Source organism: Hymenobacter sp. J193, from assembly GCF_024700075.1.
Taxonomy (GTDB): domain Bacteria; phylum Bacteroidota; class Bacteroidia; order Cytophagales; family Hymenobacteraceae; genus Hymenobacter.
On record NZ_JAJONE010000004.1, the window covers coordinates 1 to 56,588 of the forward strand.

Below are 56,588 nucleotides of genomic sequence, written 5' to 3' on the forward strand. Positions count from 1 at the left end.
CCTCCCCGGCCCGGGCCACACCAGGGCGTTTACGGCATTGGTCCGGGTGGTTTTCACCGCAACCGGCGCGAAGGAGAGAAACAGGTAGGACCTCTGGAACAGTACGAGCCGCTCGAAGTAGTGCTTGTTCATCTTGCCCTCGAAGTAGGTCTGCTGCGTTTTGTCTTCGCGGTAGGGCCGGTCGTAGTAGACGTCGGGTTTTCTGTACGATGGTGCCCACCGGCAGGGGCCGCATCACGCCCACGTGCTGTTTGAAGGCGTCGTAACTTCGACCGTCCAGCTTTCCATCTCGGCCGGCTCAATCACGAAGCTCACGGCGACGCGGCCGTCCTTGAAGACCACCTTTGTTTTCTTCAAAGGAATGTATCGGCATCACCGCGTTAAACGCGGTTGTTTTGCGTTTTTTTGCCATGAGGGGGAAAGGGCACAGGGTCCCACGCCAGGTGGCAGGCTGAATGAAGGTGTAGAAAAGCCACCCCATCAGAAAGTCATGAGCCCGGGTCCGGGTGAGGGAAGGCAGGCCCAGGAGGAGGCCGATTTCGACAGGATACCCAGCAGAGTCAGACCTACTGCGCGGAACCTTGACCGCTATGCCCAGAAAAAGCCGAGCAACAGCACGGAGCCGATGAACAGGCCCACCAGTAGGCCCAGGTCCTGCAGGTTCATGCCTGGTGCCTGGGTGGGCTGTTTGATGGATTTATAGGAGCGCATCGTGGCAGCGGCTTAGTTGGTCAAGCCGCCGCCTTCGCTGCCACCCACGGCACTCACTTCGTCGTCCTTGAAGAGCTGGAAGCCGAACCAGAGCAGCACCCCGCCCACGAGCCAGCCCTGGGAGCCCAGCGCGTCTGGGGAGCCCTGACAAACTTCATCACCACCCGAATCAACGCCGATTATGAGGATGATGGCGAAAATGACCTGCACGATGCCACCGACTTTCTCCTCTGACCTGGGTGAGGGGCCGTTCGGCGCTTTAGGCCCTGGCCGCGCTGGCTGAGAGGGCCAGTACTTTCGTATGCGCGCGAAGGCGCGCTGCTCCAACTTAGAGGGTTGGTAGGCCTGGTCGGCCGCCAGCAGATCTGAGTCGTTGGCGGCGGCAGAAGAAGCCGTAGGCGGGAGGTGAACAGGGGTGTTTGCATGGAAATGTAGGAGGGTGAAAAGGTGAATAGGGTGAGAGGTAGGCCCGCGCCTCAGGCAGTAGCGGGTGCGGCGCGCTGGTTTTTCAGCGCCTCGTTCATCACCAGGCGCATTTTTGGCCCCGCCGCTCGGCGGCGGTCAACTCCACGCCGCGGTTGTGCGCGTCGGTCGCCGGGGGCGCTGGGGCCGTGATGTAGTTGTGCTTGGCCCCTTCGGGCAGCTGGCCCGCTTCTGCCGCAGCCGGGGAGTCTGGTCATCGGCCTGACTATCAGCTGCGATTGCCGCGGCCGTTTCCGTCGGGGCGTCCGTCGGGGCTGCTTCCGCTTCTGCCACCGCCACGTCAGCCGCCGCGTCCGCCACGGAGGCGCTTGCGGCGGCGCATCCTGAAGTCGGCCAGCCGATAGTGCCGGGTGCGCAGCGAGGCGTGGTTGCCGTCGAGCGCGGGCGAGGCCAGGGTACTGCCGGCACCCGCTGGCATGGCGTAGCGCCACCAAAGCCCGCCCAGGGCCACTAGGAGCAGAAAGAGCACCAACCACAGCATGGGTTTCCCAAGCAACAGGTCGAAGTTTTTTATGAGCAATTGCGGCAACTATACGGAGCACTTCCGTATAAGTTCTGTTTTAGGAGAAGTTTTGAAGAAGCTACGCCGAAGCTTTGCGGGTGTTCTTGCCCCGAAGCCGACGTGGTTAAATGCCCGCAGCAAGTGTGGTAGTGCAGACGGCCGGCTGGTTTGCTACCTTGCGCGCCCTCCAATTGCTGCTGCATGAACACTTCTATTCCCACTCCCCGACTACTACCCCAGTAGAGCCGGTCAATGCGGGCTTTCCTGACCCCGCGCTCATCGTTTCCTATGCCACCGTTCTGCGCCACATCCGCCACCGCCTCAACACGCTACTGCACGGGCAGCTCAAGCCCTGGGCCCAGCAGCATAAGTTCAACTACGCCCGGCTGATTGAAATCAAAAAAGCTGGAGGAGGAAACCCAGGCCGTGCTCTTGCAGCGGCTGATGACCCACTTCCAGTTCCCCACCGAGCTGCTGCGCATCATCGTGCACCAGTCGCGCCGCCACTTTTTCCTGTTCACCTCGCCCGACAGCCTGACCCGCTTCAAGGCCGAGCTCAACCTCTTCGACAACCCACCCTTCGACGCCCCGGCGCCACCTACTACGCCCACTTCATCCCCTAACTAGCGGAAAGGCCCTGGAGCCCGACCGCTCCACGTTGCTCTTTCCCTATGCCTGCTTCCGTTGCTTCCCGCCGCCCGGCCAGCAAACCTGCGACTACCCCGGCCGCCTTGGGCCCCAACTGCCCAATCCGGCTCTGGCCATAGCCTATGATGAAGCCCGGCGCTACGTGCAGCTGCGACTGCGCAGCCTGCCCCACGGGGGCCTGCGGGCCACCTGCACCGCCTATGGCTTTCCCTACACGACCAGCGTGGGCCTGAAAACCGGTAGCCTGCAGCGCGAAGAGTACCGCCTGGTGCAGAAGCACCTGCGCGTGTTCGGCTTCGAGACCGAACTGGTGCGCCTGTACGTGAGCGGCCAGCTCTGCGAGCACTACCTTTTGCCGACGCGGCGCTGTTGGCTACGCTGCGCGAGCAGCTGGCCGCCCACGAGGAGCTGGTCAGCTAGCTGCCCTCCCCTACTGCTTTTTGGTTTTGATTCCTGCCCCGGATTCCGGCGGCGCGGCTGGTTTGTACCCCTTCCATTCTACTTCTATGCCCGCAACTTCTCCCCGCGCGACAACGACCCGCAGGAGCTCGACCGCTTCAAGCAATCCATTGACCTGGCGGACTACGCCACCCGGCGCCACGGCTACGACGTGAAAAAGGCCGGCCCCCGTGGTCACTGGCACCAGCTGGAAAAGGACAGCGAGATGCTCATCGTCTCCCGCAAGGGCGACCACCAGGTGTACCTGAACCCCGGCGACGACCGGGACTCCGGCTCCATCATCGACTCCGTGAAAACCCGCGAAAACCAGACCCTGGGCCAGGTGCGGCAGACCCTGCGCCAGTACTTGGGCGAGCCCGAGCAAGGCTGGCAGGCGGCCACCTCCCCCACTGCCCGCCCCGGCGGCGTACGCACCCACGCCCACCGGGCCGACCGAGATGGAATCGGAGGCCGAGCGCCGGGCCCGTCTCGTGGCGGCGGTGATGGGCACCCACGCCACGCTAACCGACCGCAGCTACCTGCATAATCGCCATCTCTCCGATGAGACCATCGACAGCCCGGCTTTTCAGGTGCGGGTCTTCACCAGCCAGCAGGGCAACTTCCGCAACACGGCTTTTCCCCTCTACAACGAGCACGGCATTGCCACCGTGGAGCAGCGCAACAACGAGTACAAGCACTTGCTGCAGCTGCCCAAAACCGGGGTGTGGGTGTCGCACCCCACCGAGGGCAAGGACACGCCCGTGCAGCGTATGGTGGTGTCGGAGAGCCCCGTGGATGCCATGAGCTACCACCAGCTCCACCACCGCGGCGCGCAAGGGCAGCCCAACACGCTTTACGGGGCCACCAGCGGCACCGTCACCGAGCGGCAGGTGGAACTCATTCAAAAGCTCATTGACAAGCAGGAGCCGAAGGAGCTGGAGCCATGGCGAACGACAACGACGCCGCCGGCCGCCGCTTCAACATCAATTAACCTCAACGAGCTGCAGGTGCCGCGCCGGGCCGGAAGCCGATGGCCAGGTGGCCTACGACGAAGCCCCCGCCCGGTAGAGCGGCACGCCACAGCCGCCGGCAGGTACCACACCGCCCTGCGGGTGGAGTATCACCACGCCACTCGTGCCGAGGGTACCGAGCAGCTGAGCCAGCTCACCGCGCAGGTGCAGCAGCTACGGCCGGCGGCGGACGAAACGGTGGTCCTGGAGGTGCAGCGGGCCACCCGGCAGGAAACCGTCGTGCGCCTGGTTGTTCCCAATGCTGACAGCCACGCCCTCGAAGACCTGGCCCGCACCCTGCACGCCCAGCGCGAAACGCAGCGCGAGCAGCTTGAGCGCCAGTCCCAAGAGCCAGGCCGGCAGCCCGAGAACTTTATTCGCACCGAGTACGCCATCAGCAAGGACTTTAACCGCGACCTGGAGCTGTTAAGTCAGGGCCTCAGCCGCGAGCAAATTGCACAGCAAGCCCGCACCGACGAACTGGCCAAGGAGCAGCTACGCCAGGAAAAAGCCCGTCAGGAACAGGAGCAGCGCCAGCAGGCTCAGCAGCGCGAAGCCGAGCGTGAGCAGGCAGCCAGCTCACCGGAGGCTCAGCACCGGGATGCTGAGCACCGGCGTCAGGCTGCTGGGCTCGTAGTCGCAGCGGCCAGCGGCGACCCAGCCCTGCAGCGGGCCGTGCAGCTGACGGTAACCGAGCCCACTCCGGCGGATGAGGCCACACCCAGCCAGGCCCAGCAGATGCGGGAGCTGCTGCGCAAGGCCGGCGCCCAAATAGAGTTGCGAGCGGAAACGGACCCCACCAGCGGACAGCTGCGCAGTGAGCTCGACGTACGCTACCAGCCCCACGGTACGCCCGGCGGCCTGCGCCAGCTCAGCCAGACGCTCGATGCGCTGGATAAGTCGCCGTTGGTGACGCTCACCGAACCCGTTGACGAGCAGGCTGAGCGTCGGCGGTTAGCCGCCGCTCCCCCGGAGCAGCAATCGGTGACGAAAACGGCCATCATTCGCATCGACGAGCCGGAGCCGCAGCCGGGGGCTAACGGTCAGGCGGAAGCCGTAGCGGAGCAGCTGCGCGCCGCGGGCCTGAACACCGGCTCGCTGCGCAGCGCCACCGACCCAGCCACTCACCAGCGCCACAGTGAAATCGAAGTCAGCTACCGGCTCGACCAGCCGAACCTGGCGCGGGTTAGTGCGGCGCTCGATGACGTGGCCCGCCAGCCCGGCGCCCACCTGCACGAGCACGCTGCCGACCGGGCTGAGCGGCACCGTCTAGCTCCTAGCGGTATTAGTGCCAGCACCCTAGCCGAGCGTACTGCCGGGCCCGAGCGGTAAGCGGATTCTGCTTCTGAGTCAAAGACCCAGAAAATGTGCGCTGATTCTTTAGTTTTGCAGGAATAGCAAGCTGCCCACCATGCTGGCAAAAACAGGTTCTACTACTCATGCTCCGTTTGGCCTGCTCCTGGCAGACCAGACCCTGGCACCCGCTGCTCTGCGGCCGCTGCCTATTTCCGAGCGCCCGGCCCTGTTTGTGGGTCCGCATCGAGGCTAATCCAACTTCCTGGTAAACGTCCCGCCGCAATTATGCGGCTGCCCGCGGCTTGCTTACTGCCCGCGGGCTGGGCTGTTTTTTCCGGCCCTTGCTATTGCGGGCAGGCCGGAACCCCTTTGCATTCCCTTCCACGCTAGTACCCTCCGTTATGATATCTACCGGTCACCGGCCATTTTCCAACTTCTGCCCGGCCATGAAAGGCCTGATTTTACAGCTTATCCGGGACGAATACCAACCCCTGCTGCAACTACCATCGACCCTGTCGGCCGAGGCCTGGTCCGAGGCCGTTACCAAGGCCAACCCCATCCTGTTTTACCTTAACGACGGCGCCCCCCTGATTCAAATTGGGGAAGCTTCCCGCCAAAGCCTGCTCAAATTTCTCAAGCAGCAATTTGGCCCCGCGCAGTAGGTCGCGGCTCGGCTCGCTGAAACGCCCGGTTGGTTATCCAATCGGGCGTTTTCGTTTTAAACCCTAACCGCCGGTCTCCTAAGCAAACGCTCGGGGAAGCGCCATTCCACCGTCCCCAGGTTACAGATGCGACCACTACCCAGGGTAGTTCAGACGCCAAGGGGCAGTGGGGGAGAAATGTTTTACGAAGGGCAAATAAATCAATAATTGTTGTTAAAAAAGCAACAAATGACGCTAAAAATGCGTTTAATAAGTAAGGAAACGGTTTTAGAAACAGTCACTTAGCCCTTACTCAGCGATGATAAAGCAAGCCCGCCCCGCCGCTCAAAACACTGCCCGCCCCGATGTGTACCAGCTTGTAACCGACCGGGTAATTGAGGCCCTCGAAGCCGGTCAGATTGCCTGGCGCAAGCCCTGGCACGCGGCCTACGGTCTGCCCCGCAACTACGTGAGCGGCCGGGCTTACACCGGCATCAATGCCTTTCTGCTGCACCTGGTCGGCGGCACGCCGTTCTTTCTAACGTTCCGGCAGGCCAAGGAGCTGGGCGGCAACATCCGCAAGGGTGCCAAGGGCATGCCCGTGATTTACTACAACGTCACGACTCGCACCGACAAGCAAACCGGCGAGGAAGAGAAAACGCCATTTATCAAGTACTACACGGTCTTTTCCGTGGACGACGTGGAAGGCGTGGAAATCGTCCTGCCCGAGCAGCCCCAAGACCGGAACCACGAGCCCTTGGCAGCCGCCGAGGCCCTGGTAACGAATTGGGCTACCTGCCCCCGGATTGAGCACGGCGGTACGCAGGCCTTCTATGCTCCGGGTCCTGACTTTGTACAAGTACCCCGCCCGGAAACCTTCATCAGTGGCGAGGCCTATTACTCGACCCTATTTCACGAGCTGACCCACGCCACCGGCCACGCCAGCCGCCTGGACCGTCCCGACCTGGCCGAAGCCCTGCGCCCGAGTGGCCGCGCCGGCTACGCCCGCGAGGAGCTGACGGCGGAAATGGGCGCCGCTTTTCTGTGCGGCCACGCTGGCCTAAACCCCAGCGCCACGCTGGAAAACACGGCCGCCTACCTACAGTTTTGGCTGGAGCAGCTGCGCGGGGATAAAAAGCTGGTGGTGCAGGCCGCCAGCCGGGCCCAGCGCGCGGCAGAGCTGATACTGGGCCGCCCGGCTCCCGAGGATACCGAGCCCGACCCGCAGCCGACCCCCGCCAGCCCCGCCCCTGCGGCTGTGGTCGTGGCCTCTGAGCATGCGCAGCCAGCATGCTGCGGGGAAACCGGGGCCATACCGTCCCGCCCGGTGCTGCCCACGCTGCCACCGGTGATTTTGGGGCAGGAAACCCTGCCTTCGCTGACCACGGTCGTGGTCGCCACGCAGCGCATCGAGCTGACCCGCCTGCTGGAGCATCCCGCCTTTACCGATGAGCAGCGCCGCACGGCCACCGGCCGCATCCTGGCCGAAACCGACCCCGCCCGGCTGGGCCGCTGGCTGACCAACATCATGCAGCGGGTGGCCGAGTGGGAAGACCAAACCCTGGCTGAGGAGGCGCGCCAGAACCCGCGCCCCTATCCGTTGGACGAGTGCTGACCCTTAGCCGTCGCTTACATCTTCTTTCATCGGCGGGACCGGGGGGCAGTGGGGTACCGTTCCACCGTCCCCGGTCTGCCGGCTTGCTTCCTTAACGTTTTTTATGCCTACCCCCCTCCCCCTACCGCCCCGCGTTGCCACCGCGCCGGCCCGGCGGTTTACCGACCTGCTGCGCCACGGCCGCTTCAGCTTCACCGAGCGCGAGCTGATGGAGCACCTGCGCATGACTTACCGCACCATCAAGCAGCGCGAGGCCGACCCGTCCACGCTCACCATCGCCGAGCTGCTGCGGGTTGCGGATTTGCTCAACGAGCCCGTGCAGGACATAATCGCCGTGGTCCTGGCTGAGGTGCAGTCCGGGGTTAGCTCGCCGGCTGGAACTCCCTCTACTTCCCTTTAGCGGGCGGGCCGTGCTGGAGGTAGTAGTTAACCGCTTCGTCGACCAACTCTTTTAAGTACACCCGCCGGCTGTGGTGCATAAGCTCCTCGTGGATGTAAGCCAGGGCGGCCCGCTGGGTTTCCCCCTCCAGGCGAATTAAGGAAGGCTGCAGCCCCACAGCCCCACTTTCCGCCTGAGCTGGTGCTTGTACCTTGGGGGGCGCCCCTCCCCTTGCGGGCTTCCGGCGCTACAGCGGCCTGCTGCGGCTTGGTTACGGGCTGAGCGGCTGGCGCTGGTGCTGCTGCCGCTGCTGCCGGAGCTTTCGTTACTGGCGGAGCGGCCACCGGTGCTGGTACTGGTGCTGGTACTGGTGCTGGTACTGGTGCTGGTACTGGTGCTGGTGCTGGTGCTGGTGGTGCAACGGGCGCTGCGGCCGCTGGCTCCGTGGCGGCTGGGGCTGCCGGCATGTGGCCGGGCTGTCCGCGCAGCATGGACATTTTCTCGTCCGTGGAGATTTTCAGGCGTTGAATCTTGGCCATTACGATACGAGTTCAGAGGTGAGCCCAGCGCGGGCAATCAGTTCGTCGCACAGGGCGCGCACTTCCGTTTCCACGGCAGCATCGGCCCCCACCGCCCGCCGGTAGGCCGGGTTGAGGTAGCTGTAGCGGGTTGAGAGGCGCTTGTAACAGCCGAGCTGGCGCAGCGAGGCCTGCAGGCGCGGCAAGCCCAAGGCGTCGGTGAATTCGTCCATGTCCTTTTCCTCTTTCAGGTTGGTGCGGTGCGAGTGCACGCCGAAGAAGTGGAAGTCCAGCCCCTGCTCCCGCGAGAGCCGGGAAATCTCCTGCAGCAGCTGCATAAAGGAAATCGTGGCCAGGCGCTCGGCGTCCGAGGCCCCCACGGGCACGAGCACCACGTTGGCGCCGCTGAGCACGTCAATCATGGCCGTATCATCCGAGCGGCCCGGCACGTCGATGAACACCACATCGTAGTCGTCGCTGACCTCGTCGAGCCGGTCATACACTTGGCCCATGCCCACTGATTCCAGGGCATAGGGAAAAGCAGGGTCGGCCAGCGTGCCGGCTGCGCGCTCCTGGTCCACGCTGGGCTGGTCGTTGGTCAGGCGCACCCCGGCCAGGGTTTGCTGGGAGTCGGCATCGACCACGAGCACGCGGTAGCCATAGTCGGCCGAGAGCGCGCCGGCCAGCACGGTGATGAGGGTACTCTTACCAATGCCACCCTTCTGGTTGGCAACGCAGATGATTTTCATAAAACGGGGGAACTAACGGGTAAAGCCCCAACGGGCGTAGGCAGGTTGCAAAATAAGCAGCTTATTTCTCAGTTTTCAAACTTACTTGTAAACTTGTTTTTTTGTTTCCTAGAAAATAAAGCAACTATTTTACTAGAAAATAAGCTGCTTGATTTCTTGTCTTGCTTATTTCTTGAAAAAACTTAAAACAAAGGAAACAAAAATTATTGATTACCAACTTCTCAGTAAACATTTATCAAAAGCTCTTAAGAAACTTATTTCCTAAAATCCTAAGAAACAAACCAGAATACGGGGCGTAAAGCGGCAGGGATGCAAGGTCAGAGTTTCTATTTTCCTTGTTTCCTAGGAAATAATAAAAAGGGGTCATCACCTTCTGACTGCGCATCACCGGTGCGGCATGGCATACCGAACAAGCAGCAGACTTAACCTCTCACAAGCAGAACAGCATGCTCCAACCCAAAGCAGAATCAACACGGGCTACCGGGGGAGGCGGCGGTAGCCGGAACCGGCCTAGTCAGCTAGCACCTAGCCTTGCGAATGCCAATAGAGAAGGTAGCAGGGTAGTTAGCAAGAAGACTACCCTTTAATTGCGCTAACGCGCTGATTAAAGGGTAGTTATTTATCAACAGAGTTGATAAAGCTTAAAACGAATCTCTAAATTCTTAATAGACAGCAGCTAGCAGTTAAAAATTGGCTATGCAGGACCAAAATCCCCCATCGTTGTCACCGCCAAGCACTGGCCCGGCCGTGAAGCACCTTACAGTCAGCGGCCCGGCGCACCGGCTAGTAAAAGCGGAGTCCGCCCGGCTGGGCCTAACCCGCACAGAATACGCCGACGCGGCCATCCGCTACTTCGCGGAAAGGAGCTTGAACCCGGTGGAAGCTCAGGCTCGGGAAGGGCAGCTCATTATGGCGGAAGTGAAGCGGCTGGGTGACCGGGTGTTTTCTTATCTGCAGGAGCAGGAGCGGGGCTTGCTGCTGGAAATGGTGCGTTCCCAGCTGCGCCAGCAGGTCGTGCAGGAACAAACGCTGCGGGTTGTGGAGAATTTATTGGCCCCGGAAGGAGGGGAGGCCCTGCATAAAATACAGCGCAAAAATCAGGAGCGTATTGCGGAAGCTACCGCCGCTGGGATGGCGGCCATTAACATTAAGTCTCTGAATAAACAGCCTGGTAACGGGAAATAATGTCATGCACGCCAAGCTAATTAACCCCAAAGCCAGCGGCAAGAAAGCTTATAATAACCAGGGCAGTGCCGCGCAGGCCTTGAATTACCTGACCCACGAGGCCCGGCAAAACGGCCAGGAAGCGCACTTCTTTGACGGGCAGCGGGAGGCACTGGACCGAGAATCCGTACTGGCGGCGCTCGATAACAACGTGAAGGGACTGCGGGCCAACGAGGCCAAGTTCTACTCCCTGGTCTTGAGTCCCAGCCCGGAAGAGCTGGCGCACATCGGGGGCGGTGATGAGGCGAAGCTGCGCGCTTACACCCGGGAGGTGATGGCGGCCTACGCGGCGAACTTCCGCCTCAAAGACGGCGGGGCGGTGGGGAAGGACGAACTGGTATGGGGCGCCATCATTCACCATGAGCGCACCCACCGTGGCACCGACCCGGCCGTGAAGGAAGGGGATGCCAGAGCGGGGCAGCCGCGCCCGGCCTGCAGGCGCATATCCACGTGGTGGTCTCGGCCCGGGACCGAAATCGGCGCATCACGCTCAACCCCGGCGGGCGCGTAAGCCGGTTCAGTCTGCGCGATTGGCAGGAGGAGGCCCGGGTGCAATTCGAGCGGCAGTTTCAGTACCAGGGTCCGGCCCCAAAACGGAAAGAGGCCCCCGCCGTCTACGCGCCCAACCCGAAACGCAACGCGCGAATTGCGGAGCGCGTCGAGCACTTAAACCGCCAGGCGGACCCGAGCCAGCGCCTGGAGGGGGAACGGGTGCAGCGCATCGCGCAGGCCCGGGGCTATGACCCCATTTTCTACGACCGGCTGCGCCGGCTGGAAGACCGGGCCCGGCAGGGGCAGCCGCTGGACAACGCCTACCACCTGCTGGCCACGGGGCGTGAGGAGCCGGCCCGCGCCAATACCGGGCACCATGTGCGGCAGGCCCTGCACAGCCTGCAGCAAGTCCTGCGCGCCAACAGAGGCCCCGAGCACGTGATAACCGAGGACATTGGCGAGCCGCGTCGGCGCGGACAGTGGGAAGCCGAACTGTGATTCAATCAAACCCTACTCTTTAGCTAAACTCTGCATGAGCATGATGAGCGCCCCCCGGCAGCCGGGCAACCAACGCCTGACCGGCTTTTACGTCGGCCTGACCTTTCTCCTGATGGTGCTGGCCGGCGGCGAGTACTACTTTCTGACCCACCCGGACCTAGTGGCGGGGGCCACGTCCGCTGCGGGCCCGAAAGCGGGCTTAGGCACCTCAATTACCACCCGTCTGCTGGGCGGGCTGGGGAGCTTCTACCGGCGCTACGGCCTTCTGGTTCGCGGTGCGGTGCTGGTAGGAGGGGGCTGCTGGCCTTGCTGCTGAAAATGCCCCCCGCCCGGCCCGGGCAGCGGCGCTGGCAGCCCACACAGCTGCAGCTGCGGCGCGTGCAGCTGGCGGCTGCGGGGGTGGGCTCACTCAGTGGGACGCTGCTGCTGGCCCTGGCCCCGTTTTCGGCGGGCATCATTGCCTGGCTCTATCCCACGGCCGCCGGGCTGGTTCTGGGCGCGGGCCTGGTTGCGGGTGTGGTGCGGGCCCTGCACAAGACCGAGCGGTTTGGGCTGCGCACCGAGCGCCAGCAGCAGCAGTCGGAGCACGGCTTTAGCTTGGCCACGACCGATGGGGGCTGGATTAACATTCCCAACCCGTTTCGGGGCACGCTGGTGCTGGGCGGCGCCGGGGCAGGTAAGTCGTATTCCATCGGGGAACCTTTGATTGAGCAGTTCACGCAGAAGGGCTTTGCCGGCCTCATCTACGACTTTAAGTTTCCGGTGCTGGCCGAAGCCGCGCAGAAGGCTTTTGTGCTGGCCGATGCCAAAGCCAGGGCGGCAGGGAAGGAGCCCGCTCAAGTGCAGCTGCACATCATCAACTTTAAAGACCTGGAACGCAGCGAGCGAGTGAACCCGCTACGGGCCGACAAGATGCCGGTGGTGGCTTATGCCAACGAGTACGCCCGCGCCATCATGGCCAACCTGAACCCGGAGAGCATCAAAAAGATGGACTTCTTTGACACCAGCGCCAACGCCTTCCTGACGGCCATCATCTGGTTTTACAAGAAGAACTTTCCCACGTTCTGCACCCTGCCCCACGTGGTGAACACGGCCCTGCACCCGGACTTTACCCACGTGCTGAGCATGCTCGACTCGGACCCCGAGTGCGGGGACATGGTGCGCTCCATCACCACGGCCGTCAAGCAGCGGGCCGAGAAGCAGGTGGCCGGCGTCATTGCCTCGCTGCAGATTGTGCTCACCCGCATTAACTCACCGGAAATTGCCTGGGTGCTCACGCCGGACGAGGCGAGAGGGGAGGGGTTCAGCCTGGAGCTGAACGACAAGAAAGCCCCCAAGGTACTAGTGGTAGGCAACGACCCCACACTCAAGGAAACCTTCTCGCCGGTCATCAGCTGCATCGTAGCAGTGGCCCTGAAGCTAATGAACCAGCAGCACAAGCACCCGAGCTACGTGTTCCTCGACGAGGCCGCTACCATCTACGTGCCCAACCTGGAGGTGATACCGGCCACGGCGCGCAGCAACAAGGTGGCCATGATTTACATGACCCAGGACCTGAGCCAGATGATTGACGCTTATGGCCGGGAGAAGATGCAGGTGATGGTGAGCAACCTTAACAATCAGTTTTTCGGCAAGGTCAATTCGCTAGAGACAGCCAAGTTCGTGTCTGAGCTTGTGGGCAAGGAAGACCGGGAGATGGTATCGGCCAGCCTGGGCCGCAGCCAGAGCGGCGGCGCCCGCGGCGCGGGCAGCAGCAGCAACCAGAGCGTGAGTTGGCAGGAACGCAACCTCGTGCGCCTGCAGGACACCATTACCCTGGAGACGGGAGAATTTATCGGGCAGACCGTGGAAACGGAGCAGCCCTTTTTCCAGGGGAAAGTGGCGCGTCAGGCCACGCCAGGCAATTACCCGCTGCACCCCTTGGCCACGTTCGAGGGCGGGCCGGCGCCGGTACTGGAAGCGTCGCCGGCAGGGAAGGAGCCCAGCCAGGACTGGCTGAGCCAGCGCCGGGCGGCGCGGCAGGCCGGGAGCCAGCCCGCAGCCGAGGCGGTCGGCGCCCTGCAGGCCGTCATTCAGGCCAACTTTGCCCTGATACGCGAGGACGTGGCCGGCATCGTCGGGCAGTACGCCAACACCCTCAAGCCGGGCCAGATGCCGGACAATGAGCCCATGCTTTAGGCGGTATTTGAGGCACCTTCAGGGCCGGTTTTTTGTTAATTAAATGCCTCTAGTTCCTCCCATTTACGTATTTTGCATGATGGAAACGCCCGCCTATCCGACCCCGCAGTTTGGCCCCCGCGAGCAGACCCGCGAGCAGCGGCAGTTCATCATTAGCCAGTCGCTGGGCATCACCCGCAGCCAGGGTCCCTATGAAGTGCCGGAGTGGCAGGCCGCGCTCCACGAGCAGTATATAGATGGGCTGGTTGACTTGGATTACGTGGGGGCGCGCCACGACGAATACCGCGCTCAGCTCATCGCGAGCCAGGCGCCTGCCGCCGCGGCAAGCAAGTAATTCTCTTTCGCAACACCTCAGCCCGGCCACCAGCGCCGCGCGGTTTTGCCCCGGCGTTATTCGGTTACCGAGCGCCGGGTACTGCACGTTTATGACTGACCGCTTCACCAATCCGGAAACCGGCGTTTTCCACAACCGGCTCGGCCTCACCGATGCTGACGAGCTGGACCGGGAAACCAAGCGCCTTTCCCTGCGCCGGCTCGCGGAGTTGGCCGCCGGCCGCGGCCCGCAAGGCGACAGCTTTGATGCCGCGCGGCTGCGCGCGACGCACCAGTACCTTTTCCAGGACACATTTGAGTGGGCCGGCCAGACCCGCCGGGAGGGTACTTTTCAAGGAGTCAAGGCGGCCGACCTGCCGGGTATCGAGCGGCCCATGCACTTCGCGCCTTATGAGCGTATTGACGAGCGTTTGAACGCGCTGGGTGAGCAACTCAAGCAGGAAAACAACCTCAAGGGCTTGCCCACCCCGGCCGCGTTTGCCGAGCGGGCGGCCTACTACTTTGACCACTACAACCACGTGCACGCCTTCCGCGAGGGCAACGGGCGCACGCTTCAGGCCGCATTCAGTGAGCTGGCGCAGCAGGCGGGCTACCGGGTTGACTTTGCCCAGGAGCACGAAAAACTTAACCCAGCCCGGGACCAGGGTATTGTGAGTATGCACGGGGCGCTTCACCGCGAGAAGGACTTGCAGGCCCTACGTGACTTGTTTGCCCGCAACACCACGCCCCTGCCCGGGCCGGAAGCCGAGTTGGCCCGCCACTCCAGTCAGGTCCGCCCCCTGCCCGACGGACCGACCCCCGCGGTCCGGCAGATAGAGCAGCTGCGCGAACTGGTGGCCGCCACCCCGGCCCTGCAGCAGCTGGTGGCCGGCGTGGACTACCGGCGCAACCAGCGCGCGGACGCCTTGCTGAGCCAGGTGCTCGACATCGACCGCAACCCGCAGGCCGGCGTGGTCCAGCACGGAGCCGGCCTGCAACAACTGCTACAGGAGGTAGTGCAGGATAAACGCTTTCAGGACCCGGAGTCCAAACGCGAGGCTGCCCGTTTTGGGGCTGCGCTGGCAGTTATGCAGCCCCCGGTGCCAAGTAAGGAAGTTGCTTCCACGCCGGCTTTACCGGTTACCAGCTCAGCGCCCGCGGGAACAGCCGCTTTTGTGCAGGCCGCCAAACAGTTGGTGGAAGGGTTGGAAGAACAGGGCTACCCCGGGCCGGCGGATTCCTTGTCGCGGGCCGCCAAGGCCGTGGAGAAATCATCTTACCTGGGCGGGGCTAACCTACAGGCAGTGGCCGAGGCATTGACCAGAGCCGAAAAGATACCGGCATTGGCCGACGATGCCGCCACCCTGCGGGGGGCTGGGCGCAGTTTGCAGGAAGCACAGCGCATCGCCTCGCTACCGCCGCCCGGCCGTGAACATGAAGGCCCGGAACGGTAAGCACCCGCCATCTCCGCACGTAATCCCAAACCAGACCCATGGATTTATACATAGAAGCCGAGTACGAAGCGGCCAGCTGGGAGCTGGAACAATTGCTGGACCAGTGGCCCCAGCAAGCGGAGCGCACGCTTACGCTGCTGGCAGCAATCGAAGAATTCTTTCGGCAGGGCGCTTGCCATTGGCCCGAGCCAGTACCCGCGCGCCTGCCCGAAGGGCCGGTTGAGAAAGCACGTCGGGCCCGGGCATGGGCCCACCGGGAAAATCCTGCGCTGGCCCGGCAGTACCTTTTCAACTTAGCCCAGGCCAAAGAGGCCTTAACCATCCGGGAAAGCCAAGCGAAGAGCGGATAAGCCACAATTGACTGCGGCCAACTGCTACCTTGCCACTGATGAAGGACGATGAACTTGAGTTTTTGCAGGAACAGCTGGAGGCAACCGAGTTGCTGCCCTGTGCCACTTGCCGGCAGGAAACGCTACACGCCCATGTAGAGGTGCTGGAGCGCTATGCTCACGCCACGGAGTTGCTGATGGAATGCACCGCCTGTGGCACTCGCCGTACCTGGATGCAGCTCGAAACGCCAGAGTAGCATTCAGGCCGGCAGCAACGCGTGCTGGCCCAAAACACCCATACTCTTTCAAATGGCAAAGCTTTTAACGTTTACGCACTTTCAAGACTTCCTGGACCATAACCAAAAGCATCTGGAAGCGCACTTTTACGTCTACTTCCACGTGTTTAAGCTGCTACCCCGGCTGCGAAGCAAGGAATCAGGCGTTTTCAACGCTTACAACATCGTGGACGAAGACGGCCACCAAATAATAGCCCTGCACGTCACGGGTAGTTATTATCTGTTCAGCTTTGGGTGGACGGCCCCGATGCTGGACTTATTGGCTGCGCAGGTAGATGTTGGCAACTGCAAGCAGGACTTTCAGTTTCTAGGGCAGCGCGACTTGATTGTTGAGCTACTGCAAAGGCACGACTGCCAGTGGCGGGTGTTCAAGGAACGGCTCGTCTACCAATGTGATGAAGTGTTGGGCAAAAGCCATGTACCTAATGCCAGCGTTGAAAATGGCAGCTTGGAGGACGTGCATGCGCTGACTGAAATGACGCTAGCGTTTGATGCGGACGAATATCCCGACAAGCCTTCCCGGGATGAGGACAAGGCGTTTGGGCAGGTGCTGTACGGAATTGAGAATAATGGCTTGTTCGTGGTCAAAAGTCAAGGCGAGGTCTGCTGCATGCTGCAGGTGATGGAAACCGAGGAGTTTAATAACCCCCTGCTGGGCAGCTTGTACACGCTGCCGGAACACCGGAATAAAGGGTATGCTTCCTTGCTGCTGAGGACAGTGACCAACGGGCTGTTGCAGCACAGGGCTGAGGTTTGCGGTTTGCTCTCAGATATCACCAATCCCGCTTCCAATAAAGCTTTTATAAACGTGGGGTACCGTCCCATCTACCATTGGGTTAATGTCATAATGGGCTGAACCAGTCGATAGATTAACCGGCATAAACTTATTGGCGGGACGATAAGGGAGACGTATTTTAGCGTTTGCTTAAATAAGAAAACACTACCTTTGTTGAAATTCAGGTTATGACCTCACCTACTTGCATTCGGGTTTTTGCTGATACTGCCCACATTGAACAGAGCAAACACCGCTTGGCCGCCGCCGAGCCGGAGCTGCAGTCACTGGCAGCCGTGTTGGCACTGGCCGGCAACGAGGTACGCCTGAAAATGCTGTTTCTGCTGCTGGACAAGCAGCAGCTGTGCGTGTGTGACTTAGCCGACGTGCTGCAGATGAACGTGTCGGCCATCTCCCAGCACCTGCGCAAGCTCAAGGACGGGGGGGTGATACAGGCCCGCAAAGTAGGGCAAACGGTATTTTACTCGCTGTCGGCGGCGCATTTGTCCGTGCTGCAGCCGCTGCTGACTCCGGCATCCACCTCTGCTTCCCTCACACCTGCCCGATGAATTCCACACCCGCTACTCCCACCAAGTCCCTGGCCGGCACGGGCCTGCTGGCCGCCCTCGCCGCTTCGCTGTGCTGCATTACCCCGCTGCTGGCCATTGTGGGCGGGCTGGGCGGCGTGGCCAGCACGTTTGCCTGGCTGGAACCGTTGCGCCCCTATCTCATTGCCCTGACCGTTGGCGTGCTGGGCTTCGCTTGGTTTCAGCACCTGCGACCCGCGCCCACGGCAGCCGATGACTGCGGCTGCCCCGTGCCGGCCAAGCCTTCGCTGATGCAGTCGCGAGGCTTTCTGGCTACAATCACCGTGCTGGCCGCGCTGCTGCTGGCCTTTCCCTACTACGGAGCGCGGTTCTACCCATCGGCAGCTCCCCAGCCCGTGGTGGCCACCAGCGCGGCCCCGGTGCTGCAAACCAGTTCCTACCGCATCGGCGGCATGACCTGCGAGGCCTGCGCCCGCCACGTCGAGCACGACGTGCAGCAGCTGCCGGGAGTGCAAAGTGTGCAAGTGTCCTACGAGCAGGGCACTGCCCAGGTCCGCTTCAATGCGGCCGTAACCCCGGCAGCCAAGGTCGAGAAAACCATCAACGGCACGGGTTATTCGGTGCTGAATCCTTCCGCCACCCGTTAAGCGCCTTTCCATGATTCCAATAACGCCTTCTACCCCCGCGCCCACCGTGACGCTGACTTCGGTGCTGACTTGCCCGGTGTGCCAGCACGCGCAGGCCGAGCAGATGCCGACCGACGCCTGCCAGTGGTTTTACGAATGCACCAGCTGCCACACGGTGCTTAAGCCCCTGGCCGGCGACTGCTGCGTGTACTGCTCCTACGGCACCGTGCCCTGCCCGCCCATCCAAACCGCCGGCCCGAAAGGCTGCTGCGGTTAAGCGGCCCGGACTAGCGGGCAAACGCCGGCGCAAGAACCCAGCCGTTGCCCAGCAATCGCACGCTGGCGCACGCCGGGCCGCCATCCCGGGCTTGTCCGTGGATGGAAGCCTGCAGGACAAGTCCGGGGCTGCTCAAGGTTTGCTCCAGCATCTCGGGCGTGAGCGTAGGCAACGGAACTTTCGCCCGGCGCGTCCAGCACGAATTGACCTGACCAGCGGAGGTGCCCGCATTCACGTAAAGAAACCGTCCGCTTACCGGGCCTTGCACCCCCGGTCCGGTGAGCCGGGGCTGCACTTCGCCCTTAGGAAAGCTAACCGTCAACGAAACCTCGAAGACGAGCCGCTCCGGGGTCCACACCACCGGCAAAATCAGTTCTCCATTCCCCTGCTGCACGGCCATCTGCACACCCACGGGCGCATCAAGTACCTGCAGCTGAAAAAGTAGGAGTTGCTTCATGTCAGCAAGGTAGAGCTTTCATGGACTACCATTCGCCCCTTGATTAGATGGGGCACAAACCGCAAGGGGCTTTTGCGCTAACGCATGCCTTTAGGCTAAGTGTATTGGGTCAACAGATGCTGCAGGTCGGCCGGAACGGGCATGGGCTGCTCGGCTTTGACGTTGGCACCCCCGGTATTGCCCGTAGGCACTTGCCCGACTAGCGAGCCCAGAAAGCCAAACACGATGCGGGGCAATTGCCCTATGATTTCGCGCAGGTTTCGGGTGCGCAGGCCGTGCAGCAGCATAAGCAGGTGCACGTGCGTGTGGGACATAGCCCAACGCTGGCCCAGCACGTGGGCCCGCTCCAAATGATGAAACGCACCGGCCGCGTCCTGCCGGGCGTAGGCCACCCGGGCGGCCTGCAATTCCCGCTGAAAGTGAGGCCGCAGTGACGGAGGGAGACGAAGGGGGTGCATGGCTTTGGAAAGTAGAGAATTACGTAACAAAAATAACTGTTAAGTAAGGCAGCACCGCTGAAATTCCGTGGTCCTACCCCGGACTGGGCCCACCTCATGGCGGGCAAGGTTTCCTCGATATTCCCTTGAGCCCGCAACCCAAAACGGATGCCTGTGGCGTAGGTATCGTTGCTAATTTAAAGCCTTTGTCATGATGCGTGGTCTTTGCGGGGTAGTATTCGTGCTTGGGCTCGTGCCACTGGGTGCCCAGGCCCAGCTCCCCACGGACAGCACCCGGGTCAGCGAAGACCGGTTGCTTGAATACTCCTTTGCCAACGACGCGTTTCTACGAACCGACTACTACTACACCCAAGGCATGACGTTGCTGCTGGTAAGCCCGGGCCTGCAACGCTCCCCGGTGAACCGGATTCTGGGGCCGGTGCCGGCGGGTAGTACCCTGCACCACGGTATCCGCCTGCACTACGACGGCTTTACGCCCCTGCGCATCCAGGACCCCTCTATTCGCGTTGGGGACCGGCCCTACGCCTCCTACATCTTCGCCGACCTGCTGCGCGTGGCCACGCACCCCGGCCGGCGGCTGCGGTTGACCACAGCCCTAAACGTGGGCATTCTGGGTCCGCCAGCGGGCGCCAAAGGCTTCCAAACCAAGTTTCACGAACTGCTCGGCGCCCCGACGCCCCGCGGCTGGGACTACCAGGTGCAAACCGACGTGGTGCTGGGGTGCGAGGCCCGGCTGGAGAAGCAGCTGCTGGCCCTGGGGCGAGTGGCCGAACTCAACGGTTCGGCCAGTGCTTCGCTGGGGACGCTGCAAACTTACGCGGCCGCGGGCACTACCCTGCGGGTGGGCTGGCGCCAGCCCACGTTCGAGGGGCTTGGCGTCGCAAGCCGGGCAACTCGTTGCCCGCACGGACGGGTGCAGGCCTACGGGCAGGCGCAGGTTGAAGGCCGCTTGGTAGGCTACAATGCCACCCTGCAGGGTGGGCTCTTCAATCGCCGCAATCCCTATGTGCTGCCGGCGTCGGCCGTGAGCCGGGCGGTGGCGCAGAGTACCGGCACGCTGGGACTTGGCTACGCGGGCGTGCGCGTGGAAACGGCCCTGACCTGGATTTCACCAGAGTTCACGGGCGCCCGCACCCACCGATGGACCACCATCAGCATCCGAGTGGCTTTTTAAGGAGCCTTCTTCTGTAGGGGGTAGCCGCTGCCAGGAGAACTTTCGCTGCCACCCCACCCAGTGCCACGCTGGCCGCCTGGTCGTCTAGGTATAGCTCGCGCCGCTCCCGGGCTTATTGCCCGTAAAACTGGCCCAGCAAGACCAGAACGCCGACGAAGAGGTAGATGCCCATGCGTTGCAGCTTCAGGGCGGGCTTATGGTGTTCACACATGCCGGCCTAACACAGTTGGGCGGGATTCCGTTGCATGCCCTCTTGATTGTGCCCGCTAAGAGGCTCACCGGGCCTTGGCCGGGTGCTGCCTGAGCCACGCCCGAACCTGGTCAATCTCCCGCTGCTGGTCAATCAGGATAAGGTAAGCTGTTTTTTTGAGCCCTTCGTCGCGGCCCAACTCCAGCTCGGCCCGGGCCAGGGTGATGGAGTTTTCGTGGTGCGGAATCAACAAGGTCGCGTAGTCACGGTCGATGTCTCCGGTGCCGGCGTCCTGCCGCTGCTCCTCGACTTTCGCCGGGGGGGCGGTCCGGCTGGTGTCGCCGGCGATGAGCCGGTGCGCCGCCGGGTGCAAGCCCTTGGTGGCCGCTTCCAGCAGCTCCCCCAGCTCGTGGGACTGCGGGGTGTGCTCCGGATAGGTGGGCGGCTGGTCCAGGATGCGCTGAATGGCCGAGTCCAGGCCGGGAATCAGCTGCTGGTGCGCCCGGTGAATGTCGCGGGCCAGGGCGCGCAGCGTAGCATCTCGCCCGTGCTCAAGCTCCAGGGCCGACATGGACACGGCGGCCTGGTGGTTTTCCCGCATGAGCCGGGCAAAGTACAGGTCCAGATTACCGGTGCGGGGCAAAGCCTGGGAGTGCTCATCCATCGTGTGCAGGGCCTGCATCATGGTGGAAGGCACTTGCGCCATGTGCGCGTCCTGCGTCTCGTCGGTTTTGCGGCCGCAGCCACTCAGCAGCAGTCCTAGGAGCGACAGGACCGCGGCGAGTTTGAAAACAGACAAAGCGGGGGCAAACATGGCCGGAAGATAAGCTGGGGAAAGGCTGGAAATGAGGGAAAGGCAGTTTGGGCCGGGTTTAGTTGGTCACCCCGGCGGGGTTGCTTTTCAGCCAGCGCTGAAATTGCTTGATTTCCTGCTGCTGGTCGCGCACGATGCGCCGGGCCGCATCACGCAGCTCGGCGTTGCGGCCAAACGCCAGCTCCGCCTGGGCCAGGGCTACGCCGCTGCGGTGGTGCAGCTCCATCAGAGTGGCAAAGTCGGCGTCGGGGCTGCCGGGCAGAGTCGGCACCTGGCGCAGGGGGGGCCAAGGCCGCCGCAATGCGGCGCACGAACGGGTCTTTGGCGTTGCCCGGCCGGTACTCCTGCCCGGCGGGCGGCTCGCGTTTGAGAGCCAAGGCGAGCACGTGGGTGTCTTTTTCGTGGCTTTTCACCACGTGCTGGGCCATGGCCCGCAGGGTAGAGTCCTTGCCCCGCGAGATTTGCACGGCCGCCAGGCGCTGGGCCCCGGCGTGGTGCACAATCATCAGGCTGGCAAAGTCTTCGTCCCAGCAGCCGATGCGCCGCACGGCATCCAACTGGCGGACCATGAGCTGCAGGGAGTCGGCCAGATTCGGAGGCGCGACCGGGACCGGAGCAGGCCGGGGCTTGTCGTGTATGTCGGCTTCGTGGGCCGCTGAGTCGGTGGGCTCGGAGTTGCAGCCGCTCACGGCCAGGGCCACGAGCAGGGCCGCGAGCAAACGCGCCCCGTCGCACTGGAAGCGGCGGAGCAGGGTGCCGGGGAATGGGGCAAGCAGGTTGGAAGGCATGGCAAGCGGGAGTTACATGTTTAAGGCCCCGATGCCCGCCGCGTTCAGGCTCGCTTCTTTGAAGGCTTCGGCGTAGGTGGGGTGGGCGTGCGACATGATGCCCACGTCCTCGGCCGACCCGCGGAAGCTCATCACGGCTACGGCTTCGGCAATAATGTCGGCGATGCGGGCGCCTATCATGTGCACGCCCAGGATTTCGTCGGTGCCGGCGGCGGTGAGCACCTTCACCAGCCCCTCCGTATCGGCCCCGGCCAAAGCCCGCCCCGAGGCGGAGTAGGGAAAGGTGCCCACCTTGTAGGCGGTGCCACTTTCCTTGAGCTGCTCTTCGGTGTAGCCCACGCCGGCTACTTCGGGCCAGGTGTAGACCACCCCCGGAATGAGCAGGTAGTTGACGTGGGGCTGGTGGCCGGCAATGCGCTCGGCCACGAACACGCCCTCGTCGGAGGCTTTGTGGGCCAGCATGGCCCCGCGCACCACATCGCCTAGGGCCCAGATGCCGGGCACGTTGGTTTGCAGCTCGTCGTTGACTTTTACGCGGCCCTTCTCGTCCAGCTCCACGCCGGCCGCGGCCAGGTTCAGGCCGTCGGTGTAGGGCCGGCGACCCACCGACACCAAGCAGTAGTCGCCTGCCAGCTGCAAGTCGGCGCCGCCGGCCGCCGGGGTAGCTGTCAGCTTCACCGTCTCTCCTTCCCGCGTCACGGCCGTGACCTTGTGGGAGAGGTAAAACGCCAGCCCCTGCTTTTTAAGGGAACGCAGCAGCTCCTTGCCCAGGGTGCGGTCCATGGTCGGGATGATGGCGTCGGTGTATTCCACCACCGACACCTGGCTGCCCAGCCGGGCGTACACCGACCCGAGCTCCAGGCCAATAACGCCGCCGCCCACGATAATCAGGTGCTTCGGCAGCTCACGCAGCGCCAGCGCCTCGGTGCTGGTGATGATGCGCTCCTTGTCCAGGGTGATGAAGGGCAGGGTGCTGGGTTTGGAGCCGGTGGCAATGATAATGTTCTTGGCCGTCAGCTGCTGCCCTTCCCCACCGCCCCCGTCGCTGGGCGCCACCTGCACGGTGGTAGCGTCGACAAACGAGGCCACGCCTTGAATGACGTCCACCTTGTTTTTCTTCATCAGGTACACCACGCCGTCGCACACCTTGCTTACTATCTGGTCCTTGCGCGCCATCAGGCGAGGTAAATCGGCGCGCAGGTTGTCGGCGTCGATGCCGTGCTCGGCAAACTGGTGGGTGGCTTTCTGGTAGAGCTCGGTGGATTCGAGCACGGCTTTGCTGGGGATGCATCCCACGTTGAGGCAGGTGCCGCCCAGGGTGGGGTACTTCTCGATAATGGCCGTTTTCAGGCCTAGCTGGCCGCAACGGACGGCCGCGATGTAGCCGCCGGGGCCGGAGCCGATGATGAGAACGTCGTAGGAAGCTGCGGACATGAGCGGAGTTGGAGCGAGTGAAGGGTGGGAAAGCAGTGGTAGTGTTCTACAGGTGAGTTTCGTGTTGGGCGAAGTCGCCGCGTTCCACCTGAATGGTAGCGTGCTGCACGGCGTGCTTACCGGTCACGTAGGCGTGGGCGCGGGCCAGCACGTCGTCGTGGGTGGCACCCTCGGCCAGCACCACGTGGGCGCTGAGGGCGTTGACGCCCGAGGTGAGCGACCAGGCGTGCAGGTCGTGCACAGCCGCCACGCCCGGCTCGGCCAGCAGGCCCTGGCGCAGGGCTTCCAGGTTCACCTCGGCCGGGGTGCCTTCCAGCAGCACGCCCACGGCCTCCTTGAGCAGGGTCCAGGTGCGCGGCAGAATGAACAGGCCGATAAGGGCCGAGAGCAGCGGGTCGGCGTAGTACCAGCCGGTGGTGAGCATGATGATGCCCGCCGCGATGACGCCGATGGAGGTGAGCATGTCCGAGAGTACCTCGAAGTAGGCGCCTTTCATGTTCAGGCTCTCGTCTTTGCCCTGGCGCAGCAGGTACATGCAGTACAGGTTGATTACTAACCCCGCCCCGGCAATCCAGAGCATGGAGGTGCTTTCGACCTTGGGCGGGTCCAGAAAGCGGAAATAGGCCTCGTAGAGAATGTAGAGCGAAATCAGGATGAGCACCACCGCGTTGGTGAGGGCCGCCAGGATTTCAAAGCGGTAGTAGCCGTAGGTTTTCTCCGGGGTGGCCGGCTTTTCGGCGAAACGGATGGCCAGCAGGGCCAGCCCCACGCCGGCCACGTCGGTGAGCATGTGGCCGGCGTCGGCCAGCAGGGCCAGGCTGCCAGTGAGGTAGCCGCCGATGACTTCGGCCACCAGGTAGGCCAGCGTTAGGAAAAACACGATGGTCAGCTGGCGCTTGTTGCGCGAAGCGGCACTGCCGCTCATGCCGTGGGCCCCGCTCATGCTGATGGACCGGAATGATGGTGCGGGCCTTCGCGCAGCTCGCGGGGCATGGACTCAACGACCGACAGGTTTTTCTGGGCCAGTGGGGCAGCAGGCGCAGCCGGTGGCGTACCGCCCGTGCCAGGCGTGGCGTAGTCCATGCGCTGGATGCGCACGGCGTTGAGAATGGCCAGCAAGGCCACGCCTACGTCGGCAAACACGGCTTCCCACATGGTGGCCAGGCCGCCGGCGCCGAGGATGAGCACGATGCCCTTCACGATAAAGGCCAGCCAGATGTTCTGCCACACCACCGAGTGGGTGGCGCGGGCAATGCGCCGGGCGGTGGCAATCTTGCTGGGGTGGTCGGTCTGAATGACGACGTCGGCCGTTTCGATGGTGGCGTCGGAGCCCAGGCCGCCCATGGCAATGCCCACGTCGGCCAGCGCTACCACGGGGGCATCGTTCACCCCATCGCCCACGAAGGCCAGCTTGCGGCCCGCGTCCTTGTATTCCTGCACGTAGCGGGCCTTGTCTTCGGGCAGCAGCCCGCCGTGGGCCTCGTCAATGCCCAGCTCCTTGGCCACGCGCTGGGTGATGCTGTCCTTGTCGCCGGAGAGCATCACGATTTTGGTGATGCCGTCGGCGCGCAGCTCCTGAACCGTGCGGGCGGCGTCCTCTTTGGGTGAGTCGGCCACGGTGACGTAGCCGGCGTACTTGCCATCCACAGCCGCCACCACGATGCTGTCCAGAATCTGGTCAACTTCAGTAGGATAAGGCACGCTGAATTTGGTCAGCAGCTTGGTGTTGCCGGCCAGCACGTCTTTGCCGTCCACTTTACCGCGCATGCCGTGGCCGGAAATCTCTTCCACGTTCTCCACCGAAACGCCCTGCACCGCCGCGCCCACGTGCAGCACCACGGCCTTGGCGATGGGGTGGGTGGATTTGGTTTCCAGCGCGCCCACCAGCCGCAGCAGCTGCGCGGACTCCAGGCCCGGCGCGGGCTGCACCTGCTGCACGGCAAATACACCCTGGGTGAGCGTGCCGGTCTTGTCCATGACTACCGTGTCGAGCTCGCGCATCACGTCCAGGAAGTTGGAGCCTTTGAAGAGAATGCCCGCTTTGGACGCGGCGCCGATGCCGCCGAAGTAGCCCAGCGGAATGCTGATGACCAGCGCGCAGGGGCAGGAGATGACCAGGAACACCAGGGCCCGGTAGAGCCAGGTGCGGAACACGTAATCGTCCACCACGAAGTAGGGCACCAGCACCAGCAGCACGGCCAGGGCCACCACGATGGGCGTGTAGACCTTGGCGAACTTGGTAATGAACTGCTGGGTCTTGGCCTTGCGGCCCACCGCGTCCTGCACCATGGCCAAAATGCGGGCCAGCTTGGTGTCCTTATAGCCGGCCGTCACGGCCACCTGAATCAGGCTCTCCAGGTTGACCATGCCGGCCAGCACGGCCTCGCCGGCCTGCTTGGTCTGGGGCACGGACTCCCCGGTCAGGGCGGCGGTGTTGAAAGAAGCCGGGCCCTTGGTCAGCGTGCCGTCCAGGGCCACTTTTTCGCCCGGCTTCACCTCGATGGTGTCGCCGACTACTACCTCCTTGGGGTCGAGCACCAGCGGCTGCCCGTTGCGGATGACGGTGACTTCGGTGGCCTGGATTTCGAGCAGGGCCCGGATGCTGCGCTTGGCGCGGTTCACGGCCGCGTCCTGAAACAGCTCGCCCACGGTGTAAAACAGCATCACGGCCACGCCCTCCGGGTACTCCCCGATGGCAAAGGCCCCGAGCGTGGCGATGCTCATGAGCAGAAACTCGTTGAACACGTTGCCCGAGGGGATGCTGAGCACGGCGGCTTTCATCACCTTCCAGCCCACAAGCAGAAAGGCCACCCCGTACCAGGCCAGGCGCACGTATTTAGTAAACCAGGTTACGTCGTAGTAGTCCAGGGCCAGGCCGCCCAGCAGCAGGGCCAGGGCCACGCCGGGCCACAGGTAGGGGTTGGCACCCACCGGGCCGTGGTCGTGGTCGTCGCCGCTGGCGTGGTCGTGGCCGGCGTGCTCGTCGGCAGCCTGGCCGGCCAGGTCCACGACCTTTTTGCCGGCGGGGTGGTCGTGGCCTTCGTGGTCGCTGTGGTCGTGGCCGGGCACGTCGTGGCCTTCGGGCGCGGCGGCGGCTTCGGGCGTGAGCTGGTCGCGGCTCAGGGCGCCCACGTTTTCGAGCTTCGCCTGCTTGGCGGTGTTGAGCTCTTCGTCGGTGTTGGGGGAGGTTGGGTCAGGCATGGGAATAAGAATGTCAGGGGTAAGAGTAAGGCGGCGGGCAGCCCGGGGCTACCAGTCCACGAAAAAGCCGGCCACGCCCACCAGCACGAGCACCGCGCCGGTCAGGCGCCGCTCGTGTTGGGCGAGCCCGTCCACGTTGAGGCGGCCCAGGCCGCGGTGGGCCAGCGCTACCAGCGCGCACATGGCCGACACGGAGGCCAGCAGGTACACGCTCATGAGCAGGGCCAGCGCGGCCGGGCCGTGGGTGCCGGCGGCCAGAAAGAAGGTCTGGATTTCCAGGCAGGGGGCCAGGAACATGGTGGCGGCCAGCCCCAGCACCACCCGCCGGCGCGGCGTGCGCTGGCGCACCGGCCGCGGGTCGGGGTGGGTGTGGCCGGGCCCGGAAAAGGCGTACAGCACGCCAATAACGATGAGCAGCAGCGGCGCCACCCAACCGGCAAACTGCTCGAAGCGGGCCGAAAGGCGCCAGCCGAGCAGCCCCAGGGCCAGCCCGATGCCCACGGTGCTGAGCACGTGGGCCAGCCCGGCCACCATCGTCACCCCCACCGCCCGCCGCAGGGGCCAGCCCTCGGCGCGCGCCACGGCCAGCACGGGCGCCCAGTGGTTGGGAATGGCGGCGTGCAGCAAGCTGAGCACCAAAGCACCGGTGAGGAGTTCCAACATACGAGTTACGAACGGGGCCAGAACAGGATAACGGCCAGGCCGAGCATGATAACCGTCCCGCCCAACACATCGAACCGGTCGGGCCGGAAGCCGTCGAAGTACCAGGCCCAGGCAATTGACATGACGACGAACACGCCGCCGTACACGGCGTAGGTCTTGCCGAAAGAAGTGGATTGCCACGTGGCCACCCAGCCGTACGCGACGAGCAGCCCGGCCCCCAGCAATCCTACCCAGGCCGGACGGTCCGCTTTGAGCCACTGCCACATCAGGTAGCCGCCCCCGATTTCGCAGAGGCCGGCGAGAAAAAACAGGAACAGGGGCTGCAGGTAGCTCATCGGTTGGGATAAGGTGGATTGAACGCGTTTGCCGGCCGCGCGGCTATTCTTCCTCTTCGGCGTTTTTCATCTTGGCCAGCAGCGAGTAGGCGCCGTCCGTGACGAAGGTGGTCGTGGCCGCCACTCCTTCGGGCAGGGTGACTTCGGTGAAGTTGTCCTCGCTGCGGCCCAGGGTTACCGGCACCAGGCGGTAGCGGCCGGCGGCTTCCACGGCAAAGGCGTAGTTCTTGCCCTCGAAGCGGACCAGGGCCGCGTCGGGCAAGGTCGGGGCCTGGGTGCGGCCGGTTTCAATCAGGGCCCGCACGTAGAGGCCGGGCAGCAGGGCGGGGTCGTTTTCCTGGTCCAAATGGCCGTGCACGCGCACCGTGCGGTCCTCGCCAATGGCCTTACCGACCAGGTAGACGCGGGCCGTGCGCTCGCGGCGCGAGCCGGCGGAGTCGCTGGCCAGCGTAAAGCGAATGAGTTGGTTCTTCTGCACCCGGGCCACGTCGCGCTCGAAGACGGTAAGCTCCACGTGCAGGTGCTCAGGGTCCACGATTTCAAACAGGGCATCGGTGGCCGTCACGGCCTGCCCCACCGTGACGTTGACCGTGCGCACGAAGCCCGCCCGCGGGGCACGGAGGCTGGCCGTGGTGACGATGCGCCCACCCACGGGTAGGCCGGCCAACCGCAGCCGGGCCGCCTGGGCGTTGGTTTGCACCTGCAGGGCCCGATAATCGGCCTGGGCGCGCTGGTAGTTTTTCTGGGGGGCTACTTCCTGCTCGTAGAGTTCTTTTTGGCGGGCCAGCTCGGTGCGGGCGTAGTCGAGGCGGGCGCGGGTTTCGAGGTAGTCTTGCTGCAGGGTCACGAACTCGGGGTTGCGGATGGTGGCCAGCACCTCGCCCTTGCGCACGCGGGCCCCCTGCAGCAGCTCCGTATTCTCCACGAAGCCGCCCAGTGGGGCCGTGATGTTGACGGTGCTTTCTGGGGGCACGTCCAGGGTGCCGGTCACGGCCAGCCCTGCGCCCATGGGCCGATCGGTCAGGCGGGCGGTTTTCAGGCCCGCGGCCTGCTGTTCGGCCGCGGAGAGGGTCACCATATCGGAAGCTTCTTCGGCTTCACCGGCTTCACCGGATTCCTGGCCTTTGGCAGCGGGTTCGGCCTCCGCGGTTTCTTTCTTGTCAGCACCGCAGCCGGCCAGGGTTAGGCTGAGCAGCAGGAGTAGGGATGCAATCTTATTCATGGAAATCGGGTCAAGTCAAAGAGTGGATGAGACTTTACTGGGCGGCAGTGCCGAGCAGGTAGTCCAGGTCGATGGCGGTTTGGTTGTGCTGGAGCAGGGCGTCGAGGTAGGCCGTGCGCACGCTCAGGGCACGCTCCAGGTTGAGCAGCAGCTCGGAGTAAGTGGTCTCGCCGGCCTTGTAGGCCCGCTGGCTCAGGCGCACGATGACGGCGGCCTGGGGCAGGCCGGTCTGCTCGTAGAACTGCACCCGGCGCTGCTGCTCCGCCAGGCGCAGGCGCAGCTCATCGAGCTGGGCGGCGGCTTCGGCCTGGTAGCGCTGATAAGCGGTGGTGGCGACTTGCTCCTGCAGCTTGGCGGCCTGCACGCGGGCTTTCTGAGGGCCGCGCAGCAGTGGGATGGCCACGCCGGCCTGCACGCTCTGGAACCGGTCGCCGGTGCCGTAGGTCTGCGCGCGCCCGTCCACCTCGTAGGTGCCCCGCAGCGACTGGTTGGTGTAGCCCACCGTCACCTGGGGCAGCCCTTGGGCTTGCTCCACCCGGGTTTCGGCGCGGCGCTCGGCAATCTGCTGCTGCAGCACCCGCGCCTGCGGGGTGGCTGCTAACGTTGCCGTATCCACGGTTCCCCCGGGGGCGGGCAGCAAGCGCAGAACGCTGTCGGCAATGGCGACGGGCCCGTTGGTTTGCAGTAGGGCCTGCAGCTGGCGCTGGGCCACGGCGTAGTCGGCCCGGGCCTGGGCCAATAGGTTCTGCGTCTCGCCTTGTTGAATCAGGGCGTTGGCGGGCTCCAGGCGGGCCACCTCTCCGGTTTTGAAGCGCAGCTGGGCCGCGCGCAGAAACTCGGTATAGATGCTGTCCTGCCCGCGCAGGGTGCGCAGGCGGTGCCGGGCGTGCACGGCCCGCTCGTAGCTCAGGCGCACCTGCCGGCGCAGTTCAGCCTGCACCTGGGCCAGTTGCTGCTCCCGGCCCCCAATCTGGGCCTGGCTCAAACCAGCCTGGGCCCGGTAGTAGCCGGGCAGGGCCAGCGACTGGCCGATGCTCAGCACGTTGTCGGAGAGCGGGGAGTTCACCTGGCCATAGGTACCCAGGATGGTGGTGCGGCCCACGTCGAAGGCCGTACGGCGTAAGGCCTGCTGGGCTTCCAGGGCGCGCTGGGCTCCCTGCACCGTGCCGTTGGCCTGCAAGGCTTGACCCACGGCCTGGGTGGAGGTCAGTGGACCCTGCGCCCGGGCGGGCGCGGCGGCCAGCAATCCACCCAGCACGAGCAACACCAGCGACACCGGCACGGCCGGCGTGCGCTGCGGCTGCTCTTCTTCCTTGGCTTTGCTGTTGCGCTCGGACAGGGCGTAGAGCACCGGTAAGACCAGCAGGGTCAGCAGCGTGGCCGTGACCAGCCCGCCGATGACGACGGTGGCCAGTGGCCGTTGCACTTCGGCCCCCGCCGACTGTGACAAGGCCATGGGCAAAAAAGCCCAGCGAGGCCACGGTGGCCGTCATCAGCACCGGCCGCAGGCGCACCTGGGTGCCTTCCAGAATGCGGGCAAACACGTCGGTGCGCCCTTCCTCTTTGAGCTGGTTGAAGTAGCCGATGAGCACGATGCCGTTGAGCACGGCCACGCCGAACAGCGCAATGAAGCCCACGCCGGCCGAGATGCTGAAGGGCATGCCCCGCAGCCAGAGCGCCAGCACCCCGCCGATGGCCGAGAGCGGAATGGCCGTGAAAATGAGGATGGACTGCTTGAACGATTTGAACGTGAAGAACAAGAGCACGAAAATCAGCAGCAAGGCTACCGGCACAGCGATGCTGAGCCGCTCGGAGGCCTTGCGCAGGTTTTCGAACTGGCCGCCGTAGGTGGTGTAGTACCCTGGCGCGAGCTGCAGTTGCTGGTCCACTTTGCCCTGCAGCTCGGTCACCACGCTTTCCACGTCGCGGCCCCGCACGTTGAAGGCCACGGTGATGCGGCGCTTGGCGTCATCCCGCTGAATCTGGTTGGGGCCTTCCAACAAGTCCACCGCGGCTACCTGCTCCAGCGGAATCTGCTCGCCGCCGGGGGTGGCCACCAGCAGCTGACGCACGTTGCCGATATTCTGGCGCAGTTCGGGGGCCAGGCGCAGCACCACGTCGAAGCGGCGCTCCTGCTCGAAGAGCTGGCCGGCGGTCTGGCCTGCAAAGGCGGTTTGCACCGTGCGGTTCACGTCTTCGGCGTTGAGGCCGAAGCGAGCCAGGCGGTTGCGGTCGAGCTTGACCACGATTTGGGGCAAGCCGGTGACCTGCTCCACGTATACGTCCTCAGCCCCTTCGACCTGGCGTACCAGGCGGGCGGCCCGCTCGGCGTAGGAGGCCAGCTGCTGCAGGTCCTCGCCGTAAATCTTCAGCACCACGTCCTGCTTGGCGCCGCTGATAAGCTCGTTGAAGCGCATCTGAATGGGCTGCTGGAAACCGAAGGTTACGCCGGGAATCACGCTCAACGCCTCGGCCATCTTGCCGGCCAGCTCCTCCTGGGTTTTGGCGGAGGTCCACTTGTCCTGGTCTTTTTCCAGAATCACCATCACGTCGGCCGCCTCCACGGGCATGGGGTCGGTGGGAATCTCGGCCGCGCCGATTTTGGCCACGACCTCCTTGACTTCGGGAAACTGCTTCTGCAGGATGGCCCCGGCCTGCAGGCTCCGGTCCACGGTGTAGCTCAGCGAGGACCCGGTGAGGGTGCGCAGCTCAATGGCAAAGTCGCCTTCCGAGAGCTGCGGGATGAACTCCCCGCCCAGGGTGCGGAACAACAGGATGGAGCCCACGAACAGCGCCACCGCGGAGGTGAGCACTACGGCTTTACGCCTCAATGCCCATTCCAGCAGCGGGCGGTAGCGGGCTTCGAGCCAGCGCATCATGCGGTCGGAAAAGTTGGGCTTCACTTCCGTCGAGCGGCTCAGGGCCAGCGCCGACATCATGGGCACGTAGGTCAGGCTCAGGATAAACGCGCCGATGATGGCAAAGGCCACGGTCTGGGCCATGGGCCGGAACATCTTGCCCTCGATGCCGACCAACGCTAGCAGGGGCAGGTACACGATGAGGATGATGATTTCGCCAAACGCCGCCGAGGAGCGGATTTTGCTGGCCGCGTGGTAGGTTTCCTCGTTCATCTGGTCGGTGCTAAGACGGTTGCCCGGCACCCGCAGCTGCCCGCCGTGCAGGCGGTGCACGATGGCTTCGACGATGATGACGGCGCCGTCCACTACCAGGCCGAAGTCGATGGCCCCGAGCGAGAGCAGGTTGCCCGACACGCCGAACAGGCGCATCATGGCGATGGCAAAGAGCATGGCCAGCGGAATGACCGAGGCCACGACCAGGCCGGCGCGCCAGTTGCCCAGAAACAGGATGAGCACGAAGAGCACAATCAGGGCGCCCTCAATCAGGTTGGTTTTCACCGTGCCAATGGCGCGGCCCACCAGCTCGGAGCGGTCCAGGTACACGTCGATGGCCACGCCCTCGGGCAGGGACTTCTCCACCGTCAGCATGCGGGTTTTCACATCCTTGATGACGTCGTTGGCGTTGGCCCCCTTGAGCATGAGCACGATGCCGCCGGTCACTTCGCCCTCTCCGTTACGAGTCATGGCGCCGTAGCGCACGGCCGAGCCCAGGCGCACGTCGGCCACGTCGCGCACGAGCACGGGCAGGCCGCCTTCAGTATTGCGCACAACGATGTTGCCCAGGTCAGCGGCGTTTTCGGCCAGGCCCTCGGTGCGAATGAAATAGGCGGTGGGCTTCTGGTCGAGGTAGGCGCCGCCGGCGTTCTGGTTGTTGCGCGACACGGCCTGGTACACCTGCTCGGTGGTGACGCCCAGCGAGCGCAGGCGGGTGGGGTCGAGCCGGATTTCGAACTGCTTGAGCTGGCCGCCGAAGCTGGCCACGTCGGCCACGCCGGGCGTGCCTAGCAGCTGGCGCCGCACGATCCAGTCCTGAATGGTGCGCAGCTCGCGGGCGTCGTACTTCTTCTCGAAGCCGGGCTTGGCGCGCACCAGGTACTGGTACACCTCGCCCAGGCCGGTGCTGACCGGGGCCATTTCCGGCCGGCCGATGCTCTCTGGTATTTGACTCTCGGCTTCGCGCAGGCGCTCGGCCACCTGCTGGCGGGCCCAGTAGATGTCCACGCCGTCCTCGAAGACGATGGTCACGACCGAGAGGCCGAAGCGGGAGAAGGAGCGCACTTCCTCGCGGTTGGGGATGGTGGCCAGGCTCTGCTCGACGGGGAACGACACGAGGCGCTCGATGTCACTGGCCGCTAGCGAGGGAGCCACCGTGTAGACGACAATCTGGTTGGTGGTGATGTCGGGTACCGCGTCAATCGGCAGCCGGCTCAGGGAATAGCCGCCCCAGGCCACCAGGGCCAGGGTCAGGATTCCGATAATGAGCTTGTTGTGAATGGAAAAATGAATCAGCCGGTCAAACATCCGTTGCTGTGGGGGTTAGGTCTAACACTTTCGAAAAAGACCCTGCGACCCGGCGGTTCCGGCTGCTAAAGCGGGAACGGCGGGGATGGAACGCACCCGGGAGCCAACGCCACGCGTTGACAAGCTCCGACGGGTCAACTCCGCTCGGGAGTTGGCCGCCCGGAGAGGGTGGTCAGCAGGAAAAAGAGGAAAGGGTTAGGCCTGGGGCGGCTGCCACACGGCCCCGAAGTCCCGGGTCGGAACGCCCACAATCAGCCGGCCGTGTTGGGGGCTGCTGCCCCACTCGGTCACCTGGGGGTACATGGCCAGGGCGCCACTGGTTAGCGTTACCACTACCCCGCCGCAGCAGTGGCACTGGCAGAGCGGCGAGCACCAGTCGCCCAGCGCGTCCGTGCTGCAGTCCGGAATGCGTGGCCGCGGCCACCGTCGATTGGGCCTGGTCCTGGCACACGGTCACCTCGTCCGTGCAAGTCATGCAGGAGAGCAACGCGAAGTAGCAGGCAAAAAACAGGCTGAGCAGGCGCATGATGCGGCGAAGGTAACAATTCCCGGGGGCCGGAGCTGCTTTTACCGCTAATCGCCGGCGAAGGTTCCCTCTCCAGCCCATTAGTTGGATTGGCTAACCTTCGGGTGAAGCTCCAGGCCCGCACTCCCCGTTTGCTGAAAGACAACCAGGGCATTCTCCCAGTGCGGAGTACCGAAAGCCCGCAGCAGCGGGACCAGCGCCGGGGTCAGGGCAAAGTGCAGCCGGGGACTGGTGCAGGCCAGCGTGGGGTTGTCGGGGTTGCGCAACACCAGGCCCGTGGCCACCAGCGGCCGCAGCACCTGTTCGCGCATGAGCAGGAACGAGTGCTCGGTGGATGCTTCGCGCCAGCCGTATGCCGTGCGCATGAAGTCGCGAATGCCGCGGGCCATGCCCTTGCGTTCGTCGCTGGCTGCGGTCCACGGCGTGTCCGGGCCTACCCCGGCCAGGGCCAGCAGGGTCAGCCCGGCCAGCTTGCTGCGCAGCGGCGCGGGCAGGTCCAGGGCCGTCAGGATGCGCTGGGCGTCGGTGATGCGGGCGTGATAGATTTCCATGGCCGGGCCGGCAAGAGGCATGAACTGCTAGCGCCGGAAGCTACATCCGAGAAAGTACGTGGTGGGCGTGTCTTTGGTCAGGGCCAGGTTGATGCCCGTGTCCAGCTGCAGGTTCTCGCCCAGGCGCAGCACGGGCCCGCCGTTGAGCGTGGCGCTCCAAGCGCGGCCCCGGGTGTCCCAGGCGGTGGCAATTTCCACGAAGCCCCCCAGGGTCTTGTACAAATCGTGGCCCACCGTTAGCGTGGGCGCCAGCTCCAGGAAGTGCTCCCGGGCTTCGCTGTCGCGGTTGAAAGTGGCCTGAAACTGCGTGCCCAGGGTAAAATCGTGGGGCAGCTGCACCGAGAACGGCGTAACGATGCCGCCCTCCCAGGCGCCGTTGCCGCAGCTGCGGCCCGTGGGCAGCTTCACGAAGGGCATCAGGGCAAAGGCCGTGGGGCCCCCGTCGTTGCCCCACAGGTTGCGCTTGAGCCGCACGGTCACGTCGCCGAAGCCCGCCCGCCGGGTGCCCGTGTCGCCCTCGCCCTCCGTCTGCACGGTGTAGGACTCGACCACTACCTGCAGGTCCACGTTGTGGGTGAGCCCCATTTTCAGGTTGGCGTGGTTGAACCCCAGCTCCTGTTGCGCAACCGCCTGCCCCGCTAAGCGGGAGCGGCCCAGGCGCAGCACGTCGGTTTCCAGCTGGAAGTGGCCCGCGTCCACCGAGTAGGCGCTTTCCGTGGCGTCGGGCCGGTCGGTGCTCAGCGGCCGCATCAGGGCCCCGGGCACGGGCTTGAACAAGGTGTAAACCCGTTTGCGGGCCCGCAGCGTGTCCACGCCGGCGGGGTCCGGGGCGGGCAGCCCGGTGGGGGCTTGCGCCAGCGCGGACAGGCCACCGGTCAGCAGCAGGCCCAGGGAGAGAAGTCGAAATGCACGCATAGAACACCGGAGCTAAAAGGCAAGGAGAGGGCGTCCCGGGACCAGGGCCCCGGCGAAACCAACCAGTAGCCAGGCGTTAGCCTAGCCGAAAAAAGTCTGCACGAGCAGGTACACGTTCAGGGCGATGATGATGCCCGACACGGTCCAGGCCGTAGCGTTGACCAGCAGGCCGTTGGCAAACACGCCCATCTTGGCCCGGCTGCTGGTGAAGAGCACCAGCGGCACCACGGCAAAACTGAGCTGCAAAGACAGAATCACCTGGCTGAGCACCAGCAGCTGGCCGGTACCCTTCTCGCCGTAAATGAGCGTTACAATCAGGGCCGGTACCACGGCAATGCTGCGGGTAACCAGGCGCCGCAGCCAGGGCTTGAGCCTGATGTTGAGGAAGCCTTCCATCACAATTTGCCCGGCCAGCGTGCCGGTGAGCGTGGAGTTCTGGCCCGCCGCCAGCAGGGCCACCGCGAAGAGCATGCTGGCCGCGCCTGCCCCGAGCACCGGCGTGAGCAACTTGTGGGCGTCGTTGATGTCGGCCACGTTGTACATGCCCGTCTTGTGGAAGGTCGCGGCGGCCGTGACCAGGATGGCGGCGTTCACGAAGAAGGCCAGAAACAAGGCCACCGTCGAGTCGATGGTGGCGAACTTGATGGCCATGCGCTTGCCGGGCTCGGTCTGCTCAATCTGGCGGGTTTGCACGATGCTGGAGTGCAGATACAGGTTGTGCGGCATCACGGTGGCCCCCAGTATGCCGATGGCGATGTAAAGCATCTGCGGGTTGGTCACCACTTCGGGGCGGGGCACCAGCCCGCCGAGCATGGCCATGTAGTCCGGGTTCGAGACGATGATTTCGTACACGAAGCAGCCAAAGATGATGACGATGAGGCCCGCCACGATGCTCTCAATAACCCGAAAGCCCTTGTTCTGGAAGTAGAGCACCACCAGCACGTCGAGCACCGTGAGCACCACGCCCCAGCTCAGGGGCAGACCGAAAAGCAGGTTCAGGGCAATGGCCGAGCCAATAACCTCGGCCAGGTCGCAGGCGGCGATGGCAATTTCGCAGAGCACCCAGAGCACCATGGCTACGGGCTTGAGTAGTGGTCGCGGCAAGCCTGGGCCAGGTCGCGGCCCGTGACGATGCCCAGCTTGGCCGCCAGGTGCTGCAGCAGCATGGCGAACAGGTTGGAAATTAAAATCACAGACAGCAGGGTGTAGCCGTAGCGCGAGCCGCCGGCCAGGTCGGTGGCCCAGTTGCCGGGGTCCATGTAGCCCACGGCCACCATCAAACCGGGCCCCCAGAAGGCAAACAGCTTGCGCCAGAACGAGGCGCTGGCCGGCGGCACCTTGATGGAAGCGTACACTTCGCGCAGCGAAGGCGCGTTGCGCGGCTTGCGCCAGCCGGGCTCGGCGGCGACCGGGGCCGGCGTTACCGGCAGCGGCGCCGGGGGCATGAGTAAAGTTTCCATAGCAGGAGGGATAGGGTGAGCCGGCAAGGTACAATATTTAGGCTGCCCTAAATATTTATTTAAGGTAGCCTAAATACTCATTTTGCTGCTCAATGGTTTGCCTACTCGCTAAGAAATGGTTTGCGTCAGGATAGCCCCTGCGAAACCGTCCAGTTGGTATTTTGCCGGAAAGCTGGTTTCCGGCAAAACAGCACGGCTTTTAAGTATGTAGTTGACGTTTGCTGCCTGCTTGTGGCCGAGTCTGTTGTCTCATCGCGTCCCGACGACAGGGCCGAACGCCAGCGAAACCAGAGCCCCTGGCATGGTACCCACTCTTTATGAGCTCATCCTCGCTGAGTTTGGCCTTGGTTAAAAGTTTGGTACAAAAGATACTGTGATGGCAAGCAAGGGCTAGGCCGCATTTATTTATCTTCGACTTCCTCAAGGAGGGCGTGCGCGTTCATCCTGTGTAGCCTCGGCTCACTTCTGTGGCCGGGGCTATTTCATGTCTGCTCTGGTGGGCCGTGGGATAGTCGGGATTATACGCTTGATCGTTTTTCCAGAGCGAGTAGCAGAGCACGAGCAGTTTGCGCATGACAGCAATGACGCCCGGCTTGCCGCTGGGGTGACGCGTACGCAAACGGGCATAAAAGGCGATTTGCCGCGGGTTATGGCGCAGGCTGCTGAGCGCGGGCAAATAGAGCGCCGTGCGCAGGCGCGTGTTGCCGCGCTTGGAAATGCGGGTGGCATGCGCCGAGAGGCCGCTTTGCCGCTGCACCACGTCCAGGCCGGCATAGGAAGCGAGTTGACGCTCATTCTCGACCAGGGCAAAGCCGCTGGTTTCGGCTACCACGATGATGGCTGTCGTCAGCCCAATGCCGGGAATGCTCGTCAACTGCGTCAACTTGCGCGCCAGCTCCGGCTCGGCCGCCAGCAGTTCCGTCAGGTCCTGGTCCAGCGCTGCCAACTGCTGCAGGATAAGTTGCTGCTGGGCCGCCAGGCGTGCCAATGTTCGGCTATCGGGCTGGTAGCTATGCTGGTAAGCATGTACGCGGGCTTTGAGCTGCGCCCCTTGCTTGGTCAGCACCTGCCGCTCGCGGGCCAGGGCCCGCAGCTGCCGCAGCGCCGGCGTGGGCGGCTGCCAGGCAGGCAGCGCCCGCTCCAGACCCAACCGGCAGAGCAAGCGCGCGTCCAGCTGGTCGGTCTTGCTTTTGAGTTCCGTGCTGCGGGCAAAATGCTTCACCTTATTGGGCAACAGCACGCTGAGTAGCTGCTGCTGATCGGCTAAAAAGTACGCTAGCTCCTCGTAGTAGACGCCGGTGGCTTCGACCACAAACCACAGCGGAACGGCAACCGCTTGCTGCCGGGCCACCCAGCTGAGCAGGCTGGCAAAGCCGCCCAGCGTGTTTTCAAAGGTAGTTTCCTTGCCAAAGAGCAACTGCTGGTGGCCGTCCACCTGGCCAAAGCAGGCGACAAAGGAGCTCTTGGCAATGTCGATTCCGACAACGTACTTGAGCGGGGGAATCAGGGGTTTTGCGGAGGGCATTGGGCAAGCAGTAAGCAGATTAAACCATCAGCCGGCCAGGGTTTTGCCACAACTTGTCTCGTACAAATACGGGATACCCGCACGCGGCTTAGGTTCCCTCCATACTGTGCAGTCTTCAGGCAAAACGGAAGCAGGGCACGCTTTCTTTGTAGCAACGTCAAGGCCGCAGCCGCGCGTTTGGTTAAACGTGGTGACCCTGCTTCCTGCGCCAGCTGCCCTTCACCGAAAGGCATCGCAATCATACGAGTTAAACGAGTGGGGGCTTCTGTGCGGGCTAGACGCAACCGGCAACGTGTTGCTCCCTTAATCGCCTGTCGGAACTAAGTTTTGGACCGAACGGTTCTTAATCGTAACTTGCCGGCCCAAAGTCAGTCCAGCCCGCTTTGCTCACCTCACCAGCTAATGTCACGTCCCCAGGAATTTGATACCACGGAAGCGCTGCACCAGGCCATGCGGGCGTTCTGGCGCAAGGGCTACGAGGCGACTTCCCTGACCGATTTGCTGGCCGCCACGGGCCTGAGCAAAAGCAGCCTCTACGCCACCTTTGGGGGCAAGCGCGACTTGTTCCTTGCGGCTTTTGACGCCTACCGGCAGGCCCGGGCCCGCGACGCACACCGGGTGCTGCAGCAGCAGCCCGCCCGCCGGGCCATCGAGACCTTTTTCCACTCGCTGTTTGCCGACGTCAATTCAAACGAACCCTTGCTGGGCTGCATGAGCATCAACCAAGCGGTGGAACTGGCCCCGCACGACCCCGCGGTGCGGCAACGAGTGGTCGAGGACTTGCAGCAGATGGAGGAAGTATTGACCCAAGCGATTGAACGTGGCCAGCAGGATGGCTCGGTGGCCAGCCCGCGCCCGGCCCGGGAGCTGGCCCGGCTCCTGGTGTTGGCTTTCCCCGGCTTGCAGGTCATGGCCCGGGCGGGTTATCGCCGCCAGCAGCTGGACGACGCGCAGCAGCTCCTCTTTACCTGTCTGGACAGGTAGCTCTCTTTTTTTTGCCTTTTACTGGACCAAACAGTCCTGAATTTTTCACTTTACCCCACTTCTCATGCAGCTTCAACTGGTTCGCCACTCAACGCTTCGCCTGGACTACGCCGGCGTTAAATTTCTCATTGACCCCATGTTCGCCGACCAGGGCGTCTTCCCCGGGCTGCCCGGCACCCCCAACAGCCACCTGAGCAACCCCACCGTTGGCTTGCCCGGCCCGGTGCAGGACTACACGCAGGTCGACGCCGTGGTGGTCACCCACACCCACTTCGACCACTGGGACGAGGCCGCCAGTGCCCAGTTGCCCAAGCACCTGCCCGTCTTCACCCAGCACGCCCAGGACCAGGCGCTGATTCGCTCGCAGGGCTTCACCGATGTGCGCCTGATTCAGGGCGCTACTTTCAACGGCGTTTCGCTGACCCAGACGCCGGGCCAGCACGGCAGCGACGCCGTCATGGCGGTTGCGGGGGAAATGCTCGGGCAGGTTTCCGGCGTGGTGTTTACGCATCCCGAGGAGAAGACGCTCTACATGGGGTTCTTTTAGCAAGTGGACATAATTCTACGCTAAGCCAGGTAAGCTCAGCAGTTGGCATTCATTTACTGGGCGTAAAATTTGTTTTAGTGCAGGGGGTCATTGTCTGCACGTAGAAAATACCATCGAAGAAATTGGGCCAATTCGCATACTGCGTTTGGTGCCGGATGCCTTGCATGGCAAAATACTCGGGCGGTTGGCCCACGAGTTGCGCCCGTAACGGTTGGAAATCCAGGAAGCCATAGGCCAGGTTAGCAGGTAGCCAGCTTTCCAAACTGTTTTTAACAGGTGGGCTTAGCGCAGTAGCCGTTGCGGCAACCGTGCGCTGGCTGCTGCCCATACGAGAGATAAAGCCGACGATATACGTTTGCTGACGATTGTGCGGGAGGTCCATGAATACCTGTCCCATGGGATGCAACGCCTCGTTATCGGCGCGCAGTTGCGCTTGCTCAGCGGGGGTGAACCGAGACTGCACCAAGTAGTCGCTCCCCCGGCCTTTCACTAGGTGGGCACTGGCGGCCCACACGATGATTTTTTCGTTCTTGAACTGCGTATTGGCTAACCAGTCTAGGTTCGCGGCCATCTGGGCATCGCGCACATTGTAGGTGGCCGTGCGGTCCTCCGTGTACACCGCGCTTTCCTGCGCAAGGGCATAAAGATTGCGCAGGAGCAGCCGGTTAAACGCTTCGGCGGGCGTGCCGTCGGTCACTGGCAATTGCGCCGTGAGGGTATCCAGACACGTTTCAAAACGCCTTAATTTGCCTCTTTTATCCTTAATAGCCTTAATAGCCCGTGCCTTATCTGGATTATCCAAATCCAGCTTCCCGGTGATGAAATTGCTGGACACCAGCAGCGTGTCTAAAAAGGGCCGAAAGAAATGCCGGTAAGTGGTGGTCTGCAGAAAGGGCAAGCGGTGGTGCACTAAGTAAGTGTGGAAATAAGTTGGAAACTGTTGTCGACTGTAGTCCGAGTAGAGTTGATTGTCAAAGCCGGTGATACGCAGGGGGACGTGCGCTGCGCGTAGTATGGGGCACGTACTCGTACAACAAATGGTCACATTGCTGGCAGCCAGCCCAGTAGGGGTGAATAGTGGTGTGCAAAAAGGCTGCCTGCCGGTCAGCCGCCGTGGCTACCTGCTCCCAGCCGTGATTTAGCGCAAACAGGTCGCCCTCAAAGGCGAGTACCGTGAAGGCCTTCTGCTCATGCAGGTAGCGCACCAGCCGACTTTTGGCCAAGAAGGTCGCGCCATCTCCATGGTCCTGCTCCCCCAGCATCACAATGCGGGCCTCGCCGATGGCCTGTCCTACCACGGCTAAATCCGCGTTGTCGTTGTAGTCGGGCTGAATGGAAACAATAGGGGCCACGTGCGCTTGCACATACTTTTTGACCCGCGATTGCGCCTTTCCTGGCAGACTAAACAACCCGAGTAGGGTAATGAGTGGCAGGTAACGAAGCGGTAGCATAAGGAAAAAGTGAGTTTCTAGAGAATCAGATACCTCGCGCAGCTGGCTAGTTGCACCTCGGCACCTTCCATGAGCCAGGGGAAGCAATTAATTGCCAGACACGGGTGGTAACTGCCCCGTGGGGACCCCCAAGCTGGGCGAGGTAACGGTAAATGGTGGCGCGGCCCACGCCGAGGAGCTGGCCGATTTCGGCTACGGTCTTGTCCTGCTGCAGGTAGAGGGTCTTCGCCGCCTGGGCTTTGGAGAGGGCCTCCTTCGACAGCCCCTTGGGCCGGCCGCCCTGCCGGCCGCGGGCGCGGGCCGCCGTCAGTCCCGCCTTGGTTCGTTCGCGGATGATGTCGCGCTCAAACTCGGCCAGCGAGGCAAACAGGTTAAACATGAGCCGGCCCTGGGCCGTGGTCGTGTCCAGGTGGTCCTGCAGGCTGACGAAGTGCACCCCCTGGTCCTGAAACCCGGTCACCAACGCGACCAGGTCCTTGAGCGAGCGGCCCAGCCGGTCGAGTTTCCAGACCACGAGCGTATCGCCGGGCCGCAGCCGGGTCAGCAGGTGCTGCAGGGCCGGGCGTTCTTTCACCGAGGACACTTTCTCCTGGGCCACCTCCACGCAGCCGTAGGCCTGCAAGGCATCGGTCTGCAGGTGTAGGTGCTGGTCGGAGGTACTCACGCGGGCATAGCCGAAAATCATCGCCATTATTCTCAAGAAGTCAATGGGGGCGAAGATAGCGAGCCGTTGATTGGTGAGAACAGGAAATGAGACAATCTTTGGTAGCTTTTCGACTCGTCAGAAAGCCGAAGCGGGTGGGCCGCTAAAACGGCCGTTTCGCGAGACACCTTTTTGCCGCCCCATGCCCGCTACCTTTCTCTCCGAGGCCGAGCGCCTCCGCTACCAGCAGTTGCCCTCCTCCGTGCCGGAAGGCGCGTTGCGCCAGCACGGCCAGCTGTCGGAGGCCGACCAGCACCTGCTACGCGGGCAACGCCGGGACGTCAACCGGCTCGGGTGCGCCGTGCAGTTGGTCGTGCTGCGCGTGTTCGCCCACTTGCCCGAGCGCTGGTGGACGCAGGTGCCCGCCGTCCTACTCGACTTTGTGGCGGTACAACTGGCTGTGGATGCCGGCGTATTTTCCGCCTACGGCCAGCGCGAGGCCACCGTGTACGAACACTTTCAACAGGTACTCGGGCACCTGGGCTGGCGGCGCTGGCAGCCACTGCTCGATACGCCGGTGCTGGAAGCGTGGCTGCTGGAGCAGGCGCTTGCGCACGACCAGGAGCGGGTGCTGCTGGAACTGGCCTGCCAACGACTGCGCCAGCAGCAGTTGGTGCGCCCGTCCGTAGTGGAGCTGGAGCGCCTGATTGGCTCGCTCGTGGAGCAAGCGCACACGGAAACGTACCGTCGGCTGGCCCCGGTGCTCACGCCCACCGTGGAGGCGCAGCTCGATGCCCTGCTCGTGGTGGAGGACCCGGAGCGGCGCACCCGCCACGGCTGGCTCCTGCAGCCGCCCACCCGCAGCACGCCGGCCACCATCCGCGCCACGCTGGACAAGCTGCGCTTTTTGCGGGCGCTGGGGGCGGGCGAGTGGAACCTGGCGGCCCTGCACCCGAACCGGCAAAAGCGGTTGGCGGGCCTGGCCCGCCACCGCAGCAACCAGGCGCTGCAGCGCCTGGCCCCGGCCAAGCGCTACCCGCTGCTGCTGGCTTTTGGCCGCGAGATGCTGCTCGAACTCACCGACCTGGTGCTGAAGATGGCGGACGAATACTGGGAAACGGCCCTGGCGCGGGCGCGCCGGGAAATGGAGGAGTACCAGCGCGCCACGGCCCGCGCCAAAGACCAGGTGCTGGCCACGCTGGGCCACGCCGTGGGCCTGCTGCTCGACGAAGCGCACGTGCCCGGGGGAAGACCTGCGGGCGCAGATTTACGCCCGCGTCCCCCGGGCCGAACTGCAGCAGGCCCTGGCCACCGCCCAGGCCCTGACGCAGCCCGCCAAGCGCTCCTACCTGGAGTTTCTCGAAGCCCATTACGCGGCCATCAAGCGCTTTTCGGCCCCGCTGCTGGCCGACCTGGACTGGGAGAACGCCTTCACCGGCGACGACTTCTTCGCCGCCCTGCTGGTGGTGCGCGACTTGCTGACCGGCACCCGCCGCCAGTTGCCGCCCCAGCCGCCCCGGGCGTTTATGGCACCGGCCTGGCAGGCGTTTGTGGGCGCGACGGGTGGGCCGCTTTCGGTGCCGGCCTACGCCCTGAGCGTGCTGGCCACCCTGCGCGAGCGGTTGCGCTCGGGGGACGTGTACGTGCGCCACTCCCGCAAACACGCCAGCCTGGACAGCTACCTCATTCCGCTCAACCAATGGCCCGCGCTGCGGGCCGACGCCTGCGCCCAGCTGGGCTTGCCCGCCGTCCCAGTGCAGCAATTGGACGACCACCTGCACGAGTTGGAAGGGCACCTGCCGCGCATGGAGCAGATTCTACGGGAAGGCGGCGACATCCGCCTCAACGCGCAAGGCGAATTGGTGGTGACCCCGCTCGCCGCGGCCGAGGTGCCGGTCTCCGCCCAGGAATTGGCCGCGCAGGTCGGCCAGCGCCTGCCGCTGGTGGAACTGAGCGAGCTGCTGGGCGAAGTGGATGCCTGGACCGGCTTCTCCCGCGTACTCCTGGGCCCCGAGCCGGTGGCGGCGCAGCGGGCGCTGCTCTACGCCGCGCTGCTGGCCGCCGCGTGCAACATCCCGCTCACGGACATGGCCCGCAGCACCGCCCTGGACTACCAGGCCCTGTGGTGGGTGGCCAGCAACTACCTGCGCGAAGACGCGCTCAAGCAGGCCACCACGTGCCTGGTCAATTACCAGTACCGCCAGCCATTGGCCGCGGCCTGGGGCGGTGGAACGCTTTCCTCGTCCGATGGGCAGCGCTTTCCCGTGCGCGGCCACGTGCGCGCCGCCCGGGCGCTGCCGCGCTACTACGGCTACGGCCAGGGGCTCACCTTTTACACCCACACGGCCGACCAGTATTCGCAGTTCGGCAGCCGGGCGATTGCCTCCACCGTCCGCGACGCCACCTACGTGCTCGACGAGGTGCTGGGCAACGAAACGGAGCTGCCCCTGCTCGAGCACACCACCGACACGCACGGCTACACCGACCTGGTCTTTGCCCTGTTCGATTTGCTGGGCCTGCGCTTCTCGCCCCGGCTGCGCGATTTGAAGGACCAGCGCCTGTGCAAAATCCAGGGCCGCGACCTGGTCTACCCCTCCCTAAAATTCACGGCCCGCTTCCACCCCGAATTCGTGCGCCGCCACTGGGACGAGCTGCTACGCGTGGCCGCCTCGTTGAAGTTGGGCTACGTCACCTCCTCGCTGCTCATCAGCAAGCTGCAGGCCTACCCCCGGCAGCACCAGCTCACCACACTGCTGCAGGAATACGGCCGGCTGCTGAAAACCAACTTCATCCTGCGCTACCTGCAAAGCCAGCCGCTGCGCCGCCGCATCCACGCCCAGCTCAACAAAGGCGAGCAGCTGCACGCGCTGCGCAGCTGGCTCTGGTTCGGCGGCGACGGGGCCCTGCGCCGCCAGCAGGACGAGCAGCAGCAGGAAACCGTGCGCTGCCTGAACCTGCTCACCAACCTGGTCGTGGTCTGGAATACCCGGTATATGCAGGAAGTGGTCGCCCAGCTGAGGCGTGAAGGGGAAGCAGTCGCTGCCGAAGACCTGCGTTTCCTCTCGCCGGCGCGCTACCGGCACATCAATCGCCTCGGGCGCTACTCGTTCCTGCCCGACGAAACCGGGCTCCTGGCCGGACTACGGCCATTAAGAACCGGCGCTTAGCGTAGGATTATGTCCACTTACTAAAAGAACCCCTACATCGCCGGCGACACGGTCTGGAACCAGGACGTGGCCAACAACCTGCGGCAGTACCAGCCCGAGGTGGTGGTGCTCAACGCGGGCGACAACCAAATCACCGGACTCGGCTCCATCGTCATGAATCAGGAGGATGTCTACGCAGTGCACCAGGCGCTGCCCCGGGCCACGCTCGTCTCCACCCACATGGAAGCCACCAACCACGCCACGCTCTCGCGCCAGCAGTTGCGCGCCTTCGCCGCCGAAAAGGGCATGACCAACCAGGTGTTGGTACCTGCGGACGGAGAAGCCTATTTCTTCTAATGCCGGTCGTATAGTTCGGGAATCAAATCCTGACGACTGACTGCTCTAACGGGCAACAACAAAGCGTTTCCATCGCAAGAAGGAAACGCTTTGTTGGCTTTGGTTAGGAACCCCTTAATTGTCCCGGTTAGCCTTTGTACTAAACTTTTGACCAAGGCCGAGTTTGTGGCATTGACTGTATAGGTAATCAGCCTTCCCTAGCTCCTTGGTTTCCATTGTTGAGGAAAACGGGACGCTCCACCGTGCCAAGACGGCATGCCGGACAACGAGCGTCCGCCCCACTCAGCTACCATGAGATACCAGTTCCGTTCTCTGAACAGTTGGGCAACATACAAGCTCCTTCCCTGTCCTACTAGCGCAAGCCTTGCATCTTCAGAAACAAGCCACCCGGATTTTTGGTAGCCTTGATTTTATCAGTCTTCAGCTTGTAGATAAAGGCAAACAAGGCATCCACGTGCTTGGGCGACTGCAGAATCTCCTGCACCAGCTTGGGTTCGGCAATACCTAGGGTTTCGAGGTGTTTGCGGGCCAGTTGCATCTTGGCGTCGTCGGCCTCCAGCTCGAAGGGGATAGGCAGTTGCTGAGGTACCTGGGTGTTGACGTAGAACTTGATGCTTTGGAAGGAGCGACCCTTTTTCAGGAGCTCGTACTTGATGCGCAAGTCGGTGTGCTCGTTTATCTGCGTCGTGGCCACGTCGAGCACGTACTTCTGCAAGGAGGAAATCTGGGCGTACTGCTCGGGCTCTTTACCAGCTGGGTCCTTGAGCTTGAGCATGCCCTTGAACTCATCCAGGGAGTAGGTCTTAGTCTCCCCGATGTCCTTCCACTGCGAGGCCAGCTGGTAGATGCGCTTGGCGTACTTGCTGCTCAGGCTAAAGGCAGCCTGCAGGCGGTAAGACGTGAAGTTGCTCTTCAGGTCAATGAGGAAAGGCCGCATGCGCTCGGATATCTCCAGCTCAATGGTGCCCTCGCCCTTGCGGTACAGCGCCGAGGCCAGCAGACTCACCTGCAGCAGGGTTTTGCCGGTCTCGATGTGATAGACCCGGCTGTTGAGGTTCTCAGTGGATTCGAGCAGCTGCTTGTAGTTCCAGGTGCGCCCGGTCATCTCCATCAGCTCCTGGACCCGGATTTCGTAGATGGTGCCGGCCTTGTCCTGCTTGGTGAGCTTAGAGAGGAGCGAGAAGACGATGTCCATCTCGCAGGCACTCATCTCGTAGCGGGCCGTCGTCAGCGCGTTATGCTGCCGAATTTCTATCGGGACGGTGGATTCGGGCGCGGCCATACGCAGCTACTGGGGTGATACCAAGCAAACATACGGCTTAAATCGGAAACTAATAGAGCCAAATCCTGAATCTATGAGCAGCCGGAATGCCTGTGGTGGTGCTGACTTATAAAAGCTATTAGTTAGACTTATGAAACCTATTAGTTAGCTGGTCGCGAGTTTTCGGCGAGGCTTATAAAAGCTATTAGTTAGACTTATAAAAGCTATTAGTTCGCAGCCGGTCAGAAGGGAGCTTCAGGAGCGTTGTTTCACCAGTGACTTATAAAATCTATTAGTTCGCCAGCATAGGGTGTAATGATAGCCATGGATTCCACCTCTATTAGTTAGCTTATCAAAGCTATTAATTTGGCTTATGAAACCTATTACCCCGCTTATGAAACCTATTACCCCGCTTATGAAACCTATTAGTTGGCTTATGAAACCTATTACTAAAGCCGCTTAAGATACTGAGGTACAAAAAGTTGCGAGCCCTGCAAATACCTTAAATACTTAAAATACTCACAAGCTTGTTGAAGCTAGAGTACAAAAGCTTATAAAGTGGTGGTTTAGGGCGATACCCGAACGAAAACAACAAAAAAGGGAGTCTAAACAAGCACAAAATCGGATTGCACTTTTTAAAGAATTTTTTACCTTTTTCTGCTATTTAGAACATCCCTGTATACCTCAAAGGTAACTTAAAAACTACGCTGATAACTCACAGATGGCTCATTAATAGATTTTATAAGTGTCGTAAGAGACTTTCGGCAGCTTCTGCAACGGCATCCGAAACAGCGCAAGGAGGTGTCCATGGACATGATAGCAATGCCAATAGTACCTTCTGGACTTATAAAACCTATTTTTTAGCAGACTTTATGGCCTACAGTTCAGCTGAGCAGGTAAGTGAACTAATAGGTTTTATAAGCCAAAATGCGGGGTAGCGCCATCAGGCAGCAGAGTTAGCCTTGGTCAAAAGTATCTCTATCCGGCAATCGCTTCGTCCGCTGGATACCGCTTGGTAGCTGTTTCTTCCTCTGCATCCTGGTCATAGCGCCGGGAACGCTTCAACCTTTTTTCCACGTGTAGCACCGGCTCAAAACGAAGTAGCTGGGCCAGCGCCTCAGCTGATGCCACGACCAGCCATCCCTCCCCTGCTTCACTGTTGGTATGCGGAGGTGGCATGTCCACGTTGCCGCTCATCCAATAAACGGATTCCACCAGCAGTTCTCCATCTTGGTTTTGCCACCCAAACAGCTTGCCGGGCGCGGGCTGCCAGCCCAACGATTTTGCAAGCGCCGGATTAAAGGCTAGCCAAGCCGATTGCTGGGTAAGGGAATTGAGCTGCTCCCGGCCAATAATGAGGGCGCCTGAGCTGGGCTGGAGGTCACGGTAGGCGTCGGTTGGACAGTTGAAGACCAAGTCAAGGCTCGTCAACTCCTCATCGGATTCTTCTTCCGCTGTCAGTTGACACTGATACTCTTCAGTAGCGGCATTCCAGTCCAACGTATGCAGGTGCGTGTCCTCCCCGATAACTAGCCAGCCCGGCCGGTAGACTGGCAGGGTCGTTGTGCGAAGCTGTTCGGCCGCCGCTACCTCGCTTACCCACTCCTTAGCCAGGTGCTCATAACGTTCGCGTTGCAGCGACTGAACGCAGGGCGGCTTGGCCACCTCGGAGAATGAATAGGCTTGGTAATCGGGCATGGCTAAGTCAGCAGCGGCCACAGCAGCGAGCGGCAGAACCCCGGCATCTAGCAACTCCGTCACCACATGCAGCAGGGCCCGCCGAGCGGTTGCTACTCGGGGCCAAGTCAGCTTATATTTCAGCCTGGTGGCACGCAGTTGCGCGCTCAAATCTTTTTGATACTCATCAGTCCATCGGGCTGGGTCATCCAATTCGGCCATGATGGTGCTGGCCCGGTGATACAGGGCGGCTGTCTTCAAGCCGGCCCGGCTCGCCAGCCAGGCAAGGGTACCGTCGTACGGTCTCACCAACTGATGCGGAGAGACATCCTTACCTCCTATCGTGCTTGGTGCTGCCTCGGCGAATTGCAAGCGATAAGTAGCTGGCAAGGGCTTTGACGCAATAACTGGTAAGGGTGTGTCTGCGGCTGTAAGCAGCCGCCGGGCTGCTTGCCGCAACTGGTAATTGCGGGCTACCGCCAGCTTTAATAGTGCTGGCGTAAACTCCGCATAGGTCACGACTATCCGCGTGGGCACCCGCAGTAACACTTCTAAAAAGAGTTCGACTTCCGACTCCAAGCCCGTACTCAGATGATGCAGCTGCTGCAGCGCCTCTGCGTGGCCTCGTTCGACCAGTTCCGCGAGTTGTCGCCGCATGGGCTGGCTTACGGCCGCCATGGGCGAATCGGCCAGATATGTCAGCAGTTCCACTAGCACTCGGCCCAGGCTTGCGGGGCTGGCTTGCAGGTCGGGTAGATTAGGAGCAGCCGCACTGTTGCCCAGCAGACGCTGCACGTAGCCAAATATCTCGTCCCAAATTACTTCCAAGCTAAAGTCGGTCCGTAATACCGGCAAGATGTCGTCCAAGCTTTCAATGTAGATGCTAGGATACTTGCCTTCAATCAAATCCTGCGTAAAGGTGGTAAACGCGCGCTCCCGGCCTTGTACTGGCTCAAATTCCTGTAGCACTTGGAACGCATGCAGGCGGCTACCTCCATCATGCCCCTTTACCCAACCTGACGAGCTTGAAGCCGCTACAGCCCGCTCGGCTAGTTGCAAACCGAGCGTGTGATTATCAAGCTGCCGGGCCAACTTACTGAGCGTGCTATAGCCGGCGGCCCGGTAATGGCTGTTTTGCAGGCGGTCGGCTACTGTGCTCAGCTGCTCGGTCGTCAATATCGGTGCTAGCTGGTGCAGGACCGGGCTCCAGTCAAACCAGGAATTACCGTAGTCTTCCTGCGCCAGCAGGTCCGTTAGGTCATCGTAACTGCTCACGCGAGCGAGCACCTCGTCCTCAGTCAGCTTTTGGTAATTAGGCTGCACGGTGAGCATGTTGGAGGAAGTCGTGTTGTCGTCTTGGCCAGTGGGAGCAGGCAAAGCAAAAGCCGGGTAGTAATCGGTTATTGCATGGCCCTTGGCAGTCACGAAATCTTCTACCTCCTTGAGCAGCCCACGGCGCGTTTCCGATAAGGCGCGGCACGTGATGCTGTCGAGCAGAAACGGTACGTGCGCGGTAAACAGGCCAGCACCCAGCAGCGCGTAACCTTTTTCCAGCAGCCGGCGCAGCAGCCGATAACGCTCCTCCTGGTCATGCCACAGTACAACCGTCCCATAGAAGCGCACGCCGTCCGCGTATTCTGCTGCTGTCGCAGCTTGGTCAAGATAGGCTAGCATGAACATGGCGAGTCCATCCTCAAAGTCCAGCAGGCCGTACTGCAGCTGCCATTTGAGCTGTAGGAGGCCGCTGCCCATGTTCCAGGCAAGGGTGGCCCCCAGCACGCTGGACGCCGCTTCCCAGAGCGTGCCGCCTTCGGTGGTATCGCGCACGAATGGCAACTGACCCAGAAACCAACCTAGTCGCTCGGGCGCCTGCGCGGGCTGCTGTTGATTTACCTGTCGCAGCCAACTTAGCCAGGTATTAAGTTGATAGTCCTTGCGGTAGCCGACGCCGATGGACTGCTGCAGGGTCTGACGTAGCCAGTGCTCGGCGCGGGCCGGGTTACCGGCCGCCGCCCAGGCCTGCGCCTGCGCCTGGCATTCTCTGACCCGGGCATCCACATCCTGCCCGTCGAGCATCGTTGCCTCCAGCCCTTCCAGGCGTTGGCTGACCCCAGCCGGGTCGTGACCATTCGCCAGTAGCGCCACCAACAGGCTGCGCTGTACCGTCGCTGGCCACCATTGGGGCCGGTCGGCAACCTCTTGGTCTACTAGCTCCAGCAACTCAGCCAGCGCGGGCGAGCCGTGAACAGCCACCACCTGCACCAGAAAATCGAAGTAGGCCTCGCGCAGAATCAAGAGGCGGTAAGCGTAGCGCTGCCGGTGATGCACCAGCCCGTAAAAGGCTCGCATCAGCGGCCGCAGGCGTTGTGGCAGTCCTCCTTTCGCTATCCGCTGGCCGGCGAGTCCTTCGGCCCAGAGTTCCGCCAGAAGCGCTAGTTGTCGCTGGAAATTCACTACAGGTTCTTCATCTGACCCGGAAGGAGCGGCCGGTACGGCCACCAGCATAGATACCCCTTGCCCAATGAGCCAGCGCAGCTTTTGCAGCAGAATAAACGGCCAGAATTCCGCCAGCGTAGTATCCCGAGCATCCAAATCCCGGCCAGTCAGAAGGAACGATGGAACCCCTGTCAGCCATTGGCTGACCGAGACTGGGTCACGGTTTACGTGATAAAGCAAATCGGCGATGTGGACCCGGGGGGCACCCCGCATCCGGTCAATTGGAAACTCCGCAAGCAGCACTGCCAAGTAGTAAGCGGCCCGGGGCTGGTCGCCGTCGGCCAAGCACTGCGTAATGGCGGCTTGCAGTACCTCGGAAAAGTACTGCATCTGCCGCTCGTGCGGTGGGCGGAACTCGGCCAGCACCAATTCCAGCTGCTCCCAGTGCCGCACATCGACCAATCGGGTGGCCAAGTCCTGCAGCAGAGAAAGCCGCAGATTAACGGTCCACTCGGCCACTGAGCGCCGCAGACCGGTTTCATCAAGTACCTGAATGTTATTTAGCCGGGTTAACAGCCGGGGTAATTCCTGAAAGTGTACGGCTACTTCCACCCACCGCGCCAGCGTTCGTTCGGTAACATCCTCATCGTGGCCGTTTTCGATGATAATTGCCTCCTCCTGCACCATCGCAGGCTCGGCCAGACTCAGCAGCATGGCGGCCTCGGGCTGGTCACCGGCATCGTAGAAGACCTGGGCCGCGTATAGGCTGAAGGCATCATTTTCCCTCAGGGTGCGGCCCTCGCGTAGGTATTGCCGGGCGCGGGTCAGCTGTCCTAGCTGTATCAGGTCATCAACAAAATTGGATGGGTCTACCATCCGCAGGCGGCTCTCCAGTTCCGCATATACCAAGACGTAGCGCGTCAGGGCCACCACGTCCTGAGTCTGTCGGGCAACCTCCAAGCCCAACCGGATATCGCGCCGGATGTCAGCCACCGGCCGGAAGCGCAGCAACTGGTCCCCGAAGTGGGCAGGAGTAGCCAGACGCTGAAACTGCGCGAAGTCTCCGGCCCGAAACCAGTGGCCCAGGGCCAGCCAGTCAGGCTCAACATCCGAGGCTTCGTAATACGTGGCCAGCTGCCGGTGAAAAGCGGCTTCCGCCGTTGCATCGGGTCGGCCCGTCAGCGGGTCCAACGCAGTCTGCTGGATTAGAAACTGCCGGAAAGAGTTGTGGAAAAAGGTCCAGCTGTCGCCTACAATGTAGAAGAGCACCTTGGTTTTATCGACCAGCGTTTGGAGCAACTCTTTCTTAACCGACCATTCCCGTACAAAATCTAGGTTGATAGTGTCTGTGATGTGCGCCAGCAGGCCTAGCAGGTTCACCAGTTTCGGTTTCGGCTTGATAGCCTTCCATATTTTGCGGTAGTAGACCTCGATGTTGCCGCTGATACGCCCGAAGCCAACGAGGGCCGTATCCCGGTCGGCCGCCTGCCGGATTCTCTCCAACAGGTAAGCCAAGTACAGCGGGTGGCCCTGCGACTTATGGAGGATGAGTCGCTGCTGCTCCGGAGTTAGGGGTGGGTGCAGGTCTGCCGCTTCAATGAAGCGCAGTACCTCCCGGCGGTTCAGCGGCTCGATAGTTACGGCACGCTCCTCGTCCCGCCAACTCGCCTGAATCTCCTCACTAATGTCCGCTAACTCAATCGACTGGCTGCCCAGAACTATGAATACCCCAGCGGGTAGTGCTACTGGTACGGGTAACTCGCGCAATAAGCTGTGCACGGTATCGGTGTACTCCCGGGGCACGTGGTCGAGCCCATCGATAAACAGGATGGTACGTTGCCCCTCCTGTTCAAAGTTTTCACCCAACAGCCGCAGCTGCTCATAGAATACCTTGCGCAGAAAATCCAAATCCTGGTAGGGCAACACATCGCGGGGGTAGATGCCCTCGGTTTTGAGTTGGAAGACCAGGTCGAAGAAAAAAGCTTTGGAATCGCCCCGGGCTTGGTAATTCTTCTCCGGATTCGTGAAATCAAAGGCGAAGTAGCGGATGATGCGCTCTGTAGGGAAATGCGCCCGCCGTTCATCCGCCCACTGCGTGAGCAGTGTCGACTTGCCCGCTCCTGGTGTACCAGTCAAAAAAGATAACCTCCAGAATGGGCGGCTAACTTCGCTTCTAATTGCGCGATGGTGCCCCGGATGGGCTGGTATCTAGCTTTATCAACGAACAGTTCGTGGGTGAATGTCGTCTCGAAGCGCGCTTGCCAGCCTAGTGCCGAGATAAGGTGGCTGCGGTTTAGCTGCACCGGCCGGTCAGGATGGCCCACGCTCTCCAGCAGGTAGGAGCGGAAATCGTTCAGGTCGCCGTCCAACTGATTATGCCCAGCTCGCACGACGCTGAAATCCTTGGCTTGGTAGGCTGGCTCAAACGTAAAATGTGCTGCAAACTCTTCGAATTCTGCCCGGCTGACTTTGCTGGCCCGGACGAGTCGGGTTATTATCGGCTGCCATTTGGCTGGCACGGGCTGCCGGGTTTGCAGGGGTTGCCAGGCCTCGGCGAAGAACGCGGCGGTAGAACCGACGACGGCCTTTTTGTGCGCAATCCTGTCTTTGGTGGTCAGGCACTTATTGGTGAGCAGGTGCGCAAGTACCTGCTTTGGCTCCGACTGATATTTGGTGCGCAGTCCCTGCCAGCTGCTCACCAACGAAGGCAGCAGTTGGCTAAAGTCGTTTAGCGAGATAGCGGCCCCGGAGATAGTCCATTTGACCTGATAGGCAAAAACCGTCGTCGGCGTGGCGTAGAGAATGTCATCCAACTGCTGGGCCTCTGGGTCGGCCACCCGGACCCATTCTAGGGAGTTGTGCAGCAGTTGCCGGTAGGCTAGCCAGGCAAACTCTCCAAACTGCGGGAGAAAGCCACCGATAGCTTGTCGTTCACCTTTCGCTGATATTGGTTTGTTCATGAGCTGCCCCTAATGCCTAAGGTGCAAAAATGCGCGTTTCCAAGTTTCAAATACTCATCCCTCCTAGTCGATGCTAGCACAAGAGTAGATTATCTTTCACACACAACTTTAGGACTAAAGCTATAACCAAGGCCATCCCTATATGCGTTAAGTGTATGCATCCGGTACATAATAGGCTTTGTCCATTCAAATCAGTTGATTGGCCTAGTGCATAGGATAATCAGTTTCAACTAAGTCAATGACACGAATAGCTGGTATCATACCATACCCTGTATCTTCATATACTCAGCTGCAACTGCTGAAACAGTCACTCTTGCTATGTGACTTAGTTGGCTTTTTCGCAGTGGATAGCCAAGTGATGTCACTAAGAAGTAATTCATTCCGCTACCCTGTGCTCGGGCATATAGCGAATGAACTGGAATCTCTGTTGGAGTCTGGTTACTTAATAGAGGCAATCAAAACGAAGGAGACGTTTTCTTTTAAGGCTAATGACCCAGTGGCGGCAGAATTCATCAGTGAAGGTGAGTTAATCAACAGTATCGATAGAAGGCTAGGTAAGAAGAAATATGATATATTAGATAGAACCAAGGATTATGACACAATAGAAGAAGCAAAAGCTCGCTTGGCTTGCCTTAAGTTAAATTATGAGGATAATGATTTTACTGCTGTACCCCTCGTAAGGCAGTTAAGGTTGCCCAAAGGAAGTAAGGCAACACAGGCTGATGTTATTAAGCTGGTGTTGAGAGAGATTCCAATTCCTGATGAACAGACATCATGGGAAAAGATATTTCAATTCAAAAGCGACCCCAATAACAAAGGAAGGTTGGCAGTTCTGAAAGATTGGATGAATAAGGCTATTAGCTCAAATAGGCCTGCTACTGAAATAAGTGACGAGCTAGAAGCTTTACTGTTTCAATATCGAAGAAGCTTGGAAATCCATAAGATTAAATTCAGAACAGGAACGCTACAAACACTAGTTGTTGGAACCGCAGAGTTACTTGAGAATGCAGCGAGGCTTAAATTCTCAGCGATTGCTAAAAGCATCTTTTCTGCTCAAACCGCCCGTGCGGAATTGTATAATGCTGAGTTGACTTCACCAGGGAGCGCTCTTGCTTATTTATATAAGGTAGGTGAAGAATTTAATAAATAGACCCTGAACTCTTCACCTACGGTTGCTTCTTACCTTGGCTTAAAGAGTCTTTTTGTGCTCTTAGGGGGTACTCATATTTCACCATACTATCTGCTACAGCATTAGAGGAATGGGTACGAGCCTGTTGCCTGAGGTTAAGTACAGAACCATCCACTAACTGCACTTTGCTGGGCTCTTCCTTTTTCAAAAACAGCCCTATACATACAAACAAAATTAGCGTGGACGTAAGAAGAAGAGCGGTTGAGAAGGAGTGCGCCGCATAATTTAAGAAGTTAGCTTTCTGATTATTATTGCTCGAATTGCGCTTAACAGAATTGTAGTAGTCGACAATCAACTCACTCTTGTATTGATTGCCTGAGTCGACATTAGCAGGTATGGTCTCATCATTATACTCCTTAAATATATTGTCGGGACTCGGCTGCATGTATTGCCATTGCAATACTTTATTCAGCATCGAAGCGTGATATATTGAATTAGTAAAGAGTATTATGGTAGCCACGAAAAGCGCCGTTATTAGGTACAGCAGTGGTCTGGGTAGCTGGCTAAGGCTATCGGCGATGAGTGGTGTGATAATGCCTACCAAGGATAAAATCAGGCCTGCCTGTCCCAGCAACTGACCGGCTTTGCTCTCTAGCGTTTCCTTACGCTCGTCCTCCTTCTCAAACGTGTCCTTTATGAACTCTAGGTGCTGGTCCAAGGTAGTTGAGGTAGGCAACAAATTTGCCGTTAACGTTGGGGTGTTGGTGGGGGAGAGGACTGGCTTATGGGGTAGAAAGAAGCCATAGTAGTAAAACAAGCGCTTGAGCATAGGCAAGGGGGATAAAAACCAACTTTTCTACTAAGTTGAAAAGCGAAAGATTCACGTAGTCAATTCACGAATCAGCGCACTTGAAATGGGCAGGCCACATTCCATTTCCATCCAAGCCCATTGACCGTTGGGGTTGATTTCCAGAAAATAATATTGGCCATCGGTCGCTTTTATTAGGTCTATTGCTCCAAAGTTGAGGTTTAGTGCGCTAACCAATGAGCGGCAGCGGTCTGCCATGGATTCTGGCAATACATATGGCTGAAAGGCAAGCTTTTCCTTGCGCCAGTCGTGCTGTGTGGTTGCGTATGCCTGTGAATCAACTGAGGCAGCAAAAACGTGCTGGCCTACTACGGTTACACGTATTTCGTAGGCTTTGGGGATGTTACGCTGGAAGATACTGGGTGTAAGAAAGTACCGGTCTAACTGGGCAATATGTTCAGGTCTGACTTTATTCGTAAATACAACCTGCTTGTAGCTATCGAATAGGATTTTATTATTGAAAATGGGCTTTATGATAATATCCCCGTCATGCTTATGATAAAAATCAACTATGGACTGCCGTTGATTCGTAGCAAGCGTTTCCGGAATAATGAAACCCAACTCCACGGCCTTCCTAAGGTTGACAAGCTTATTTTCCGCTTTGTAGATGTGCTCCGGTTGGCTAACCCATTTGCAGTCAATCAGGTGATAGAAGTTGTTTAGTAGTGCCAACAACTCACTGGCAATGTAATCCGCTACGTGCGCGTCCTCCAGTGTCACAATGGGCTTTTTGACCCGCCGAAACCAGACCGCGGTAAATCGCTCGATGTTTCCGAGACTTAGCTGAAAACCTCCCGAGAAGCCTATCGAGTACGGGTATTCAGCCAAATCCTCACAGTTCAGCCGGAAGTAAGGTATAGAGGCCGCATTCAGTTGGTTGATGACAAAGTCAGCGGTAAAGTCTTCCTTATGAGTAATGATGAGTATCATCAATCAGTATCGGAGCTTTCGTGGGTCAGGGTCAGCGTCATGGTTGCTAGC

The 56,588-nt window shown here is 61.6% G+C and carries 53 protein-coding genes and 4 pseudogenes (1 of these 57 running past the window's edge); 26 read left to right on the forward strand and 31 right to left on the reverse strand.

Annotated elements, in window-relative coordinates; genetic code table 11:
* Window positions 1-234: 234 nt before the first annotated feature.
* The 4 genes from LRS06_RS22505 to LRS06_RS22520 form a co-directional block, all read right to left on the reverse strand.
* Window positions 235-357 carry a hypothetical protein gene (locus LRS06_RS22505; RefSeq protein WP_257873624.1) on the reverse strand — a complete coding sequence of 41 codons (123 nt, stop codon included), beginning with the start codon at window positions 355-357 and terminating at the stop codon, window positions 235-237.
* A gap of 231 nt (window positions 358-588) precedes the next feature.
* Window positions 589-711 (reverse strand): hypothetical protein, encoded by a 123-nt coding sequence (locus tag LRS06_RS22510; RefSeq protein ID WP_257873625.1) that lies wholly within the window; start codon window positions 709-711, stop codon window positions 589-591.
* A gap of 12 nt (window positions 712-723) precedes the next feature.
* Window positions 724-921, reverse strand: coding sequence for a hypothetical protein (locus LRS06_RS22515; protein WP_257873626.1), 198 nt, complete (start codon window positions 919-921; stop codon window positions 724-726).
* A gap of 553 nt (window positions 922-1,474) precedes the next feature.
* The gene (locus LRS06_RS22520; protein ID WP_257873627.1) at window positions 1,475-1,675 is read right to left on the reverse strand and encodes a hypothetical protein; all 201 of its coding nucleotides are present in this window, start codon (window positions 1,673-1,675) and stop codon (window positions 1,475-1,477) included.
* 411 nt (window positions 1,676-2,086) lie between these two features.
* Between LRS06_RS22520 and LRS06_RS22525 the strand changes: the two genes are divergently transcribed.
* From LRS06_RS22525 to LRS06_RS22555, 7 genes are all read left to right on the forward strand, one after another.
* Window positions 2,087-2,323, forward strand: a complete 237-nt coding sequence (locus tag LRS06_RS22525) for a hypothetical protein (RefSeq protein ID WP_257873628.1) — start codon at window positions 2,087-2,089, stop codon at window positions 2,321-2,323.
* Window positions 2,324-2,354: 31 nt separating this feature from the next.
* Entirely contained in the window at window positions 2,355-3,329 is a 975-nt protein-coding gene (locus LRS06_RS22530; protein ID WP_257873629.1) for a hypothetical protein, read from the forward strand.
* Window positions 3,241-5,124, forward strand: a complete 1,884-nt coding sequence (locus LRS06_RS22535; RefSeq protein WP_257873630.1) for a toprim domain-containing protein — start codon at window positions 3,241-3,243, stop codon at window positions 5,122-5,124. The genes LRS06_RS22530 and LRS06_RS22535 overlap by 89 nt, the downstream gene beginning before the upstream one ends.
* A gap of 79 nt (window positions 5,125-5,203) precedes the next feature.
* The gene (locus LRS06_RS22540) at window positions 5,204-5,341 is read left to right on the forward strand and encodes a hypothetical protein (RefSeq protein WP_257873631.1); all 138 of its coding nucleotides are present in this window, start codon (window positions 5,204-5,206) and stop codon (window positions 5,339-5,341) included.
* Between the two features lie 148 nt (window positions 5,342-5,489).
* Window positions 5,490-5,750: a hypothetical protein gene (locus LRS06_RS22545; RefSeq protein WP_187317333.1), complete on the forward strand. Its 261-nt coding sequence runs from the start codon at window positions 5,490-5,492 to the stop codon at window positions 5,748-5,750.
* A gap of 298 nt (window positions 5,751-6,048) precedes the next feature.
* The gene (locus LRS06_RS22550; protein ID WP_257873632.1) at window positions 6,049-7,344 is read left to right on the forward strand and encodes an ArdC family protein; all 1,296 of its coding nucleotides are present in this window, start codon (window positions 6,049-6,051) and stop codon (window positions 7,342-7,344) included.
* Between the two features lie 103 nt (window positions 7,345-7,447).
* Window positions 7,448-7,744 (forward strand): hypothetical protein, encoded by a 297-nt coding sequence (locus tag LRS06_RS22555; protein WP_257873633.1) that lies wholly within the window; start codon window positions 7,448-7,450, stop codon window positions 7,742-7,744.
* Window positions 7,745-8,261: 517 nt separating this feature from the next.
* Here the strand turns inward: LRS06_RS22555 and LRS06_RS22560 are convergent.
* Window positions 8,262-8,990 (reverse strand): ParA family protein, encoded by a 729-nt coding sequence (locus tag LRS06_RS22560; protein WP_257873634.1) that lies wholly within the window; start codon window positions 8,988-8,990, stop codon window positions 8,262-8,264.
* 747 nt (window positions 8,991-9,737) lie between these two features.
* Here LRS06_RS22560 and LRS06_RS22565 point away from each other — a divergent pair.
* The 12 genes and pseudogenes from LRS06_RS22565 (at window position 9,738) to LRS06_RS22620 (ending at window position 17,996) form a co-directional block, all read left to right on the forward strand.
* A complete protein-coding gene (locus tag LRS06_RS22565; RefSeq protein ID WP_187317329.1) occupies window positions 9,738-10,175 on the forward strand; it encodes a hypothetical protein in 438 nt (145 codons plus the stop codon).
* A gap of 4 nt (window positions 10,176-10,179) precedes the next feature.
* A pseudogene (locus LRS06_RS22570) lies at window positions 10,180-11,204 on the forward strand (DUF5712 family protein).
* 40 nt (window positions 11,205-11,244) lie between these two features.
* A complete protein-coding gene (locus LRS06_RS22575; RefSeq protein WP_257873635.1) occupies window positions 11,245-11,520 on the forward strand; it encodes a hypothetical protein in 276 nt (91 codons plus the stop codon).
* A gap of 2 nt (window positions 11,521-11,522) precedes the next feature.
* Window positions 11,523-13,382: a TraM recognition domain-containing protein gene (locus LRS06_RS22580; protein WP_257873636.1), complete on the forward strand. Its 1,860-nt coding sequence runs from the start codon at window positions 11,523-11,525 to the stop codon at window positions 13,380-13,382.
* 43 nt (window positions 13,383-13,425) lie between these two features.
* A complete protein-coding gene (locus tag LRS06_RS22585; RefSeq protein ID WP_187317326.1) occupies window positions 13,426-13,716 on the forward strand; it encodes a hypothetical protein in 291 nt (96 codons plus the stop codon).
* Between the two features lie 91 nt (window positions 13,717-13,807).
* On the forward strand, window positions 13,808-15,148 hold the full coding sequence (locus tag LRS06_RS22590) for a Fic family protein (RefSeq protein WP_187317325.1): 1,341 nt from the start codon (window positions 13,808-13,810) through the stop codon (window positions 15,146-15,148).
* A 38-nt stretch (window positions 15,149-15,186) separates the two neighbouring features.
* Window positions 15,187-15,498, forward strand: coding sequence for a hypothetical protein (locus LRS06_RS22595; RefSeq protein WP_187317324.1), 312 nt, complete (start codon window positions 15,187-15,189; stop codon window positions 15,496-15,498).
* Window positions 15,499-15,536: 38 nt separating this feature from the next.
* Window positions 15,537-15,734 carry a hypothetical protein gene (locus LRS06_RS22600; RefSeq protein WP_187317323.1) on the forward strand — a complete coding sequence of 66 codons (198 nt, stop codon included), beginning with the start codon at window positions 15,537-15,539 and terminating at the stop codon, window positions 15,732-15,734.
* Window positions 15,735-15,786: 52 nt separating this feature from the next.
* Window positions 15,787-16,629 carry a GNAT family N-acetyltransferase gene (locus tag LRS06_RS22605; protein WP_187317322.1) on the forward strand — a complete coding sequence of 281 codons (843 nt, stop codon included), beginning with the start codon at window positions 15,787-15,789 and terminating at the stop codon, window positions 16,627-16,629.
* Between the two features lie 107 nt (window positions 16,630-16,736).
* On the forward strand, window positions 16,737-17,114 hold the full coding sequence (locus LRS06_RS22610) for a helix-turn-helix transcriptional regulator (RefSeq protein WP_187317321.1): 378 nt from the start codon (window positions 16,737-16,739) through the stop codon (window positions 17,112-17,114).
* Window positions 17,111-17,740 (forward strand): mercuric transport protein MerTP, encoded by a 630-nt coding sequence (gene merTP / locus LRS06_RS22615; protein ID WP_187317320.1) that lies wholly within the window; start codon window positions 17,111-17,113, stop codon window positions 17,738-17,740. The genes LRS06_RS22610 and merTP overlap by 4 nt, the downstream gene beginning before the upstream one ends.
* A gap of 10 nt (window positions 17,741-17,750) precedes the next feature.
* The gene (locus tag LRS06_RS22620) at window positions 17,751-17,996 is read left to right on the forward strand and encodes a GDCCVxC domain-containing (seleno)protein (RefSeq protein ID WP_187317319.1); all 246 of its coding nucleotides are present in this window, start codon (window positions 17,751-17,753) and stop codon (window positions 17,994-17,996) included.
* Between the two features lie 10 nt (window positions 17,997-18,006).
* Here LRS06_RS22620 and LRS06_RS22625 read toward each other — a convergent pair whose 3' ends face one another.
* Both LRS06_RS22625 and LRS06_RS22630 read right to left on the reverse strand, forming a co-directional pair.
* Entirely contained in the window at window positions 18,007-18,453 is a 447-nt protein-coding gene (locus LRS06_RS22625) for a DUF5990 family protein (protein WP_187317318.1), read from the reverse strand.
* 95 nt (window positions 18,454-18,548) lie between these two features.
* Entirely contained in the window at window positions 18,549-18,911 is a 363-nt protein-coding gene (locus tag LRS06_RS22630) for a DUF3703 domain-containing protein (protein WP_187317317.1), read from the reverse strand.
* A 190-nt stretch (window positions 18,912-19,101) separates the two neighbouring features.
* Between LRS06_RS22630 and LRS06_RS22635 the strand changes: the two genes are divergently transcribed.
* The gene (locus tag LRS06_RS22635; protein WP_187317316.1) at window positions 19,102-20,085 is read left to right on the forward strand and encodes a lipid A deacylase LpxR family protein; all 984 of its coding nucleotides are present in this window, start codon (window positions 19,102-19,104) and stop codon (window positions 20,083-20,085) included.
* Window positions 20,086-20,360: 275 nt separating this feature from the next.
* Here the strand turns inward: LRS06_RS22635 and LRS06_RS22640 are convergent, their stop codons facing one another.
* The 15 genes and pseudogenes from LRS06_RS22640 to LRS06_RS22710 form a co-directional block, all read right to left on the reverse strand.
* Window positions 20,361-21,089 (reverse strand): DUF305 domain-containing protein, encoded by a 729-nt coding sequence (locus tag LRS06_RS22640; protein ID WP_187317315.1) that lies wholly within the window; start codon window positions 21,087-21,089, stop codon window positions 20,361-20,363.
* Window positions 21,090-21,147: 58 nt separating this feature from the next.
* Entirely contained in the window at window positions 21,148-21,315 is a 168-nt protein-coding gene (locus LRS06_RS22645; RefSeq protein ID WP_257873637.1) for a DUF305 domain-containing protein, read from the reverse strand.
* Window positions 21,239-21,877: a DUF305 domain-containing protein gene (locus LRS06_RS22650; RefSeq protein WP_257873638.1), complete on the reverse strand. Its 639-nt coding sequence runs from the start codon at window positions 21,875-21,877 to the stop codon at window positions 21,239-21,241. Before LRS06_RS22650 ends, LRS06_RS22645 begins: the two co-directional genes overlap by 77 nt.
* Window positions 21,878-21,889: 12 nt before the next feature.
* On the reverse strand, window positions 21,890-23,311 hold the full coding sequence (lpdA, locus tag LRS06_RS22655) for a dihydrolipoyl dehydrogenase (protein WP_187317313.1): 1,422 nt from the start codon (window positions 23,309-23,311) through the stop codon (window positions 21,890-21,892).
* Window positions 23,312-23,357: 46 nt separating this feature from the next.
* On the reverse strand, window positions 23,358-24,254 hold the full coding sequence (locus tag LRS06_RS22660; RefSeq protein ID WP_187317312.1) for a cation diffusion facilitator family transporter: 897 nt from the start codon (window positions 24,252-24,254) through the stop codon (window positions 23,358-23,360).
* Complete coding sequence (locus LRS06_RS22665) at window positions 24,251-26,512, reverse strand: heavy metal translocating P-type ATPase (RefSeq protein WP_187317311.1); 2,262 nt, start codon at window positions 26,510-26,512, stop codon at window positions 24,251-24,253. The genes LRS06_RS22660 and LRS06_RS22665 overlap by 4 nt, the downstream gene beginning before the upstream one ends.
* Window positions 26,513-26,560: 48 nt before the next feature.
* Window positions 26,561-27,175 carry a hypothetical protein gene (locus tag LRS06_RS22670; RefSeq protein ID WP_187317310.1) on the reverse strand — a complete coding sequence of 205 codons (615 nt, stop codon included), beginning with the start codon at window positions 27,173-27,175 and terminating at the stop codon, window positions 26,561-26,563.
* A gap of 5 nt (window positions 27,176-27,180) precedes the next feature.
* Window positions 27,181-27,510: a YnfA family protein gene (locus tag LRS06_RS22675; protein ID WP_187317309.1), complete on the reverse strand. Its 330-nt coding sequence runs from the start codon at window positions 27,508-27,510 to the stop codon at window positions 27,181-27,183.
* Between the two features lie 43 nt (window positions 27,511-27,553).
* Window positions 27,554-28,732 (reverse strand): efflux RND transporter periplasmic adaptor subunit, encoded by a 1,179-nt coding sequence (locus LRS06_RS22680; protein ID WP_187317308.1) that lies wholly within the window; start codon window positions 28,730-28,732, stop codon window positions 27,554-27,556.
* Between the two features lie 34 nt (window positions 28,733-28,766).
* Window positions 28,767-33,171: pseudogene (locus LRS06_RS22685) on the reverse strand (CusA/CzcA family heavy metal efflux RND transporter).
* Window positions 33,172-33,366: 195 nt separating this feature from the next.
* Window positions 33,367-33,504, reverse strand: coding sequence for a hypothetical protein (locus LRS06_RS22690; RefSeq protein WP_257873639.1), 138 nt, complete (start codon window positions 33,502-33,504; stop codon window positions 33,367-33,369).
* Window positions 33,505-33,777: 273 nt separating this feature from the next.
* On the reverse strand, window positions 33,778-34,269 hold the full coding sequence (locus tag LRS06_RS22695; protein WP_257873640.1) for a hypothetical protein: 492 nt from the start codon (window positions 34,267-34,269) through the stop codon (window positions 33,778-33,780).
* Window positions 34,270-34,275: 6 nt separating this feature from the next.
* Window positions 34,276-35,163 carry a transporter gene (locus LRS06_RS22700; RefSeq protein ID WP_187317304.1) on the reverse strand — a complete coding sequence of 296 codons (888 nt, stop codon included), beginning with the start codon at window positions 35,161-35,163 and terminating at the stop codon, window positions 34,276-34,278.
* A gap of 81 nt (window positions 35,164-35,244) precedes the next feature.
* A pseudogene (locus LRS06_RS22705) lies at window positions 35,245-36,608 on the reverse strand (Nramp family divalent metal transporter).
* 454 nt (window positions 36,609-37,062) lie between these two features.
* Complete coding sequence (locus LRS06_RS22710) at window positions 37,063-38,148, reverse strand: IS110 family transposase (protein WP_257873641.1); 1,086 nt, start codon at window positions 38,146-38,148, stop codon at window positions 37,063-37,065.
* A 402-nt stretch (window positions 38,149-38,550) separates the two neighbouring features.
* On the opposite strand from LRS06_RS22710, the gene LRS06_RS22715 reads away from it, so the two are divergent.
* Entirely contained in the window at window positions 38,551-39,132 is a 582-nt protein-coding gene (locus LRS06_RS22715) for a TetR/AcrR family transcriptional regulator (RefSeq protein WP_187317302.1), read from the forward strand.
* A gap of 64 nt (window positions 39,133-39,196) precedes the next feature.
* Window positions 39,197-39,679, forward strand: a complete 483-nt coding sequence (locus LRS06_RS22720; RefSeq protein WP_257873642.1) for an MBL fold metallo-hydrolase — start codon at window positions 39,197-39,199, stop codon at window positions 39,677-39,679.
* A gap of 49 nt (window positions 39,680-39,728) precedes the next feature.
* Here LRS06_RS22720 and LRS06_RS22725 read toward each other — a convergent pair whose 3' ends face one another.
* From LRS06_RS22725 to LRS06_RS22735, 3 genes are all read right to left on the reverse strand, one after another.
* Complete coding sequence (locus LRS06_RS22725; RefSeq protein ID WP_257873643.1) at window positions 39,729-40,724, reverse strand: erythromycin esterase family protein; 996 nt, start codon at window positions 40,722-40,724, stop codon at window positions 39,729-39,731.
* The gene (locus LRS06_RS22730; protein WP_257873644.1) at window positions 40,651-41,031 is read right to left on the reverse strand and encodes a hypothetical protein; all 381 of its coding nucleotides are present in this window, start codon (window positions 41,029-41,031) and stop codon (window positions 40,651-40,653) included. The genes LRS06_RS22725 and LRS06_RS22730 overlap by 74 nt, the downstream gene beginning before the upstream one ends.
* Window positions 41,032-41,176: 145 nt before the next feature.
* Complete coding sequence (locus LRS06_RS22735) at window positions 41,177-41,821, reverse strand: recombinase family protein (protein WP_374679462.1); 645 nt, start codon at window positions 41,819-41,821, stop codon at window positions 41,177-41,179.
* A gap of 154 nt (window positions 41,822-41,975) precedes the next feature.
* Between LRS06_RS22735 and LRS06_RS25670 the strand changes: the two are divergent.
* The 3 genes and pseudogenes from LRS06_RS25670 to LRS06_RS22750 form a co-directional block, all read left to right on the forward strand.
* A pseudogene (locus LRS06_RS25670) lies at window positions 41,976-42,428 on the forward strand (DUF4158 domain-containing protein); the annotation flags it as partial.
* 637 nt (window positions 42,429-43,065) lie between these two features.
* Window positions 43,066-44,940: a Tn3 family transposase gene (locus LRS06_RS22745; protein WP_374679464.1), complete on the forward strand. Its 1,875-nt coding sequence runs from the start codon at window positions 43,066-43,068 to the stop codon at window positions 44,938-44,940.
* Between the two features lie 66 nt (window positions 44,941-45,006).
* Entirely contained in the window at window positions 45,007-45,276 is a 270-nt protein-coding gene (locus LRS06_RS22750; RefSeq protein WP_257873646.1) for a hypothetical protein, read from the forward strand.
* Window positions 45,277-45,628: 352 nt separating this feature from the next.
* Here the strand turns inward: LRS06_RS22750 and LRS06_RS22755 are convergent, their stop codons facing one another.
* From LRS06_RS22755 to LRS06_RS22765, 3 genes are all read right to left on the reverse strand, one after another.
* Complete coding sequence (locus LRS06_RS22755) at window positions 45,629-46,558, reverse strand: replication initiation protein (RefSeq protein WP_187317300.1); 930 nt, start codon at window positions 46,556-46,558, stop codon at window positions 45,629-45,631.
* A gap of 957 nt (window positions 46,559-47,515) precedes the next feature.
* Window positions 47,516-52,786 carry a hypothetical protein gene (locus LRS06_RS22760; RefSeq protein ID WP_257873647.1) on the reverse strand — a complete coding sequence of 1,757 codons (5,271 nt, stop codon included), beginning with the start codon at window positions 52,784-52,786 and terminating at the stop codon, window positions 47,516-47,518.
* The gene (locus LRS06_RS22765) at window positions 52,783-53,610 is read right to left on the reverse strand and encodes a hypothetical protein (protein WP_257873648.1); all 828 of its coding nucleotides are present in this window, start codon (window positions 53,608-53,610) and stop codon (window positions 52,783-52,785) included. Before LRS06_RS22765 ends, LRS06_RS22760 begins: the two co-directional genes overlap by 4 nt.
* Before the next feature lie 238 nt (window positions 53,611-53,848).
* On the opposite strand from LRS06_RS22765, the gene LRS06_RS22770 reads away from it, so the two are divergent.
* Entirely contained in the window at window positions 53,849-54,760 is a 912-nt protein-coding gene (locus LRS06_RS22770) for a hypothetical protein (RefSeq protein WP_257873649.1), read from the forward strand.
* A 16-nt stretch (window positions 54,761-54,776) separates the two neighbouring features.
* Here LRS06_RS22770 and LRS06_RS22775 read toward each other — a convergent pair whose 3' ends face one another.
* The 3 genes in view from LRS06_RS22775 to LRS06_RS22785 are tightly spaced (at most 51 nt apart) and all read right to left on the reverse strand, a layout consistent with a single transcriptional unit that may run on beyond the window.
* Window positions 54,777-55,568 (reverse strand): hypothetical protein, encoded by a 792-nt coding sequence (locus LRS06_RS22775; protein WP_257873650.1) that lies wholly within the window; start codon window positions 55,566-55,568, stop codon window positions 54,777-54,779.
* Window positions 55,569-55,619: 51 nt separating this feature from the next.
* Complete coding sequence (locus LRS06_RS22780; protein ID WP_257873651.1) at window positions 55,620-56,537, reverse strand: hypothetical protein; 918 nt, start codon at window positions 56,535-56,537, stop codon at window positions 55,620-55,622.
* A protein-coding gene (locus LRS06_RS22785; RefSeq protein WP_257873652.1) for a hypothetical protein crosses the window boundary here: on the reverse strand, window positions 56,537-56,588 show its 3' portion. 299 nt of this gene lie beyond the right edge of the window; 52 of the gene's 351 nt are visible here — the last part of the coding sequence; the start codon falls outside the window, past its right edge; its stop codon occupies window positions 56,537-56,539. The genes LRS06_RS22780 and LRS06_RS22785 overlap by 1 nt, the downstream gene beginning before the upstream one ends.

Bases quoted from the DNA above. Each gene is read 5' to 3' on its own strand.
- LRS06_RS22695 (WP_257873640.1), bottom strand. From the start codon at position 34,269: ATGCCTCTTGCCGGCCCGGCCATGGAAATCTATCACGCCCGCATCACC.
- LRS06_RS22630 (WP_187317317.1), bottom strand. From the start codon at position 18,911: ATGCACCCCCTTCGTCTCCCTCCGTCACTGCGGCCTCACTTTCAGCGG.
- LRS06_RS22710 (WP_257873641.1), bottom strand. From the start codon at position 38,148: ATGCCCTCCGCAAAACCCCTGATTCCCCCGCTCAAGTACGTTGTCGGA.
- LRS06_RS22700 (WP_187317304.1), bottom strand. From the start codon at position 35,163: ATGCGTGCATTTCGACTTCTCTCCCTGGGCCTGCTGCTGACCGGTGGC.
- LRS06_RS22660 (WP_187317312.1), bottom strand. From the start codon at position 24,254: ATGAGCGGGGCCCACGGCATGAGCGGCAGTGCCGCTTCGCGCAACAAG.
- LRS06_RS22575 (WP_257873635.1), top strand. From the start codon at position 11,245: ATGATGAGCGCCCCCCGGCAGCCGGGCAACCAACGCCTGACCGGCTTT.
- LRS06_RS22620 (WP_187317319.1), top strand. From the start codon at position 17,751: ATGATTCCAATAACGCCTTCTACCCCCGCGCCCACCGTGACGCTGACT.
- LRS06_RS22735 (WP_374679462.1), bottom strand. From the start codon at position 41,821: ATGGCGATGATTTTCGGCTATGCCCGCGTGAGTACCTCCGACCAGCAC.
- LRS06_RS22775 (WP_257873650.1), bottom strand. From the start codon at position 55,568: ATGCTCAAGCGCTTGTTTTACTACTATGGCTTCTTTCTACCCCATAAG.
- LRS06_RS22520 (WP_257873627.1), bottom strand. From the start codon at position 1,675: ATGCTGTGGTTGGTGCTCTTTCTGCTCCTAGTGGCCCTGGGCGGGCTT.
- LRS06_RS22590 (WP_187317325.1), top strand. From the start codon at position 13,808: ATGACTGACCGCTTCACCAATCCGGAAACCGGCGTTTTCCACAACCGG.
- LRS06_RS22535 (WP_257873630.1), top strand. From the start codon at position 3,241: ATGGAATCGGAGGCCGAGCGCCGGGCCCGTCTCGTGGCGGCGGTGATG.
- LRS06_RS22550 (WP_257873632.1), top strand. From the start codon at position 6,049: ATGATAAAGCAAGCCCGCCCCGCCGCTCAAAACACTGCCCGCCCCGAT.
- LRS06_RS22780 (WP_257873651.1), bottom strand. From the start codon at position 56,537: ATGATACTCATCATTACTCATAAGGAAGACTTTACCGCTGACTTTGTC.
- merTP (WP_187317320.1), top strand. From the start codon at position 17,111: ATGAATTCCACACCCGCTACTCCCACCAAGTCCCTGGCCGGCACGGGC.
- LRS06_RS22765 (WP_257873648.1), bottom strand. From the start codon at position 53,610: ATGAACAAACCAATATCAGCGAAAGGTGAACGACAAGCTATCGGTGGC.
- LRS06_RS22555 (WP_257873633.1), top strand. From the start codon at position 7,448: ATGCCTACCCCCCTCCCCCTACCGCCCCGCGTTGCCACCGCGCCGGCC.
- LRS06_RS22650 (WP_257873638.1), bottom strand. From the start codon at position 21,877: ATGCCTTCCAACCTGCTTGCCCCATTCCCCGGCACCCTGCTCCGCCGC.
- LRS06_RS22720 (WP_257873642.1), top strand. From the start codon at position 39,197: ATGCAGCTTCAACTGGTTCGCCACTCAACGCTTCGCCTGGACTACGCC.
- LRS06_RS22715 (WP_187317302.1), top strand. From the start codon at position 38,551: ATGTCACGTCCCCAGGAATTTGATACCACGGAAGCGCTGCACCAGGCC.
- LRS06_RS22770 (WP_257873649.1), top strand. From the start codon at position 53,849: ATGACACGAATAGCTGGTATCATACCATACCCTGTATCTTCATATACT.
- LRS06_RS22675 (WP_187317309.1), bottom strand. From the start codon at position 27,510: ATGAGCTACCTGCAGCCCCTGTTCCTGTTTTTTCTCGCCGGCCTCTGC.
- LRS06_RS22670 (WP_187317310.1), bottom strand. From the start codon at position 27,175: ATGTTGGAACTCCTCACCGGTGCTTTGGTGCTCAGCTTGCTGCACGCC.
- LRS06_RS22755 (WP_187317300.1), bottom strand. From the start codon at position 46,558: ATGGCCGCGCCCGAATCCACCGTCCCGATAGAAATTCGGCAGCATAAC.
- LRS06_RS22600 (WP_187317323.1), top strand. From the start codon at position 15,537: ATGAAGGACGATGAACTTGAGTTTTTGCAGGAACAGCTGGAGGCAACC.
- LRS06_RS22640 (WP_187317315.1), bottom strand. From the start codon at position 21,089: ATGTTTGCCCCCGCTTTGTCTGTTTTCAAACTCGCCGCGGTCCTGTCG.
- LRS06_RS22645 (WP_257873637.1), bottom strand. From the start codon at position 21,315: ATGGAGCTGCACCACCGCAGCGGCGTAGCCCTGGCCCAGGCGGAGCTG.
- LRS06_RS22545 (WP_187317333.1), top strand. From the start codon at position 5,490: ATGATATCTACCGGTCACCGGCCATTTTCCAACTTCTGCCCGGCCATG.
- LRS06_RS22610 (WP_187317321.1), top strand. From the start codon at position 16,737: ATGACCTCACCTACTTGCATTCGGGTTTTTGCTGATACTGCCCACATT.
- LRS06_RS22605 (WP_187317322.1), top strand. From the start codon at position 15,787: ATGGCAAAGCTTTTAACGTTTACGCACTTTCAAGACTTCCTGGACCAT.
- LRS06_RS22560 (WP_257873634.1), bottom strand. From the start codon at position 8,990: ATGAAAATCATCTGCGTTGCCAACCAGAAGGGTGGCATTGGTAAGAGT.
- lpdA (WP_187317313.1), bottom strand. From the start codon at position 23,311: ATGTCCGCAGCTTCCTACGACGTTCTCATCATCGGCTCCGGCCCCGGC.
- LRS06_RS22580 (WP_257873636.1), top strand. From the start codon at position 11,523: ATGCCCCCCGCCCGGCCCGGGCAGCGGCGCTGGCAGCCCACACAGCTG.
- LRS06_RS22635 (WP_187317316.1), top strand. From the start codon at position 19,102: ATGATGCGTGGTCTTTGCGGGGTAGTATTCGTGCTTGGGCTCGTGCCA.
- LRS06_RS22585 (WP_187317326.1), top strand. From the start codon at position 13,426: ATGCCTCTAGTTCCTCCCATTTACGTATTTTGCATGATGGAAACGCCC.
- LRS06_RS22680 (WP_187317308.1), bottom strand. From the start codon at position 28,732: ATGAATAAGATTGCATCCCTACTCCTGCTGCTCAGCCTAACCCTGGCC.
- LRS06_RS22540 (WP_257873631.1), top strand. From the start codon at position 5,204: ATGCTGGCAAAAACAGGTTCTACTACTCATGCTCCGTTTGGCCTGCTC.
- LRS06_RS22510 (WP_257873625.1), bottom strand. From the start codon at position 711: ATGCGCTCCTATAAATCCATCAAACAGCCCACCCAGGCACCAGGCATG.
- LRS06_RS22595 (WP_187317324.1), top strand. From the start codon at position 15,187: ATGGATTTATACATAGAAGCCGAGTACGAAGCGGCCAGCTGGGAGCTG.
- LRS06_RS22665 (WP_187317311.1), bottom strand. From the start codon at position 26,512: ATGCCTGACCCAACCTCCCCCAACACCGACGAAGAGCTCAACACCGCC.
- LRS06_RS22625 (WP_187317318.1), bottom strand. From the start codon at position 18,453: ATGAAGCAACTCCTACTTTTTCAGCTGCAGGTACTTGATGCGCCCGTG.